This window comes from Arachnia sp., from assembly GCF_057238465.1.
This window is the reverse complement of sequence record NZ_DBHHFZ010000010.1, coordinates 56,784-114,454: the sequence shown is the minus strand read 5'-3', so window position 1 is coordinate 114,454 and position 57,671 is coordinate 56,784. Positions and strand designations below refer to the sequence as shown.

Annotated in this window: 49 protein-coding genes (2 of these 49 cut by a window edge); 27 read left to right on the top strand and 22 right to left on the bottom strand. The window is 66.7% G+C overall.

Annotated features, from left to right (window positions below; translation table 11 throughout):
- The 4 genes in view from ACO6D6_RS11580 to ACO6D6_RS11565 are tightly spaced (each overlapping or abutting the next) and all read left to right on the top strand, a layout consistent with a single transcriptional unit that may run on beyond the window.
- Window positions 1-400 carry the final stretch of an AAA family ATPase gene (locus ACO6D6_RS11580; RefSeq protein ID WP_484785403.1) on the top strand. It extends 1,505 nt beyond the left edge of the window, so the window shows 400 of its 1,905 coding nt (coding positions 1,506-1,905); the start codon falls outside the window, past its left edge; it ends in the stop codon at window positions 398-400.
- A complete protein-coding gene (locus tag ACO6D6_RS11575; RefSeq protein ID WP_484785402.1) occupies window positions 394-1,170 on the top strand; it encodes a 4Fe-4S single cluster domain-containing protein in 777 nt (258 codons plus the stop codon). The genes ACO6D6_RS11580 and ACO6D6_RS11575 overlap by 7 nt, the downstream gene beginning before the upstream one ends.
- On the top strand, window positions 1,133-1,501 hold the full coding sequence (locus ACO6D6_RS11570) for an FHA domain-containing protein (RefSeq protein ID WP_484785401.1): 369 nt from the start codon (window positions 1,133-1,135) through the stop codon (window positions 1,499-1,501). Before ACO6D6_RS11575 ends, ACO6D6_RS11570 begins: the two co-directional genes overlap by 38 nt.
- Complete coding sequence (locus tag ACO6D6_RS11565) at window positions 1,492-2,229, top strand: PP2C family protein-serine/threonine phosphatase (RefSeq protein WP_484785400.1); 738 nt, start codon at window positions 1,492-1,494, stop codon at window positions 2,227-2,229. Before ACO6D6_RS11570 ends, ACO6D6_RS11565 begins: the two co-directional genes overlap by 10 nt.
- A gap of 11 nt (window positions 2,230-2,240) precedes the next feature.
- On the opposite strand, the gene ACO6D6_RS11560 is transcribed toward ACO6D6_RS11565, so the two are convergent.
- The 4 genes from ACO6D6_RS11560 to ACO6D6_RS11545 form a co-directional block, all read right to left on the bottom strand.
- Window positions 2,241-4,949 (bottom strand): serine/threonine-protein kinase, encoded by a 2,709-nt coding sequence (locus tag ACO6D6_RS11560; RefSeq protein WP_484785399.1) that lies wholly within the window; start codon window positions 4,947-4,949, stop codon window positions 2,241-2,243.
- A 179-nt stretch (window positions 4,950-5,128) separates the two neighbouring features.
- Complete coding sequence (locus ACO6D6_RS11555; RefSeq protein WP_484785398.1) at window positions 5,129-7,354, bottom strand: ATP-binding protein; 2,226 nt, start codon at window positions 7,352-7,354, stop codon at window positions 5,129-5,131.
- 46 nt (window positions 7,355-7,400) lie between these two features.
- Window positions 7,401-7,805: a DUF5663 domain-containing protein gene (locus ACO6D6_RS11550; RefSeq protein WP_484785397.1), complete on the bottom strand. Its 405-nt coding sequence runs from the start codon at window positions 7,803-7,805 to the stop codon at window positions 7,401-7,403.
- Window positions 7,806-7,808: 3 nt separating this feature from the next.
- Complete coding sequence (locus ACO6D6_RS11545; protein WP_484785396.1) at window positions 7,809-8,009, bottom strand: hypothetical protein; 201 nt, start codon at window positions 8,007-8,009, stop codon at window positions 7,809-7,811.
- Window positions 8,010-8,575: 566 nt separating this feature from the next.
- Here ACO6D6_RS11545 and ACO6D6_RS11540 point away from each other — a divergent pair.
- Window positions 8,576-9,433 carry a neutral zinc metallopeptidase gene (locus ACO6D6_RS11540; RefSeq protein WP_484785395.1) on the top strand — a complete coding sequence of 286 codons (858 nt, stop codon included), beginning with the start codon at window positions 8,576-8,578 and terminating at the stop codon, window positions 9,431-9,433.
- Window positions 9,434-9,563: 130 nt separating this feature from the next.
- Here the strand turns inward: ACO6D6_RS11540 and ACO6D6_RS11535 are convergent, their stop codons facing one another.
- The 6 genes from ACO6D6_RS11535 to ACO6D6_RS11510 all read right to left on the bottom strand — a co-directional run bounded on the left by ACO6D6_RS11535 (window position 9,564) and on the right by ACO6D6_RS11510 (window position 15,425).
- Window positions 9,564-10,637, bottom strand: coding sequence for a hypothetical protein (locus ACO6D6_RS11535; RefSeq protein WP_484785394.1), 1,074 nt, complete (start codon window positions 10,635-10,637; stop codon window positions 9,564-9,566).
- A 12-nt stretch (window positions 10,638-10,649) separates the two neighbouring features.
- Window positions 10,650-11,828 carry a hypothetical protein gene (locus tag ACO6D6_RS11530; protein WP_484785393.1) on the bottom strand — a complete coding sequence of 393 codons (1,179 nt, stop codon included), beginning with the start codon at window positions 11,826-11,828 and terminating at the stop codon, window positions 10,650-10,652.
- Between the two features lie 97 nt (window positions 11,829-11,925).
- Window positions 11,926-12,741, bottom strand: a complete 816-nt coding sequence (locus ACO6D6_RS11525; RefSeq protein WP_484785392.1) for a hypothetical protein — start codon at window positions 12,739-12,741, stop codon at window positions 11,926-11,928.
- Window positions 12,742-12,773: 32 nt separating this feature from the next.
- Window positions 12,774-13,424: a hypothetical protein gene (locus ACO6D6_RS11520; protein WP_484785391.1), complete on the bottom strand. Its 651-nt coding sequence runs from the start codon at window positions 13,422-13,424 to the stop codon at window positions 12,774-12,776.
- A gap of 37 nt (window positions 13,425-13,461) precedes the next feature.
- The gene (locus ACO6D6_RS11515) at window positions 13,462-14,190 is read right to left on the bottom strand and encodes a hypothetical protein (RefSeq protein WP_484785390.1); all 729 of its coding nucleotides are present in this window, start codon (window positions 14,188-14,190) and stop codon (window positions 13,462-13,464) included.
- 23 nt (window positions 14,191-14,213) lie between these two features.
- Window positions 14,214-15,425 (bottom strand): OmpA family protein, encoded by a 1,212-nt coding sequence (locus ACO6D6_RS11510; RefSeq protein WP_484785389.1) that lies wholly within the window; start codon window positions 15,423-15,425, stop codon window positions 14,214-14,216.
- 231 nt (window positions 15,426-15,656) lie between these two features.
- Between ACO6D6_RS11510 and ACO6D6_RS11505 the strand changes: the two genes are divergently transcribed.
- The 6 genes from ACO6D6_RS11505 to ACO6D6_RS11480 all read left to right on the top strand — a co-directional run bounded on the left by ACO6D6_RS11505 (window position 15,657) and on the right by ACO6D6_RS11480 (window position 27,944).
- Window positions 15,657-17,717, top strand: coding sequence for a potassium channel family protein (locus ACO6D6_RS11505; RefSeq protein ID WP_484785388.1), 2,061 nt, complete (start codon window positions 15,657-15,659; stop codon window positions 17,715-17,717).
- A 108-nt stretch (window positions 17,718-17,825) separates the two neighbouring features.
- The gene (locus ACO6D6_RS11500) at window positions 17,826-18,665 is read left to right on the top strand and encodes an HD domain-containing protein (RefSeq protein WP_484785387.1); all 840 of its coding nucleotides are present in this window, start codon (window positions 17,826-17,828) and stop codon (window positions 18,663-18,665) included.
- Window positions 18,666-18,971: 306 nt separating this feature from the next.
- Window positions 18,972-19,352, top strand: coding sequence for a hypothetical protein (locus ACO6D6_RS11495; RefSeq protein ID WP_484785386.1), 381 nt, complete (start codon window positions 18,972-18,974; stop codon window positions 19,350-19,352).
- Window position 19,353: 1 nt separating this feature from the next.
- Window positions 19,354-21,936: a hypothetical protein gene (locus tag ACO6D6_RS11490; protein WP_484785385.1), complete on the top strand. Its 2,583-nt coding sequence runs from the start codon at window positions 19,354-19,356 to the stop codon at window positions 21,934-21,936.
- A 10-nt stretch (window positions 21,937-21,946) separates the two neighbouring features.
- On the top strand, window positions 21,947-25,384 hold the full coding sequence (locus ACO6D6_RS11485; protein ID WP_484785384.1) for a tubulin-like doman-containing protein: 3,438 nt from the start codon (window positions 21,947-21,949) through the stop codon (window positions 25,382-25,384).
- Window positions 25,385-25,388: 4 nt separating this feature from the next.
- Complete coding sequence (locus ACO6D6_RS11480) at window positions 25,389-27,944, top strand: hypothetical protein (protein WP_484785383.1); 2,556 nt, start codon at window positions 25,389-25,391, stop codon at window positions 27,942-27,944.
- 13 nt (window positions 27,945-27,957) lie between these two features.
- Here the strand turns inward: ACO6D6_RS11480 and ACO6D6_RS11475 are convergent, their stop codons facing one another.
- The gene (locus ACO6D6_RS11475; protein WP_484785382.1) at window positions 27,958-28,905 is read right to left on the bottom strand and encodes a hypothetical protein; all 948 of its coding nucleotides are present in this window, start codon (window positions 28,903-28,905) and stop codon (window positions 27,958-27,960) included.
- Between the two features lie 515 nt (window positions 28,906-29,420).
- Here ACO6D6_RS11475 and ACO6D6_RS11470 point away from each other — a divergent pair.
- Genes ACO6D6_RS11470 through ACO6D6_RS11445 form a run of 6 tightly spaced genes read left to right on the top strand, consistent with a single transcriptional unit; the run spans window position 29,421 to window position 34,945 of the window.
- Entirely contained in the window at window positions 29,421-30,335 is a 915-nt protein-coding gene (locus tag ACO6D6_RS11470; RefSeq protein WP_484785381.1) for a hypothetical protein, read from the top strand.
- A 39-nt stretch (window positions 30,336-30,374) separates the two neighbouring features.
- Window positions 30,375-30,833: a hypothetical protein gene (locus tag ACO6D6_RS11465; RefSeq protein ID WP_484785380.1), complete on the top strand. Its 459-nt coding sequence runs from the start codon at window positions 30,375-30,377 to the stop codon at window positions 30,831-30,833.
- Between the two features lie 15 nt (window positions 30,834-30,848).
- A complete protein-coding gene (locus ACO6D6_RS11460) occupies window positions 30,849-32,582 on the top strand; it encodes a hypothetical protein (RefSeq protein ID WP_484785379.1) in 1,734 nt (577 codons plus the stop codon).
- Between the two features lies 1 nt (window position 32,583).
- Window positions 32,584-32,832 carry a hypothetical protein gene (locus ACO6D6_RS11455; protein ID WP_484785378.1) on the top strand — a complete coding sequence of 83 codons (249 nt, stop codon included), beginning with the start codon at window positions 32,584-32,586 and terminating at the stop codon, window positions 32,830-32,832.
- On the top strand, window positions 32,829-33,392 hold the full coding sequence (locus ACO6D6_RS11450; RefSeq protein ID WP_484785377.1) for a hypothetical protein: 564 nt from the start codon (window positions 32,829-32,831) through the stop codon (window positions 33,390-33,392). Before ACO6D6_RS11455 ends, ACO6D6_RS11450 begins: the two co-directional genes overlap by 4 nt.
- An 8-nt stretch (window positions 33,393-33,400) precedes the next feature.
- Window positions 33,401-34,945, top strand: coding sequence for an AAA family ATPase (locus tag ACO6D6_RS11445; RefSeq protein ID WP_484785376.1), 1,545 nt, complete (start codon window positions 33,401-33,403; stop codon window positions 34,943-34,945).
- 35 nt (window positions 34,946-34,980) lie between these two features.
- Here the strand turns inward: ACO6D6_RS11445 and ACO6D6_RS11440 are convergent, their stop codons facing one another.
- The gene (locus ACO6D6_RS11440; protein ID WP_484785375.1) at window positions 34,981-36,231 is read right to left on the bottom strand and encodes an ATP-binding protein; all 1,251 of its coding nucleotides are present in this window, start codon (window positions 36,229-36,231) and stop codon (window positions 34,981-34,983) included.
- Between the two features lie 335 nt (window positions 36,232-36,566).
- Between ACO6D6_RS11440 and ACO6D6_RS11435 the strand changes: the two genes are divergently transcribed.
- The 3 genes from ACO6D6_RS11435 (at window position 36,567) to ACO6D6_RS11425 (ending at window position 38,470) form a co-directional block, all read left to right on the top strand.
- On the top strand, window positions 36,567-36,989 hold the full coding sequence (locus ACO6D6_RS11435) for a hypothetical protein (protein ID WP_484785374.1): 423 nt from the start codon (window positions 36,567-36,569) through the stop codon (window positions 36,987-36,989).
- Window positions 36,990-37,304: 315 nt separating this feature from the next.
- Window positions 37,305-37,949, top strand: coding sequence for a hypothetical protein (locus ACO6D6_RS11430; protein WP_484785373.1), 645 nt, complete (start codon window positions 37,305-37,307; stop codon window positions 37,947-37,949).
- 47 nt (window positions 37,950-37,996) lie between these two features.
- Complete coding sequence (locus tag ACO6D6_RS11425) at window positions 37,997-38,470, top strand: hypothetical protein (protein ID WP_484785372.1); 474 nt, start codon at window positions 37,997-37,999, stop codon at window positions 38,468-38,470.
- 64 nt (window positions 38,471-38,534) lie between these two features.
- On the opposite strand, the gene ACO6D6_RS11420 is transcribed toward ACO6D6_RS11425, so the two are convergent.
- Window positions 38,535-40,544 (bottom strand): right-handed parallel beta-helix repeat-containing protein, encoded by a 2,010-nt coding sequence (locus tag ACO6D6_RS11420; RefSeq protein ID WP_484785371.1) that lies wholly within the window; start codon window positions 40,542-40,544, stop codon window positions 38,535-38,537.
- A gap of 465 nt (window positions 40,545-41,009) precedes the next feature.
- Here ACO6D6_RS11420 and ACO6D6_RS11415 point away from each other — a divergent pair, with 465 nt between their 5' ends.
- A complete protein-coding gene (locus ACO6D6_RS11415; RefSeq protein ID WP_484785370.1) occupies window positions 41,010-41,534 on the top strand; it encodes a Panacea domain-containing protein in 525 nt (174 codons plus the stop codon).
- Window positions 41,531-41,935 (top strand): type II toxin-antitoxin system death-on-curing family toxin, encoded by a 405-nt coding sequence (locus tag ACO6D6_RS11410; RefSeq protein ID WP_484785369.1) that lies wholly within the window; start codon window positions 41,531-41,533, stop codon window positions 41,933-41,935. The genes ACO6D6_RS11415 and ACO6D6_RS11410 overlap by 4 nt, the downstream gene beginning before the upstream one ends.
- Window positions 41,936-42,450: 515 nt before the next feature.
- Here ACO6D6_RS11410 and ACO6D6_RS11405 read toward each other — a convergent pair.
- The gene (locus ACO6D6_RS11405; protein ID WP_484785368.1) at window positions 42,451-42,675 is read right to left on the bottom strand and encodes a hypothetical protein; all 225 of its coding nucleotides are present in this window, start codon (window positions 42,673-42,675) and stop codon (window positions 42,451-42,453) included.
- Window positions 42,676-42,768: 93 nt separating this feature from the next.
- Between ACO6D6_RS11405 and ACO6D6_RS11400 the strand changes: the two genes are divergently transcribed.
- Window positions 42,769-44,016, top strand: coding sequence for an ATP-binding protein (locus ACO6D6_RS11400; protein WP_484785367.1), 1,248 nt, complete (start codon window positions 42,769-42,771; stop codon window positions 44,014-44,016).
- A gap of 22 nt (window positions 44,017-44,038) precedes the next feature.
- Here the strand turns inward: ACO6D6_RS11400 and ACO6D6_RS11395 are convergent, their stop codons facing one another.
- The gene (locus ACO6D6_RS11395) at window positions 44,039-45,265 is read right to left on the bottom strand and encodes a YibE/F family protein (RefSeq protein ID WP_484785366.1); all 1,227 of its coding nucleotides are present in this window, start codon (window positions 45,263-45,265) and stop codon (window positions 44,039-44,041) included.
- Between the two features lie 89 nt (window positions 45,266-45,354).
- Here ACO6D6_RS11395 and ACO6D6_RS11390 point away from each other — a divergent pair, with 89 nt between their 5' ends.
- The gene (locus ACO6D6_RS11390) at window positions 45,355-46,260 is read left to right on the top strand and encodes a rhomboid family intramembrane serine protease (protein ID WP_484785365.1); all 906 of its coding nucleotides are present in this window, start codon (window positions 45,355-45,357) and stop codon (window positions 46,258-46,260) included.
- A gap of 201 nt (window positions 46,261-46,461) precedes the next feature.
- Here ACO6D6_RS11390 and ACO6D6_RS11385 read toward each other — a convergent pair whose 3' ends face one another.
- Window positions 46,462-48,354, bottom strand: coding sequence for a penicillin-binding transpeptidase domain-containing protein (locus tag ACO6D6_RS11385; protein ID WP_484785424.1), 1,893 nt, complete (start codon window positions 48,352-48,354; stop codon window positions 46,462-46,464).
- 201 nt (window positions 48,355-48,555) lie between these two features.
- Here ACO6D6_RS11385 and ACO6D6_RS11380 point away from each other — a divergent pair, with 201 nt between their 5' ends.
- Both ACO6D6_RS11380 and ACO6D6_RS11375 read left to right on the top strand, forming a co-directional pair.
- Window positions 48,556-49,737 (top strand): TerC family protein, encoded by a 1,182-nt coding sequence (locus tag ACO6D6_RS11380; RefSeq protein WP_484785364.1) that lies wholly within the window; start codon window positions 48,556-48,558, stop codon window positions 49,735-49,737.
- A gap of 447 nt (window positions 49,738-50,184) precedes the next feature.
- A complete protein-coding gene (locus tag ACO6D6_RS11375; RefSeq protein ID WP_484785363.1) occupies window positions 50,185-50,673 on the top strand; it encodes a hypothetical protein in 489 nt (162 codons plus the stop codon).
- Between the two features lie 170 nt (window positions 50,674-50,843).
- Here the strand turns inward: ACO6D6_RS11375 and budA are convergent, their stop codons facing one another.
- Both budA and ACO6D6_RS11365 read right to left on the bottom strand, forming a co-directional pair.
- Window positions 50,844-51,569, bottom strand: a complete 726-nt coding sequence (gene budA / locus ACO6D6_RS11370; RefSeq protein ID WP_484785362.1) for an acetolactate decarboxylase — start codon at window positions 51,567-51,569, stop codon at window positions 50,844-50,846.
- Between the two features lie 161 nt (window positions 51,570-51,730).
- Window positions 51,731-52,675, bottom strand: a complete 945-nt coding sequence (locus ACO6D6_RS11365) for an NAD(P)-binding domain-containing protein (protein WP_484785361.1) — start codon at window positions 52,673-52,675, stop codon at window positions 51,731-51,733.
- A gap of 103 nt (window positions 52,676-52,778) precedes the next feature.
- Between ACO6D6_RS11365 and ACO6D6_RS11360 the strand changes: the two genes are divergently transcribed.
- Window positions 52,779-53,495, top strand: coding sequence for a TetR/AcrR family transcriptional regulator (locus tag ACO6D6_RS11360; protein ID WP_484785360.1), 717 nt, complete (start codon window positions 52,779-52,781; stop codon window positions 53,493-53,495).
- 18 nt (window positions 53,496-53,513) lie between these two features.
- On the opposite strand, the gene ACO6D6_RS11355 is transcribed toward ACO6D6_RS11360, so the two are convergent.
- The 4 genes from ACO6D6_RS11355 to ACO6D6_RS11340 all read right to left on the bottom strand — a co-directional run.
- Window positions 53,514-53,756 carry a FitA-like ribbon-helix-helix domain-containing protein gene (locus tag ACO6D6_RS11355; RefSeq protein ID WP_484785359.1) on the bottom strand — a complete coding sequence of 81 codons (243 nt, stop codon included), beginning with the start codon at window positions 53,754-53,756 and terminating at the stop codon, window positions 53,514-53,516.
- A gap of 212 nt (window positions 53,757-53,968) precedes the next feature.
- Window positions 53,969-54,655 carry an ABC transporter ATP-binding protein gene (locus tag ACO6D6_RS11350; protein ID WP_484785358.1) on the bottom strand — a complete coding sequence of 229 codons (687 nt, stop codon included), beginning with the start codon at window positions 54,653-54,655 and terminating at the stop codon, window positions 53,969-53,971.
- 13 nt (window positions 54,656-54,668) lie between these two features.
- Window positions 54,669-56,615 (bottom strand): hypothetical protein, encoded by a 1,947-nt coding sequence (locus ACO6D6_RS11345; RefSeq protein ID WP_484785357.1) that lies wholly within the window; start codon window positions 56,613-56,615, stop codon window positions 54,669-54,671.
- A gap of 268 nt (window positions 56,616-56,883) precedes the next feature.
- Window positions 56,884-57,671: the 3' portion of an ABC transporter ATP-binding protein gene (locus ACO6D6_RS11340; RefSeq protein ID WP_484785356.1), read on the bottom strand. 19 nt of this gene lie beyond the right edge of the window; the window shows 788 of its 807 coding nt (coding positions 20-807); the start codon falls outside the window, past its right edge — the gene reads right to left on this strand; the stop codon is at window positions 56,884-56,886.

The following is a 57,671-nucleotide window of genomic DNA, read 5'->3' as shown; positions in this document are numbered from 1 at the left end:
CCGCATCGTGGATTCCGTCCGCCAGCACTTCACCACCCACCTGGGCAGGCCGGAGATCCTGAACCGCATCGGCGAGAACAACATCGTGGTCTTCGAGTACATCTCCGACGAGGTCAGCGACCAGCTGGTGGACAAGTTCCTCGGCAACGTCACCCGCAACGTCGCCGAACAGACCGGGGTTCGCCTGGTCGTCTCCAATGACGTGCTGACCGTCCTGAAGACGAACGCCCACCGCGGCCTGGATTTCGGGGGCCGCGGGGTTTCAACGGCGGTGGAGACCATGTTCGTCAATCCGCTGGGGCGCCACTTGATCTGCCTGCCCGCCGGGATCACCGAGTTGCGGATCACCGCCATCAACCAGGCAGACGACGGCCACTGGCAGCTGGAGACCACGTGTTGATCTCGCGCCTGGCCCACCCGGTGCGGAACCTGGGTTTCGGCACCCGCGCCGGAATCTGGACGCAGGGCTGCACGCTGAGATGCGCGGGCTGCATGTCGCGCGACACCTGGGGGTTCCGCGCGGACCGGGAACTGCCCGTCGAGGAGATCGGCGCCTGGTTGTTGGCCCTGCCCGGGGAACTCGACGGCGTGACCGTCAGCGGCGGCGAACCCACCGAGCAGCCCGAACTCCCGGGGCTTCTGGCAATGCTGCGTTGCCTCGGGAAGGCCCGCAGGGAGGACTGGGACCTGCTTGTCTTCACGGGACTCGAGGAGGATGTAGCCGCCCGGGAGCATCCTTGGCTCGGTGAGCTGGCGGACATCGTGGTGGCGGGCCCCTTCGTGCAGGAACTGGCCGGGGACCACTGGCTGCGTGGCTCCGGCAACCAGGTGCTGCTGCGACACACCCCCCTGGCCGGGGAACGCTACCCGGGTCCCCCATGCGAACGTCCCGGCCTGGATTTCGCCGTCGCCGATGGGCAGCTGTGGTTGACAGGAATCCCGCGCCCGGGGGAACTTGAAGATCTTCACGATCACCTGTCGGCCGAAGGGATCCATCTCAGGCAGACATCGTGGAAAGGAAACCGGCATGGCACAGACCTGCCCCAGCTGCGGGGCGACCTACCAGGACGACAGGGGCCTCTGCCCCAACGACCTCACCCTGATGGTCACCCACGAACCGAACCGGGTGCCGATGACAGAACCGGCACCGGAGGTCTCGGCGACTCCTGATGCCGTCCGCACCATCCCGGTACGCCAGTGCCGGATCCGGCTGGCCGGCGTCGAACAACCCGTTCCCCACGCCCCCGGGGTACTGCTCGGCAGGGCGCTGCATTCCCCGTTCGGCGCCACCCTGGAAGGGATCGGGTGGACCAACATCGGCACCCAGCACTGTGTGCTGCACTCGACCGATGCGGGAGAGGTCGAGGTGATGGACCTGGATTCCCGCAACGGAACCTTCGTCAACGAGATCCGGATCCCGCCCAACACCCCCCGGGTGCTGCGACCCGGGGATCAGCTGCGACTGGCCATGAACCGGAAGGTGGAACTGTTGTGGGACTGAAACTGAAGGTAGGCGTGGCGACGGACAAGGGGCTGGTCCGCGAACGCAACGAGGACGCGGCGGCAGTGGACGGTTGGGTCCTCCAGCACGACACCGGCGCACCCACCGAACTGGTGCTGGACGGCTCCGGGGCGCACCGGCTGGCGGTGTGTGACGGGATGGGCGGACACTTGGGTGGGGCGACGGCATCGCTGATGGCGGCGCAGGAGCTGACTCGGATCGACGGGCCGGAGGTCCCCGACCACATCAACCAGGTCTCGGCGCGTCTCGTCGCTGCCGGCCACGAAGACCCCGCCCTGTTCGGGATGGGCACCACCGCAGTGCTGCTGGAAACCTCCCCCGACGGCCGGGGTTCGGTGTTCCACGTCGGGGATTCCCGGGCCTATCTGGCCGATCCGGAACTGATCCGTCTGACCTCGGACGACCGCAGCAGCGCCCACCTGCCTCTGCTCACCCAAGCCCTGGGGGGCAACGATCCGCGGCCCCTTGATGTCCACCGCTACGGTCTGTCCCTTCACACCGGTCAACGCCTGCTGCTCTGCAGCGACGGCCTGGTGGACATGGTCTCCGACGGGGAGATCGAAACCATCCTGGCCAGGCCGGATGCGCCAGCCGCCCTGGTCGGGGCCGCGAAACGCGCCGGGGGCCAGGACAACGTGACGGTCATGGTGGTGGAGGTGCTGGACTCCCCTGTCGAACGGATCAGTCCCGACGACCTCCACCTTTGAGCCCGCGGCCCTCAGGCGTCGGATTTCTTCCTGGTGAACGCCCAGCGGATGTAGAGGGAAGCCACGTAGAGCAGCAGCGCGAGGATCGCCAGTCCGCCCGGGGAGAACACCCCGCCCGGGGAGAACCATCCGTTCGGGGAATAAGAGCCGAAGGTGTTCTCGGGACAGATGAACCCGACGGAGCAGGACACCATCTGAGCGGCCCAGAAGGCATTCTGGACCGGGTAGTACCACTGGCCGACGGCGTGCAGCACAGCGGCCAACGTCATGATCGCCGCCGGCACCCCGGTTCTGTAGCCCTTCACGCGAAGCGCGGGCCAGACCAGGATGATCATGGCCGCCACCACCAGCGCCCACCACGCGACGGTGCTGAGCCACACCTGCCAGGATCCCTTCCAGCTTGCGAAGAGAGCGGCCGCGGCAAACACGATGAGAGACGGGCAGACCACCGTGAAGACCATCATCTCGCGTTTTTCCTTGAGGCCGTCCGGAGCCGGTTCGCTGCCGCGGCGGGTGTACATGATGACGGCGACGTAGCCTGCGGTCGCGATCAGGCCGGCGACGGCGGGCCATTCACGGGGGTTGTCGCTCAGGAGCGTCAGTCCCATGGCCTGGAGCGGGGATTGGCCGCTCCAGGACGTGTACATCCACGGCGAGCCCGCGACACCCAGGATCATGAAGGCGAACTGGAGAACGCTCACCGCGCCGGGCGCGAACCCGGCGCGCCCGGCGGCGGGCGCACACCCGAGCAGCGTTACGAGCAGCACCACGAGGTAGGTCAGCCCGGAGCGCCAGAAATCCGGCGCCCCCAGGAGGTACTCCTGAAACGAATTCCCCAGTTGCAGCGTGTACCACAACTGCCACAACCCGGCGATGCCGAGGAACGGCATGACCAGCGCCTTGAGATTCGGGCCGCGACGCTGCCGTCGCCGTTGCAGCTCCGCCTCACGTTCCTCGGCCTCCCTGCGTCGCTTCTCCTCCGCCGCGGCCTCCTCCTCGCGTCGCTTTTTCTCCTCCTCAGCGGCTTTCCGGGCCTTGATCTCGGCCGCCTGCCTCTCGGCTTCCGGGAGCGAGGCGAGGAGCGCCAGGTCACGGCCGACGGTGGCCGGCTTCTCGAACAGATCGTTGAACCACGAAACCTCCCGGAGCGTGGGTTCTTTCCTAACGGCCCGTTTCACCCTGGGTCGCAGCCCGGTGACCGCTTCCTGACTGAACGTGGCCTGCCAGGAATGGACCAGGCAGATCTCCTCCGCCTGACCGGCGTAGGGGACTGCGGACGGCAAGGCGTCCGTGGTTTCCTTCAGGGTTGTCCGCCATTGGTGGTCGAGGTCGGTGAGCACCCTGTTGTTCGTGATCTCGCCGAAATGCCGGAGCACGTTGCGCTGCTGGAACTCCGCCAGGAGGACCGCTTGGCCCGCGGCCCTGGTGAGTCCGGCCTCGCTGGTCAGGTCAAGGCCACGGAACACGGCCCGCCCGTCACCGACGAGAACCGTCGCCAGCAGGGCGGCAGTCAGTTCCGCCCTCATCACCGAGGAGCCGGCGGCGATCCGTTCCACCAGGGGAGCCGCTTTCGTGCCCGCCACCCAGGCGACCAGTTCCTGCAGCCGCACCCCCTGGCCGATCTCGGCCCAGCTGTTGCTGCGTCGGATCGCCTCGCCCAGCGGCTTCTCCTCGTGGAAGATTTCACCATCGAAGGAGAATCCGACCTGTCTGCCCTTGGGGTGGTCCGTGCCGCGTTTGACCTCCGGGTCCCCGCCGGCAAGCCATTCCTTCACCTGCGCATAACCCCACCGGCGCCTGAGGGACCGGGTCAGCAGGCCTTCCGCGAGGTTGCGGATGCGTTTGTCCCCGAGGTCATCCAGGTGGTCCAGCGGAACCTCTTCGGTGGACAGGAAGTCACGCAGGCGTTCCCGGGAGCGGCAGTCCTCCGGCAAGCCGTCAAACGGGTGATACCCGGCCGCGAGCTCGGCGACGATGATCCCGAGCGCCCACCAATCACTCTCGAGCCGCGACGACGAGGCTCCTTCCGGCGGTTGGTACAGGTGAGTGCCCTGACCGAGACTGGTGATCCGGTCTCGGCCCTCCATGTCACGGGCGAGCCCGAAGTCGGTGAGCACCAAGTCGAGGGGTTCTCTGGAACGGACCAGGATGTTCTGCGGTTTCACGTCGCCGTGGTACATCGGATGCATGGATTCGATGGCTTCCGACACCTCCCGGACCACCCCGTGGAGCATCTCGGAGGACATCGGTTCGCCCCCGGCCAGAGTTTCAAGGGTTCCGAAGGAGCACAGTTCCATGACCTCGATGTGGAGCCCGTTCTCCTCGCGTCGCTCATAGAGGTCGACGGTGTGTTCGTGACGGAAATGCTGTTTGTGTTTCTCGTCGCCGATCTCGAAGGCGTAGTGCGGGACGACGTGGTAGATCTTGATGGCCACCTCCCGGTCGTGGCGCCGGTCCAAGGCGCGGTAGACGGTGGCCTCACCACCCCCACCGAGACGTTCCAGCAGCTCGTAGTCGAGGGCCATACCGGGCTGGAGCCTGTGATCGACCCTGTTTGCCGGGGCTGTCGTCCCCGGATCCAAGGTGGTTCTCGCAGGACCTCCGGGAACCGGGTCCAAGGTTGTGGAACGCGGCTCCACCCGAGCGCCGGGATCCGGGGTGGTGCGGTCCGGTGCCCCCGGCACGTCGAGGGTGGTTCTCACCGGATCCTGTTCGCTCATCCTTCGCTCCTGACTTGGTTTCTGGCTCTTCTTTCGGAAATGACGGACAGAAGCGGGCACGACCGCCCGCGGCCGGGAGGGACCCCGGGGATTTACCCGGTTTTGCAGCACTCAACCCGGTTTCAGGCCCCACGAGGGGATTTTTCGGGTTGAGTGCTGCGCAACCGCGCATCCGGGCATCAGCTGCCGCTGTTTCCCGGCCCCCTCTCCGCGTGTTCCTCCAGCCAGCGCGTCAGGAAATCCGGGGTCGCGGCCCCGTGCGACCTGTCCGGGTCCTCGAGCAGGCTGTCGGCGGCCCGCACCAGCGACTCGTAGGTGAGCTGCTCGGTGCCCACATCCCTGAGCCCGAACCGCTCCCGGGTCAGCTGCTCGACGCTCCGCCCCAGCCTCGCGTCACCCCCCGCGACCTTCCGCTGGTTGTGATCGACGACGAGTGTGAACGGGTCGGTGAAACCGTCGCCGACGTTGAGGCTAACCGCCGCGGTGAGTCGTTCCAGCCGGGTCAGCGATGCGCCGGGCCACCGGCCGAGCCGCGCCAAGGCCGCGTCGGCCTCCCGAATACCGGTGCGGAACACGACGACATTGTTCGTCGAGGCCAGCACCGCCTCCCGCAGCGACCCGGTCAGTTGCTGCAGGTTCTGGTGCGCCACGACCACGCCGACGCCGTACTTGCGGGCCTGCGTCAGGATGCGGGGCAGCAGCCCGGAGGCGAACAGGTGGGCCTCGTCGACGATCAGAAGGTGCGGCTGGTCGCGACGCCGCCGTTTCGACAGCGCCTCCCAGTGCTTGGCCAGCCACATCTCGCCCAGCAGCTGGGCCGACAGGTCGCCGAGGGTGGTGGAGGCCAGGTCGATGAGCAGCCGGGAACGGTCGTCGAGGATCTCGACCACGTCGACGGCATCCCTTCCGCTGGCAAGGACCCCACGCATCTGCGACGATCCGACCATCCTCTGGAACTTCGAGACCACCCAAGTCACCGATTCCCCGTACTCCTCGGGGCGGCGGCTGTGGAGGGAGTGAAGTTCCCGCGACACCTTGGGGTTGATCCGGCCCAGTTTCCGGGCCAGCTCCGCCAGACGCCTCTGATCGGTGGCCATGTCGGGGATCAACGCCAAGTTGGCGCGTCTCCCGATCAGGGCCCGCTGCGTGTCCAGCAGCACCCCCAGCCAGCGTTCCCAAACCGGCCCGAGGAAACCGTGGTTGCCGGGGTCGTGAAGTTCCCGGAACACCTGAATCATGGTGTCCTGCATCAACTCCGGGTTGGGACCGGCCAGCGGGTTCAGGGGCACGGGGCGCTCCTCGTCGCCGCTGCGGACAGCCAGGAAACGTCCGCCATGCTCCTCCGGGGTTTCGGCGAGGATCCGGTCCACGAGTTGACCGTGGGGGTCAAGGACGGTCAACCCCATCCCCGCCCGGCACGCCTCCTGCACCAGGGCCGCCAGCAGCGACGACTTGCCGGTGCCCGTAGCCCCGACCAGCTGGGTGTGGAGGAGCAGGTCGTCCGGACCGATGCACACGTCGCGGCACATTCCCGTGTTCGAGACGGCCCGACCGAGCCGCAGCCCCTCCCGGCAGTCCCCGTCGTCGACCGGGACCGGCCTGGGCGACGGGTAGGTGACTGCGACACCGCACACCTCCTGCGCGGGCCCGGCGGCGGGCACCACCGTCAGGCACTGCGCCGCGCCGAACGGCAACGCCCCGTGCTGGAGGGTCTCCGTCTCCCCCGCCCACACCCGGGCGGCAGCGACCAGCGGACGCACCGCCAGCCCGCTTCCGCGCCCCAGCAGGGCGGCCCGGAGCCTCGGTGCCAGCGTCCCGTCGTGCCCGACGAGCAGGCGCGCCGCCACGGGCTGTCCCTGATATGCCGCAAAGACCTGCGGGTCGGCCGCGAAGGTCGCGTGCCGCAACTCGTGGGCGGCCATCTGGGCGGCCATGTCGTTGACGGGGGCCAGGTGCAGCCGCACCTCGGCGTCCCGGCCACGCAGGGCCAGCAACACCTCCAGCCCGTCGGTGAGGAGCGCGCAGGGCCAGACCTCCTGGGGCGGTGCGGTGCCCGCGTCAGAGGCAGGGTCGAGTTCCTGCCACGGGTTGACCGAGGCCACCCGGACCGCGGGCAGCACTTCCGAGAACCGACCCCAGGACCGCTCCTGCGGGACTTCGCTGGGAACAAGTTCCGCGACGTCCTGCCACACCCACTCCGTCACGTCCTCCTCTGATGCGCCACGGGAAAGAAAGTGGATCTCGACAGTGCCGTCGCCCCCGGAACGCAGCCGCAACCCGGCGTAGCCGCCCTCGAGCCCCGCCACCAGGTGCAGCAGCCGGTCGCCCGCCCGTCGCGCCAAGGCCGCGGGTTCCGCATGTCGCAGCAGCTTCCGGACCGTCCACGACCTCTCACACTCATCCATCTCGCATCTCCTTCTCCTCGAAACCTCTTCTCCCGCGGCGACGGGGTCAGGCGGGAATGGCCCGCCGCAGCTCCTCCCGGATCTCTGCGAGGCATTCCGCCACCACCTGGGGGTAGTTGGGGCTGTTCACCTCCAGCCACTTGACCTGCGCCCACTCGCACAGAACCTCCTCCGGGGACAGATCCGGACTGGAATCCCTCAGCCTCGTGTAGACCGGGCAGTCCAGCGGCCCGATCCGGGTCCTGAACACCCAGCGCATCACCGCGCCGAAACCGTTCTCGATCAGGTCCTCGAACTCCTCCAACTGCTCGTCGGTCATTTCTTCGCCGAACCTCTGGCCGACCCGGAGCTCCAGCTCGGAGTAGACCTCCGCCAGCAGGTCCTCCTCGTCGCCGGATGAGAGGTGGTCGATGCCGAGGTCGACCAGGAAACTGCGGTCCAGGGCCTGCATGTCTCAACGCCCCTTTCCCGTTCCGCCACAGCGACCGCAGGTCACGTAGCGTTTCCCGTCGTAGTTCTTGCCGGTTCCGTTGCAGTTGGTGCAGCGCGCCCAGCCGGTGTGGCCCTTCCCTGCACACCCGTCGCAGGTCACGTACTTCTTGAGGGTCGTGGAGTAGCTCTTGCCCTTTCCTGCGCAGTAGCGACACTTTTCCATTTCTTCTCCTCGGGAGCTCGGAACTTTCCTTTCACACCCGTATAGGTAGGAGAGCTGCGGACTTCAGGGTTTTCGCCAAAGATCCGGAAACGGACGGCCCCCGCCCGGAGTCCGCCGGTGTCCGTCAGAACATGAACATGGCAGCCAGATACCGTCCAGGACGTGCCCGGCCCGGGACGCCCGACCCCTTCGATCCCGCAAGGTTCACCCGGCCAGCAGCGCTGCGGGCCCTTCCCCCGCATCCTCGCCCTTCCGGTCGTCCGCTTGCTCTGCCGTCGCCCGTCATCCTTCCCGACCGGAACGCCGGCCCACCCGCCGTCCGCTGGCCTTACGGTCGTCCGCCAGCCCTCCCGACGGAAACGCCAGCTTTCCGGTCAAACGCCAGCGCTACAGCGCAAGCACACGACCACAAGGCAGGCGAACCATCGAGGGAACCCGACCACCGACCTACCCGCCCTCGTTTCCCCGGTATCGGACGCCCCTTTACTCCCGCAGACACACCGTCGTCGTACCGGAGACGCCGACCGGCTCTGCCGACCGGTCTGTTCTGGTTGGTATTGCCGGCGGTGGTGATCACCGGGATGTGGTTCGTCACCGGGAACCTGCCCCTGGAGGTCGCGACGAACACCCCCACGGCCGCCCCAACCCCGGGCACCCCGACGACGGCCCCGACCCCGCGGCTCCCCCAGGCCGAGGTGCCACCGCCTCCCGATTGGCTTCCCCCACGCGACTGGGAGAACCTACCGACCTCCGGCGAGGCACCCGCCGTCCTGACGGCGAACCCGTTGTACGAGGCAAACTTTCCCGTCGGGAACTGCCCCGCCCCACCGCCGGGGTTCCCGACCCCCGAGAGCCACACCGCTTACGTCCGTTCCCTGGTCGACTGCCTCCAGGAGCTGTGGCATCCCTACCTGGCCGCTCTCGGCATCGAACAAGAACCCGTGGAGGTCATCGCCTACGACTCCAAGATCGACACCCCGTGCGGCTCCCACGACCCTAGGTTCCCGGCCTTCTACTGCAGCGGGAACAGCACCATCTACCTGTCGAGGAGAAGCAGCGAACACGCCTCCAAGTACCCCGCGGACGCGGCCGAAACCGCTATTCACGAACACTTCCATCACGTCCAGAACCAGTTGGGCATCCTCCAGGAGGCCTACGGGTCCTTCCGGTCCGACGACCAGTGGGAGATCAGCCGTCGCATAGAGCTCCAAGACATCTGCATGACCTCGCGTCTCCAGCTGACGGTCGGGAAGCTGGGATTCGGCCTCGAGGACTACGAACGCACCATGCGCACCTTCGGCCGGGTGGGTGAGGAGGTACACGGCTCCAACAAGTCACTGACCTACTGGGGCAACCGGGGCTTCTACATGCAGAAAATGGGGGGCTGCAACACCTGGACGGTGCCCTCGGAGATGGTGGATTGAACGATCGCCTCAACGAGACCCGCTCACCCACCCGTCGTCCGCCAGCCTTCCGGTCAAACGCCAGCGCTACAGCGCAAGCACACGACCACGAGGCAAGCGAACCAGGACAGGGCGAGGGCAAACCGCCCGGCTATCGCGACGCCAGGAGTTCCGCCAGGAAAGGGTGTTCCGGGTCGTGTTCGTCGCCGGGCACCGGGGTGAAGGAGTTGGCGAGGCGACGGCGTTCCGCCACCTGGTGCAGAAACTCCTTCGGGATGGTGGGTTCCTGTTCCTCTTCCTCGTCCAGCAGGCCGCCCGCCGCCAGGGCGAACTCCTCCCGGACGGACGGCGACGGCAAGGCTTCGCCCGCCTTGGCACGGGCCACGTCGGCGGCCTCGGGGGCGTCGCCGCAGGTGGCCAGGTAGGCTTCGGTGGCGCTGGCGACCCCCGCTCTCGCCAGCGCCCTTTCCCCCTCACCCAACTTTCGGATCTCGTCATGCAACCGGACAAGGGTGGCGCCCAGAGGGAACAACCAACAGCGGGCCGCGTCGGGACCGCCCAGCAGCCCGGCGAACTCGAAGGCCAACGCCCCGAGCTCGGCCTGCAACACATTCTCCGGGATGTCGGTGGGCCGGTGCCGCTCCAGCCAGCAGCCGAGAGCGTAGCGGCTCAACGGATGCGGCCCCACCACGAGGGGATCCCAGCCGGTGCGCGACCTGTTGGCCCGCAGGTCCTCAACGGCGCGCACTCCGGCGACGAGCTCCACCCAGTCCGGGATCCCGGGACCCGAGAACCGAACCACGGGAGCGAGCCCCAGGTCCTGCGGCAACCACGCGACGAAACCGCCCGGCAGCTCCACCGCTGCCAGCTGGTCCGCCTTCACATTCGCGAGGGGTTCGGGGGTGAGCAGGACACCGTCATCGTCACGGGTGATGGTCACAGGAGTCAGGTCGCCGGATCGTTCGGCCAGCGCCACCCCCAGCAGCTCCCGGCTGGCCGGGGCGGCCTCCCCGGCCGCCTGCGACATCCAGCCGTCGCCGGGTTCGACGCGCGCGGCCAGGGCTTTGAGATGATCAAGCAGTTCCGGGTCGCCAAGGATGCGCCGGGCGCGGGATTCGGTGAATCCGTCGTCCAGTTCGTCGAGGCCGGCGGCTCCCGCCGGGGCGGGGCGGAACAGTTTCCGGAATAACTCGATGTCGGCGTCGCGGATGTTCTCGTCGGTCATGTCATGGTTCTCTCAATCAGGATGGTGGGTTTGGCAGCGCAGAACGCACGTGAACCGCGGAGGCCGGTGTCGTTGGCCGGGCACGAGCCTCGCGTAGCGGTCCTCGGCGTTGTGCAGCATGCCGATCAGTTGATCAGGGGTGAGGGTCTTGAACCGGTTGTCGGTCCGGCACCGGGAGTGCAGTTCGTCGGTGTCCACCCGGTATTCGGATTTGACGTTTTCCAGGCAGGCGCCCGCCTTCTGGAGCAGTCGCCTGTGATGGGTGGGAAGATTGTTTCGCGGCCCAAAAACCGCGTCGAGCAGGTTGTTCATGTCGCCGGTTCTGATGACGGCGGAATCGACGGGCGCGAGCGTCACGAACAGGTAGAGACAGAGCAGGATCTTTCCCCTGCTGTGATTGATGTCTCCCGTGACCTTGCTCTGGCCGGTGGGCTTCGGAAAATGCGTGCGAAGATCCGGGTCGGGCAGCGGGTGGTTCTGCTTCCGGGCCATCCGCACCCGCGCCAGGTCGGTTCGCCACTCCCTGAGGTCGTCTTCGAAGTTTTCCAGCAGTTTTGCGACGTGTTCGGGAGCCGGCATTTCCGGGACCGCGATGGCCAGCAACACCTGCACGGCCTCCACCTGGTCGGCGCTCAAGGAGCCGTGCCCACTGCGGCTTCCGAGCACCTCAAGGATCCGGGGCAGCAGGATCGCGGCCAAGGATGGCAGCGCGGCAATGGCCTGATCCTCCGCAGAAGTTCGCCGGCTCTCCATCAGATGTCGCGTGTCGGCCGCGGGGATGCCCTGCCATGCCCCCGAGGAATCCATCTCGCCCAGAGAACCCTGGAAGATCTCTTTCCCCCGACCAGCCTGGATGATCCCGGTCATCTTTCTAACATCCCCCAGAATCTCTTTTCGCTTGTACGAGCAATCAGCTTTGAATTTCACCTCCTCGCACAGCCACAAAACGGCCCGGCCGGTGCGTCTATATTCCTCGTCAAGACGTTTCAAGTGATTCTCTGCGACCTCTGCAGCCGCCTCCTCAAGAAGATATTTCTCGGCCTCCCAGACATCCTTTTTCTCGATGGATTCCAGGTAGTTTTCATAATTTCGCTCGACCGCTTTCTTGAGATCTTTCAGCTGTTCGGCGGTCACCGGCCGGGGTCGTTTCAGCTCCGCCACCTGCTCGTCCGATAATTTCTGGAACTGCATCCTGGGACTCCTCTCGTCCCCCGCCATCCTAGGGACAACGGCCCCGGCCGTGGCCGGTTGGGCCGGATCAATACCGGCCCAACCGGCCACGGGTTCCCTACACGGGGAACGGACGGGGCGGCATGGGGGATCCCTGCGACCCCGCCGGCGCCTCCCCGGGTTCGTGGGGCGCCCTGACCAGGGGCGTCGACGACGGGTCGCCGAGCGCCCTGGCGATGGCGTCGCGGCTGAACGCCTTCAGCGCACCCTCCCGGGCGTCGACCTGCCGCTGGACCTGCTCGCGCTGCTCGCACAGCTTCTTGAACCTCTCGGCGCGGGTGGCGATGCGTTCGTGGATGGCGACGAGGTCGGCCTCCAGCGGGGCGAGTTCCCGTGACACCTTGCGACGCTGCTTGTCATGCTTGCGGAGCTGTCCGCGGGCCGGGTGGAAGATCTTGATCGCGGCCAGGAAGACGCTGATCATGGACACGCAGTAGAGGCCCAGCATCATCGCGGTCGCGGGGATCTCATCGTGGGTCTGGTTACCAGCAGATATGTCGGTCTGGGCGGCGCCCGTCTCCTCCGTGGACAGGCCGTAGGTCATCCGGGCCCAGGCCAGCAGGATCCCCAGCACCGCCACTCCGATCAGCGCGAAGACGGCCTGCCACCTCTTGCCGTTGTTGAGGCAGATGGCGGCGGCGGTGGCGGCCTCCGCCGCGATGGCCCCGAGCATGACCACGATCAGGATCGAGAGCCCCATCAGCAAGCGGAAGCCCGTGTTGATGACCCAGAGCGCCAGAATGGCGTCCACCGAACACCCGATTATCCCGACCGCGTACATCACCCAGAAACCGGGCGGGACGTAGAGACCCGGGTAATGGCGCCGCGGGGTCCTGGCGTCCGGGACGCCCGCGGTGTCGACGATGGTTGACATTGTTTTCTCCTTGACTTCGATCCGGTGGGGTGTCAGTGCCTGAGCTGGGCGGGGACGGGCATCTCGCCCGGGCCGTCGTCCTCGTCGCGGTGCGGCTCCACGGCGGCCTCCTCCCGGGCGAGGGGCTGCGGATGGTAGGGCACGACACGGGTGGGGGTCAGGATGGGGGCGATCCCGACCGGCTGCTGATCCGGGACCGCGACCGCCTCACCGGTCAGCTCCTCGTAGGCCGTGGCATAACCCTGCTCGGCGACGGCCAGCCTCCCGCGCCTGTCCTGCACCAGGAAGGAGAGCCGGGTTTGCGCCAGCTTCGCCTGCTCGTGGAAGTAGTCGAGCATCCCGACGGCATCCTCGTAGGCCTGGTCAACCCGCTGGCGCAGCTCGTCCATCTCCTCGTGGATGAGGCGGTCCATGAGGTCCGGCACCAGGCCGTCCAGGCCACCCCGCTCGGCGTGCTCCTGGATGAGCTGCTGGTAGCGCGCCTCCTGGCTGGCCTGGTCGGGAAGCTCCCAGGCCACCCGGTTCGGGCCGTAGGAACTCCACTCGGGGAGACGGACGAAGAAGTCGGTTTCGACCTGCGCGTCGGCGAGGTTCACCCGTGTCGGTTCGGGCAGGGCGCGTTCTCGAGCGCGGGGAGGTTCGGGTCGGCGTCGCAGACCTTTCAGCCACGAGAGGAGGCTCATTGTCGGTTCCTTTCTTCTTTTCCTGGGTTCCAATGGTTCAGTGGGTGGCGGGCAGGCCGCCGGTGCCAAGATGAGCGGCGGCCCATCCGGGGATGTCGAGTTCGGGGACCCGCCAGACGACGCCGTCGCGGCGGCGTTCCATGGCGCGGACGTAGGTGCCGGCGCGGCGCTGGTGGTACTCGACCAGCCTGCGGCAGCGTTCCTGGAGAAGAACCCAGTGGGAGGTGCGTTCCTGGGTCAGCACCTCGATTCGGGGGGCGAGCTCCAGCAGCTCGGCCTCCGCGGCCTCGCGCCGCCGCCTCAACCGGTCCATCGCCTGGGTGCGTTCCCGGCACCGGCGCTGGATGCGCTCCTCGGGGCTGCTGTAATACTCCCCGGCGCCCACCACGTCGTCGGTGATCTTCAGCGCCGAGACCCGCCCCTCCGCGTTTGAGGCCTGTTCGATGACGACCTCAGCCCTGTCGTGGCGGGCGCGCAGCTCCTGCAGCTCCCGGTCGATGACCGCGACGAGGGCCTCGGTGCGGACCCGCTCCTTGGCGATCATCGTGCCGCACTCGCCCCGGAGCCTCCGCAGCCAAGGGGTGTCGGCGACGGGAATGTCACCGGTGTTGGCGGGAGGTTTCGTGCGGTCGGCACGACCGGCCCGGCGGTCCCAGAATCGGGCCCACCAGGAGTACTTCATGGGCTTTTCCGGTTCCTGCAGGAAGGTTCCCAGCGCCTGGGGGATGTGGGCCTCCTCGGGGGTGGTCTCGGGTGCGCGGGTCATGTCGGTTTCCTTTCGGTTGGAGGTCAACAGTGGGAGGCGAGTTCGACGATGATCTTGCGGTTCTTCGTCATGAGACTCGGTATCGGGGTGCCGTCGGCCTCCCGGTCCTCGATGCGGCCGGAATAGTGAGGACCTAGACCTCGGACATCGGTGATCTGCCCGGGAGCGGCTCCCAGTTCGACGAGCAGGTCGGAGGCGACCCTCGCCCGGGCCAGGGAAAGGGTCTTGCCCTCCTCCGGGTCGCCGGAGCGAATGTCGACGGTGGTGCCGGAAACGACGGCGGTGCGGGTGGCGTCCGCCCGGAGCCACTCGGCGACCGGCCGCAACGCCTCGCGGGCCTCGGCCGCGTCCACCCACTCGCTCAGCTCCGGCTGGAACTTGGCCCCCGAGGCCCCGTCGAAGGAGATGGCCTCCGGGGAACAGGGTTTTATCGGGGAGACGGTGGGGTCGGCGGGCGGGGTGATGGTCGGCACCGTGTGGTCGGTTTTGATGGGTTCCCCGGAGGAGGGCTGGTATTCATCGACGGTGACCGTGGCGCCGCCCGCGGTCAGCACGCCCTTCCAGATGTCGGTGAGCCTGCTGATGCCGCGCGGCGAGAACGGCTGCTGCGGGGCGGCGGTGGCGCCGACCGACTGGAGGATCACGTCGGCCTGCTCGAACCTGTCACCGAAAGTGACGAGCTGGCCGGTTTCCTTCAGGGAAGCGGCGATGCTCTCCGCGTCGCTGGTGAGGATTTCCTCGCGCGCCATGTTGATCGGGCCCTGGGTGTCGAGGCCGCATTCGATGCAGACGAAGGTCGGGCGCCTCATGCCCTCGGAGCTCGCCTGCTTGATCGCGACCGCGAAGGCGTCGTAGGAGGCGGCACCGTCGGCGTTCGGGAGCACTGTGATGCCCGCCCTGATGCGGTTCATGACCTGTTTCCGGCTTTCCCGCTGGACATCCGGGTTGACGGTGTCCACCTTCAGGTCGCCGAGGTCGGCGACCTCGGGGGTGCCGTCGGCGGAAACCACGACCACGGGAAGCCCCTGGTCGAGGGCGTCGCCCAGCAGCTGGGAAACACCCTTCGACAGGTCGGGTCTGGGCACGTTGGCGTGCGAGTTGGTGATCAGAACGACGCCGTCGGTGGTCAGCGACGGCTTCTCGCCTTCATCGGAGGAACAGGAGACGAGCCCGAACAGGACGCAGATGACGACGCAGGTCGTAAGGAACCGGCGGGAGAACGAAATATTCTTCATACTCCCCAGTAGGTCCCCGCGGCGAGGATTTCAGGGTTTTCCAAAAACTTCCCATCCCGCCGGGAACCACCCTCAAGGCCGGTCGAGCCGGGCCGCACAAGAGAGCAACCCAAGTATAAACCACCCGGCCCCGGGTCCCCGGACACGCGCAAGATGGTTTCAACACGGTCCGCTCGCCCCCTATTGTCCGTCATGGAGTCGTGAGGTCGATTCTTGGAGGTTGGTGTGGCCATGGAAAATCACAAGGACCGGGGCTTGGGCCGGTGGTACCTGCTCGGGACAGTAGTGGTCGCCGTGGTGCTGGGTCTCGGCACCTGGGGCTGGTTGGTGGCGAAACCGGACATCGGGGTGGAAGAGGCGTTCTACCGCGCGATCCAGCTGTTCGTCCTGGAGATGCCGGAGGAGGCCTACTCCATTCCCCTGGACATTGCGCGCTGGATTGCGGTGGGAGTCGCGTTCATCGCGGTGATGCAGGTCCTCCTGACAGTTCTTACGCAACGACGAAAGCTCTTCGACGCCAAACGGCGCAGGAACCACGTCGTCGTGGTCGGCAACGGCCCGGAGGCGGCGTCGCTGGCCGGCAACGACACCTACCGCAAGGCAGGTACCAAGGTCGTGGTGGTCGGTGACCTCGACCCCTCCGACCAGGCCTGGCTGGCGGGCAGGGGCGTCTCGGTTCTCCCGGACCTCAGCGACCCGCACCTGACGGGGGTGCTTCGCGGCGCCGAGGACGTGGTGATAGTCGGCGGCGACGACAACGAGACCGCGAACCTGGTCTGCCGCGTCGCCTCGACCGCCCCGAAGACCCAACCGCTGGCGCTGTTCGACTCCCCCGCCCTGGCCCGGCAGTGGACGCGCAACTCCTCGGACGCCGCCCGCACGGTGTGTCGCGTGACCCAGCTGGCGCTGGAAACCCTGCGGCTGTGCCCGCCCTTCCCCAGCGACGCCGCCGTCCCCGACCCCGTGGTCGTGGGCGACGGCCCCCTGGCAGCCGAGCTGACGCGTCGCATCATCCTCGGCTGGCAGCACGACGGCTGGCGGCCCCGCGTTCTCTGCCTGGGCGAACGAACCGGCTGGGCCGGCGAGCTGGTCCAGAAATTCGGCGACGCCGTGCAGGCGGAGCAGACGACCCTGCTCCCCGCGTGCGTCGAGGCCAGGGTCAACGAGTTCCGCGACACCTGGGTGCCACCGGAGAAGGGCAGGGGAACGGTCGGCGGCATCCGGGTCTATCTGGCGCTGACGGAATCCAGCAAAGCGGTGACCATCGCCAGGGAGCTGCTGGAGGACCCCACCACTCACATCGGCCTGGTCGTGGACCAGAACACCCACTGGAAGGACCTGTTCGGGGACGTCACCGACCGGGTGCGGCTGATCTCCCGGGACGCATTGCTGGCCGACCCGAATGTCCTGGAACGCAACGAGGCCGACCTGCTTTGCGCCGAGCTTCGTCGCGACGCCGAGAGCTGGCCACCGGACTCCCCGAGCCTGTTCAGCGCGGACATCGTGCGGGACGAGAACAGCGGCGACATCGTCGACGTCACACCCGATCGGCACCGGATGGACCTGGGCATCGGCCTGCTCACCCAGGGCGACGCGAGGGCGGCCCGCGAGGTGCTGGCGGCGGGCGGCATGAAAGCGGAACCCGGGATCCCCCTGGAGCCTGCTCCCCTGGCGGGACCGTCGCAGCTGCGCTCCATGCAGCTCAAATTGCGGAAGCTCCTCGCCGAGACGCTGCCCAGCGACGCCGACCCCCACGACGTGCAGCAGTGGGCCCTCGACCTGGCCTCCCGCCTGCCGGAGATGATGCAGCGTTCCGGCTGGACGATCACCAGCGACATCCCACCACTGCTGGACTCCGAGAGCATCGAACGCCTGGCGCAGCAGGTGCACGAAAGCTACCGGCAGCAGGCGTTGGCGGAGGGCAATCCGACGGGATCGCGACTGGTGGAAACCCCGTGGGAGGAGCTCTCCGAGTTCGACAGGAGCAGCAACCGGGCGGTGGTGCTGGACTACCCGGTGAAACTGGCCTCCATCGGCCTCGACTGGCGTCGCAGCAAAAACCCAGCCCCCGCCCCCGCGCTGACCGACGAGCAGGTTTTCACCCTCAGCGTCGCCGAACACCGTCGCTGGAGCCACTTCCAGCGCCGCAACGGTCGCGAGGGCCACTACTTCAACAAATCGTGGGACGAACTCACGAAGGGCCAGCAGTCGCTGGACGAAAACGTCGTCAACACCATGGGGTCGCTCCTGGCCTCCGAGGGCATCGAGATCATCCAGGGGATCGCCGACTGAGGAGGTACTGCGTGAGCAGGCCAACTCGTCGGCACTCCGGCCTCGAGCCCGCGAAGAATATTGTGGACGCGTCAAGTCGTTTGGTCGAAACGAGGAGGTTGGGGCGAGATGCAGGATGAGAAGGTTTACTTCTACGCCACCCGGGGGCCGGATGGGGAGTTCGCGAGTCTGGCCGCGATGGTCGTGGGCGACGGCGCCTCCACCTGGCGGTGGATCCCGAACTTCGGGGAATGGGTCGGCGACGACGATGTGGGTTGGGCGTTGTCCAGCCGCGGTAAGCACGATTTCGAGGAGGTCTCGGCGGAGACCGCCCGGGGTTTGGTGTGTTCGCTGTCCCATTACGACAACCATCGCTACGGGATGATCCTGAAGAGGTTCGAGCTCGACCCCAGACGCCGGAGCAACGCCGAGCTCGGATTGGACATCGCGGGGCTGCCCAGTTTCCTGCCGGATGAGTCACTGGAGGGGCGCGCACATCGCCCGGTCGTCGGCCCGGCCCTGGTGGAAACAGCGCGCCGGCTGGCGACCCAAGCACATGGGGCACAGAAGGACAAGGCCGGCAATCCCTACATCGATCATCCCCGACGGGTCGCCGAACGCTTGGAGGCCGCCGGGGCCTCAGCCCAGGCCGTGGCCGCCGGATGGCTGCACGATGTCCTGGAGGACACCCCGACGACCACGGCCGACCTGGCGGCCGTCGGCATTCCCGCGGAAGTGATCGACGCCGTCACCGCGGTCACCAAAAGACCCGGCGAACCCACCGAGGACTACGCGGCGCGCATCCGGGCCTCGGCCCTGGGACTCCAGGTCAAGGAAGCCGACCTGGCGGACAACTGCGACCCGGCACGCATGGCCCTGCTGGACGAGAGCACCCGGGAGCGCCTGACCTCCAAGTACCGCCGGATGCGCACACTGCTCCACCCGGAACCCAACCCACGAACGTCGTGAGGAAACCCGGGTGGGGACGACGCCCGCGCGGCACCGTCGACCACCGACCGTCCCATCCCCACCCACTCCCGGTTTGCTGGCCCTATCACTGGTTTGCTGGCCTTGATGTCGGTTTGCTGGCCTTGTTCACGTTTGCCTGCGCTGTGAGGCCAGCGAACTTCAACAAGCCCAGCAAAACAGGATTACGGCCAGCAAACCGACATCCCCTTCCCCTTCCCTTCCCACCGACGACCCTCCCCTTCCCGCCACTGACCCCTCTCCTGTCCGTCATGTTTCTGAGAGCACGATCTGCTTCAGGAGGACGTGATGTCAGCAGGACCGAGACCCTTGCCATCGCCGCCCAGTGTGGTGCGCCCCGGCGGCCCGGTACGACGTGCCCCGCGCGGGTCGGAACCCATCATTCCCGCCATCGCGGCCCTGATCGTCGCCGCCCTGGGTGCGGCCGCCGTTTTCCTGGGGTCCTGGGTGGTCTCGGGTATCGCCTACGTCGCGGTGCTCGGGCTCGGGTTCGTCCTCATCTACCTGCAACGCCAGCTGACAAACAAGGCGGCGATCGCCGGCAGGAAAACCCGGGCCATGCGGATGCCTTTCCTGGAGCGGATCTCAATCGTCGCCGTCCTGGTGGCCTGCGTGATCAACGGCGTGGTGATCGCACTCCACTTCTCGCGTTTCGGGTTCGGGGGTTGAGATGCGACGCCTCACCGCCTCCCTCATCACCCTGGCCCTCGTCCTGGCGACCTTCGTCACCGCCCCCGCAGCGACCGCCGAGGAACCAGACCCCATCGCCCCGGCCTCGGCCCACCTGTACAGCTGTCTGCAAACCGCCCACAGCGTCAGCGTCCTGTTCGTCCTGGACAAATCCGGCAGCCTCAAGCTCCCCGGCAAGGACCCCGGCGGTCTGCGCTACGACGGCCTGGCCACAGCGCTGACCGGCCTGTCCGGGATCAAACGCCCCGACGGGGAACGGGTCGATGTCGAGGCCGCCGTCGCCGGTTTCAGCGACACCTACCTGCCCACCTCCGAGGTCGTCCCCTGGCAGCGCATCAACGGCGAGGACAGCTCCGAGGTCATCCCGGCGATGGTGGATCAGGCGCGCAAAACCCTCGACCCGAAGGGCGGCACCGACTTCCAGCGCGCCCTGGATGGCGGTTTCTCGGATTTCGGGATCGGTTCCCGGGTCGCGGACTGCCGCATCATGTTCTGGTTCACCGACGGCGAGTTCAGCACCGCCAAGGGAAAGGACATCGACGACCACGGCCCCAACGTCGCAGGCCCCGTGATCGAACAGGCCCGCCGGGAGATCTGCACCCCCGGTTCGGGGGTCATTGACCAGCTCCGCTCCAACGGCGTGGTCGTGCTGGGCATCCAACTTGGCCCCGCGGCAGCCGACCTGCAACGCATGAGCATCGGCATCCTGGGCGACACCACCTGCGGCACCTGGCCGATCCCCGACGGCTGGGCGCCCGGCGGTTACCTGCAGGTCGACGACGCCTCGAACCTGAACGGGGTGTTCTCCCAGATGAACGACCTGGCCACCGGCTGTACCCCCACTGGGGATGTCGGCAACCAGATCGACCCCGGCATCGGCCGCATCATGGTGCGCATCCCGCGTTCCGGCATCCTCACCCCCGTGCCGGAAACCGAGGATGCGATGCTGACCGCCCCCGGTGGCGGGGCCGTCGCGTTCACCGTCCCCGGTTCCCAGACCTCGGGCGGCTACCTCGTGGAATCCACCCACGACGCCGGGCACATCGGCGCCCGCGTGACCCTTCCCCCGGGTTCCCCTGCGGGCCGCTGGGAGGTCGCGGCCCCCGCGACCGGCGGCAACCCGACCTTCTGTGTGTGGCCGGACCTCACCTTGGCCCCGGACCCCGACCGGTCGCGGCTGATCGCCGGGGAGGAGGGTGAGATCCGCACCCTTCTGACCCGCCCCGACGGCACCCCCGCCGACCTCGGCGTGTACCGGGCCATCGAACCGGAGGTGAGCATCACCGACCCCGAAGGGCAGCCGGTTCCCGCTGAAACCCGGATCGAGGGCGGCGCCATCGTCACCAGGCTGACCCCCGGCCGGACCACGCCCCGCCTCGACATCCGGGTCTCCGTCCGGCTCATCACCGCCTCCGGCCTGCGGCTGGCGCCACTCGCCACGTCCTGGGCCGCACCCGTGAACTCCGACAGCTTCCCGAGCATCCAGCCCGCCGAACGCCTGGACCTGGGCACCATCTCACGCACCGGAACCGGCACCGCCACGCTCATCCTGACGGGCGCCAGGTCGGGTGTGGCAACGGTGTGCCTCGCACCGGGCAGTACCTTCAGCAGCCCCGTCGAGAACGAGACGAACCGGCTCAGCCTCCAGGAAGGCTGCGTCGAACTCCAGCCCCTGGAACGCCGCGAGGTCACGGTGTCCTTCACCCCCTCCTCGGAGGCCATCGGAGGGGGTCGCTCGGGTGTCGCGGTGCAACTGACCTCCGCCGCGGCCGACGGGCAGCAACCCCTGTCGACCCGTTTCGAGCTGCCCGTTTCCTGGTACCAGACGGTGCCGGTGGATGTCGCCACCTTCGGCCTGTTGTTCGTGGCCCTGGTGGTGTTGTCGGTGGTCATGGTGTGGGCGGCCATCTGGTTGGCCATGTACCTGACCACCAGGTTCAACACCGACGGTTTGCGTCACACCGCAGCCGATGTGGAGATCGGACACTTCGGCATCCGGCCCGCCACGCAACCCGGCCCCGCACCGGGATGTCCAAGATCTCGACCCGGGCAGCGCAACCACTTCCCGCGCGCCGAGACCGAACCCCCGGAGAACCGCCAGCTCATCACCGCCCCACGACCCCTGAAGGCAGGCAATCCCCGGCGCATCAAACCACCCAGGAGCAGCCTGAACCTGCTGGCCCGCACCCCACTGGTGCCCGGCGCCGCGCCCCGTTTCCTGGCCCAGGTCCCGGAGGGGCAGCTGCTGGAGGCCAACAGCTCCCCGTCCAGTTTCCACCAGGGCCGGGAGGTTCCCGTGCCCGCCGGGCTGAGCCTGCTGATCGTGGTCACCACCAGCGTCTCCGCAGTGGCGGCCTCCCCGGAGAAGGGCCCCCTGAGGGCCACCCTCCACCTGTTCACCACCGACGACACCCTGTCCGTCGCCGACATGGACGCAGCCATCCGCGACATGCACTGGCTCGGTTTCGTCACCAAGTGGCAGCGGCAGCACCGCCGCTCCGCCCCGGAACCCACCGATCCCGGACCCGCCCCGGGCACCGGCCGTCCCATCCATCGACGCTAAGGAGAAAACCATGGCAACAATGCACCCGCTGCTCTTCCTCGGGCTCGGCGGCACCGGAGGCAAGGTGCTGGGCGTCGTCCAGAACACCCTCTCCCGGCGTCTGCGTTCCGTCGGCATCCATCACATCCCGGCCGGAATCCAGTTCCTCCACATCGATGTGCCCGCCAAACGGGACGCCGACGAAGGCGGGCAGGCCTTCGGTCTGGCCCCCACCGACTACTTCCCACTCACCGACGAGAACTCCACCTACAGCGCCACCTACACCCACCTGGACAGGCTGTTCAGGAGCAGCGACGGCAACGAACGCCCGTTCCAGAGCTGGGCTCCCCGCCCCACCACCGTCCCGGAGGCCACGGCCAGCGGGGCACGTCAGATGCGCGCCTACGGCAGGGTCGTGGCCCTCGGTGTCCTGACGAGGATCCGCCAGGCCATCGAGAACCGCCTGGACCGCTGCCGCAACGGCAGGGACCAGTTGAACCCGGCAGCCGAGGCCTTGGGCATCGCCGGGCTGGACACCCCCGCGGAGAAACCGATCGTGATCGTGATCGGCTCCCTGGCGGGAGGCAGCGGGGCGGGTCTCATCGGCGACATCCTCGACCTCCTGCGTTCCCTCGGGGTCGGCAAGATGGTCACGAACCTCTTCTCACCCGACGTGTACGCAGGCCTGGGCGCCGGGAACGCCGGCATCGCACCGAACGCGCTGACCACCATCTGCGAGCTGATCGCCCAGGACTACGACCCCGGTCAGGGCACCGCGGGTGGGGTCTACATGAACACCCGGCACGCCATCTTCAGCGGACAGCACCTGCCCAGCGCCGTCGTCGGGGGCGCCGAGGCCTACTACCTGGTCGGGGCGTCCTCGCAGCGCGGGACGGTGTTCTCCCGGCCCCAGGACGTGTACCGGGTGGTGGGCAGCATGTACGCGGAGCTTGCCCTCAACCCGGCCCTACTCGACTCCCTCGACGCCTACCTGCTCACCAACTTCCCCACAGCCAAGCAGAGCGCCCCCGACCACCTGGGCATCACGTCGCGGGAGACCCACGACAACCCGAACCTGATGGGTCTCGGTTTCGGGCGGCTCTCCGTGGGTCGCGAGTTCTTCGCCCAGTACGCCCACGACCGGCTGATGCGCCTGGTCACGGAGCAGCTCCTGGAGGCGCACCTTGAGGTGTCGGCCTCCGAACGCGACAAGAGCGACGACGTGCTCCTCAACGAGGCCGTCGAACGCAACTACACCGGGTTCATCTGGGAGTTGCAGCTCAACGAACTGGACCTCGCCACCACACAGAACGACGACATCTACAACCAGGTCTCCATCCGCGGCACGGAGGAGTACAAGAGCCTCAACACGGAGTTCGCCTCCCGCCTGATGAGCGACATCGAGGCGATCGGCAGGGGCAGCAAGGTCTCCACCCAGGAGGCGCTCCGGGTCGCCCACACCGCCGCGAAACTCGAGATCAACCAGGTCGCCGCCGACAGCGGCACCTACAATCCGCTCCGGAACCGGGCCCACCACCTGTTCATGAAGGGCTTGGAGAAGTTCGAACTGGACGTCGCGCAGCGGCTCCGGCAGCTGCTCCCCGAGCAGGTGGCCGATTTCGGCCTTCCTGTGGTGATCAAGATGCTGGAACTCCTGCACGACCAGCTACTGAAGGCGGCTGCGCAGCTGAAGGACCAGGCGGACAAGTACGAGACCAACGCCCACCTGATGCTGGACGACCTGGAACGGGGCCGGGCGAGCATGGTCCGGAGCTTCCGCCGCGACGACTACGACACCATCCGCGACATCGTCACCGACGCCGGCCAGCCCATCGACGTGATGGTCTACTCCGACGAACTGCGCAAGACCGGCCGGCTCGTCGCGGACATGGCGACCGGGCTGGTCGACCCGTGGCTGCGTTCCCTCCGGAGTGCGCGCGACGGACTCCGGGAGCGAGTCGACATGACCCTCGACGGCGGCGGCACCCTGCGCACCATGTGGCCCTCCGAGACGGGCGGGGTGCCCGCCTACCTGCGGCCAAGCGCCGTCGAGTTCACCCTTGAGGATGTCTCCGGTTTCCCGCAGCTGTTCCGGGAACAGATCGCCTCCCGAATGCCGCGGGACATGGATGACCTGTCCACCCAGCTCGCCGGCCCGGAACAGATGCAGCGGCAGGCCCTCAAGGATGCCGTCCGCGACATGATCACGGGTATGCGGGACGACGCCACCACGGGCACCCGGGTCGCGTGGACCGCATCCCCGGTTGTCTCGCAGGTCGACAACTGGGTTTCCAGGCTGCGCGACGAATCCCGCGCCCGGGATGCGGTGGTGCGGCTGGCGTTCACACTGGAGGACATCGACAACCGGGTGATCGACTGGCTCAACGACCCGAACGCCAGCACCCGGAGATTCCTCGACTGCACGCTGCGCGAATACCTCAACCCCGCCCCCAACACCGTCACCGACCAGGAAATCCGGCGGCGCCACGACAAGATGGTGACGCAGTTCGCCAAACTCCTCGTGGCAGCGGAACCTCTGGTCAGGCTCAACCTGGCGCTGTACGCGCAGGTGCACGCCCCGCAACCGCAGATCAACCTGATACTCGGGGCCATCGACGTGCCGACCCTGGACCCGGTGATCCAAACCCGGTTGGGCACCGCCCCGCTCACCCAGCGGCTGCAGGCCGAGGCCCAGCAGCTGCTGCCGAACGGCCGGTTGAACACCGACGGCGCACCATCACCGTCGATAACCCTGCTCTCGACCACCGCCTCCCCGTTCAACCTCGTGGTCGCCGACAGCATCCTCGGTCCCATCAGCCAGGCCGCCGACGCCGTCTCAGCCACCGGCTGGCTGAATCGTCGCAGCCGCCCGCTGGCCGAGTACGTGCCTCTCTCCCCGGAGACGCAGACCCGCCTGCTTCAGGGGTTGTTCGTCGGGCGCCTGATGGGTGAGGTGGAACTGACCCCCCAGTACCCGGGCCCGAACTCGCTGCTGGTGCGCAACGGGACCGGCGGCTGGTGGGAGGTGGACCTGACCGGGCTCCGGGGGAGGCACCGCACCGCACCGCACCGGGACTACCCGGGACGTTTCCTCGAAAGCTACATCACCAGCCTCGTGGAGGCCTTCCGCCTCAGCTCCCTCGAACCCCTGCTGCCGTTCCAGAAACTGCACGCCCTCGGGCAGGAACACACCTCCTACCCGTACCCGCTGCAGCGGTGGATCGACGCGGGAGGTGACATCCCGGGCACCCGGGATCCGTTCGTGCTCGAGAATACCTCCGACCGGGCCGACCGCGAGGCCAAGGTGCGGAAGGCCTTCGCGGACCTGCGCACGAGCCTGGACGAACTGGTTTCGATGGCTCCCGAGGGGGACCCGCACCACCTGGCCACCCTCGACATCATCGACCTGCTGAAGGGGGCGCTGACGGAGCTGGAGAGCGGCACGCGATCCACCGAAGGACGGTACTGACCCGATGAGCCACCGCAGCATCTTCATCTGCGACGAGCCGCTGTGGGAACGAGCCCTGGCCTGGGCCGGGGCGGGACTCGTCGGCGAGAGCCTGTGGCTGGTGGCGCCCGGCGGGCCGGTCGGCGACGTGGTCCTGACACCGGCCCGTCGCCTCCCCGGTGAGGAGATCGGCCCGCTCGGTGATTTCCTGTCCGCCGAGACCGCCTTGGAGAAGGTCCTGCTGATCTGGTGCGTCACATCCGGACAGCCCGACCCGCAGCACCCGTGGAACCTGCACGCCGTGCAGGAACTCCGTAGCCATCTCGGCCAGCAGAGCCTCACCGGGGTGGCGGTCTTCCCCGCCCCCGGGCAGCCGCAGGTGCGCCTCCCGCAGCTGTCCCCGGAGTGGTCGCGGGTGGTGCTGGGACCGGAGGAGGCCATCGTCCCGGGCGGCGCGGATGCCTCCGTCAGGGACCCCGCCGCAGACCTGCTGCACGCCGCCCTGGGGTTGGGCGGGGTGATCTGCGGGAACCAGCCGCACCCCCCGGAGGTACTGGTTGAGGCCGGCTGGGGGCAGGGTGAGGTGTGCGCCACCGCCTACACCAGCACCGTCGTGGGAGGTACCCGGCTGGACGCCGCCGCCCGCGACCACCACGAGCTGGAACTGCCGTGGGCCGACGCCTCCATGGTGCGCCCCGGCCGATTCGACCGCAGCCGGGGCGAGCTGCTCATGGAACGGGCTCACCGGCACGTCGTCAACGCCGGGGGCAGTCCCCTGCGCCGCCTCGAACTCGACCCCGGGTACCTGGCCTTCGAAGAGAACCGGCGGATCACCTTCCGGGGATTGCTGGAGAATTTCTCCGGGTTCGTCGACTTCCTGTTTCTACACAGCCGGCCGGTGTCGTGGCGGGGCAGGATGCACGATGTCCTCGCCGACAGGCTGCAGCGCGCCAACTCGGGCTGGGAGATCGAACGATCCGGGGAGGAACCCGGCATCATCCCGGTCATCGACGCGTTCGCCCTGGACCGGGAGCAGCGGGGACTGCTCCAGCGGTGCTGGGAGAACGGTCGTCACGCCTCAGGGGATCTTCCCTCCCCCGAGGCCCTGCAGGCCCTCACCACCGCCACGAACGGGATGATTGACGCCAGCGACCTACCCCCGGGGCTGGAACGCCCGGACCATCACGGCCGCCCCTGCATCATCGAGCCGCTGCCGGTTCTGGGCTGCGCCACCCCTGACGGCGACCTGGTGCCGTCGGTGCCGCAGGAGGAGGGGGAAATCGCCGGGATCCGGCACGCGCCCGCCTCCGCCGCGGTGAAGGCCACCGCCGAGTCAGCGGTGCGCCGCCACCTGGGGGCCCCGGGCGCGAAACTGACCGGGACCGGGCGGCGGGGCTCCAGGGTCACCCATGAACTGGCGGAGGAGATCGCCGGGAAGGACTCCGAGATCCGCCAGGAGCAGCTCGCCGGCTGCGGCGAGGCCACCCCCGTCGACGGGCTATCGTTCCTGGACCGTGTCCGGGCATCGGTTCTGGCGGACGGCGTGGCCGCGCGGCTGGACGCGGACCGCTGGTACCGGATCGCGGTCGGGGAGCTGGGCGGCCTGATCCCGCTGCGCCCGGCCCGGTTCTGGTTCTGGTTCTGCACGGGACTGGCCGCCACCGCCGCCATGGTGCTGGCGAACCTGTTCTGGCCGGGAACGATCATCGACCTGTTCTCCCGGATCGGCATCGCCCTGACCGGGGGTCAGGTGTGGGGCGGCGTCGGGGGATTCTCAACGCTGTTCGTCGCCGGTCCCGTGGTGTGGTTCTTCAACCACTTCAACGAGTACCGGACCCGTTCCATCAGGCAGGCGGAGGCCCGCAAATTGATGTTCCTCCAGGCCATCACCGCTATGGACGAGCACCTGAGACTGGCGAACGCCGACCGCGTGGTGCGGCTCTGGTCGCAGGTGCTCCGCGGCATCTACCCGCTGCGTGACGTCGAACCGGCGTGCGTTGCGACCACACCCCCGGTCTCGGTGCCCCGTTCCTGGACCCTGGTGCATCCCGGCCACGACGAACAGCAGCTGCGCGCCTGGCTGGCTGCCGAGGCCACCGGGTCGCCGTGGCGGCGGCACGCCTTCGACGAGATCCTGAACCGCCACCACGGACCCGGCAGCGAGGATCTCTCGGCGCTGTGGCAGGACCCAGGGTTGCCGGACGGCCCGCTGGAGTGGTTGGCGAGGGACGTGGACCGGCTCTGGGCCGAGCTGCTGGACGAACGGGTGGACGACTTGGGGCGGCGGCTGCGCGAACGGGTGCTCACATCGGACGACCCCGTTGACCCCGAGGGGAACTCCCCCTTGGGGCTGGGGGATTTCCTGGGACGCGTGGAGGTTCCGGATCACATCCCGGGTCTCACCTACCAGCGACCCCCGGTTCCCGACCGAGCGGGTTCCCTAGGCCTGTCGGTCTCCCCGGACCGGGGTGGGGCCACCCGGGAAGTGATCACCTCACACACCCGCATCTACCAGCGGCTGCTGGAGCCGCTGCCCGCGGAAGCCACCCCTTGGCCGGAACCCGAGGAGGGCAGGTACTGACCCATCCCGGATCTCAGTCGCAAAGCACCTGTTCCGCGACGCTGGGACGCACGGGCCAGTTCGCGGGGAATTCGGGATCCCGGGCCAGGTCGAGCAGTTCCCGTACCGCCACGGCCTCCGCCCGGGCCCCGTCGGCCCGCCAGGTCCTCGTCGCGGTCTCCAGCGCGGAGAGCCCCGTCTCCAAGAACCCCCGGCCGCCGGTGACGACGTACAGCCGCAGGTCGAACACCCCCTGGGCGGTCAGGTACCGCGCATCATTCACGGCAGGTACCCCACCGGAACTCAGCGGCGGGCAGGGTTCGGTTTCCTCGCCCGCCTCTTCCTCACCTTCCTCGGATTCGGTCCCGCCCGCGGCCAGCGCGTACCGGAGCACCTCCGGCCGCCCCACCGGCGCGGGATCCGGGATCGCAGTCCCCGCCAGGACATCGGCGGCATCCAGCAGCAGATTCCTCGACTCCGGATGCCCCTGGACGCGCGCCAGCATCTCCGGGCTCTGCGTCAGGCAGCCGAGCAGGGCCAGCAGCGGTTCCCGCCACTCCCGGTCCACCTCGATCCGGCCGGCGAGGCGCCCCAGAAGGGTCAGTTCCTCCAGGTCCAGCAGCAGGGAGTCGAGCAGCAGATCCGAGTTGTCTCGGCACCAGCGGATCTCCGCCAGCCCGCGCAGCAACCCCAGAACCTCACCCTCGCGCACCTGGCAGATCCCGGACTCGCATCCCTCCTCGAAGGCCACGTCCAACAGTCCCCTGGCGGACGCCCTCCCGAAGATCTGCTCCACCCCTGGGACGGCCAGCTCGGCATCCCCCGCCAAGCACGACGGCATGAGGTCGGGGCGCGCCGGGTCGAAATCCAGTACGGCACCGGGCAGGTTGATAACGACCGCACCGGCGGGCGCGACGGGTTCGCGTCCGATCAACACCATTCCCAGGCCGACGTGGCGGATCGGCGACCGTTCGGTTTCCATCGATGCTCACCCCCGTTTCCCCGCCACGTACCCGAGAATCCACCCGGGTTCCGGAAGGTCGTCTTCCCGGGAGGCAAGACGATACCCCCGGATTTGCCGTTCCCCCCGGTGGGTGGGTCCGCTTGGACACCTCGCACCGGCCTCGTCGCCGGGCATCCGGGATGCGGACCACGCACCACCGCGGGGCCCGCACCGGAACCCCTCACATCTGCGCGCGACCCACATCACCCCCAAAAGGGCGCACCTCCGTTCGTCGTGCAGTTGCTCTCGTGATGATTCCACCGGGTTCCTTCCTGTTCGCTTCTTCATGACGGACGGCCACACGTCATGGACGTGTCCGCCAGAAAGCCGACACAACGCCCCCTGCGGGTGGGGTCTTCCGGTAACTAGACTCTTGATCATCTCGGCTGTGCCGTGCGGTCGGCTCTGCGCGCAGGGTCCGGCCTGTGTCATTTCTGTGCCAGTTTCGCGCCCTCCACTCATCTTCGTCGGGTGGTTGCGAAAAACTTTTGGTCATGACGGGGGAAGCCGCAGCCGGAACAACCAAGGATGTGGGCTGGCGCGGCATCGACATCGCCCCCGTGGCAGAGGCGGCCTGGCACGTCGCCCGGGCTGAGAGATCGGCCCGGTTCCACCGCTTGGCGAACTGCCCCACCCGGACGGCTCCCTACGGCCGCAAGGACCCCGACGGCACGGGACTGCACCCCGCCTGTCAGGAAACCGGATGCCTGGATCTCCACCACGACCTGATCGAACGCATGGTGAACCAGCTCACCCGGTACGACAGCCGCCACCCGGAGCGCACCGTCAAGAACCTCCCCGCCTACCTGGCCCGGGTGGCAAGAAGCCAGCTTTCGGAACAGAAACGCGCCGAACGGGTCCGGATCGGGGCCCAGGCCAAACCCACCCGCAACGACGGCGCCGCGGGTCGCGTGATGGCGCGGTTCGAGGGCCTCGGCGACCTCCGCCGGGAATGGCTGACCAGGTTGTTCCGGATCATGCGGTCCTACCCCTTCACCCCCGCCCACGTCCCCGGGCGCTGGCCCGTCGACGGGCTCGTCGAGGAACGCGCCAAACTACCCGACGGCCACATCCCCAGCCGGGAGGAGATCAGGAAGGACATCGCGTTCGTCACGGACATCGCGAGACAAACCCTGGGGCCGCGCTGGGTTCACGAGAATCTGACGATCCCGCTGCTCAGCAACGGGGCGTTCGAGGAGCTGCGGGAGGAGCACGCCGCAACCGACACCGACCTCACGTCCGTGGTACTCGGCAAACAGCTCGTCTCCCTCTACAAACACCTGCGCACCGGTGGCCTGTCGCGACCGAGGGCGTTCCAGCTGGCAGCCGACAGGATCGGAGGCCACGCCCCGGACCGGGTCACCCCCGACATCCTCACCATCCTGAAGGACCTGGACACGGCCGGCTGAGCTTTCGTCCGTCATAGATCCCAGACCAGGAGGAAACCGATGGAACTCATCAGACGGCCCAGCAGCCGCCGCGTTGTCACGCCCCCCGGAACCACCGCCGGAAAGAGACACGGCGACGCTCTGGCCACCCCCTACGAGCGAACCAACCGGGCCAGGCGACGTACCGGCGAACTCCTGGACGCGATCCGGAAACTCGACACCGCCACCGACGAACGCACCAAACGGGAACTGCTCGACTTCATCGGGGGCCTCTACAACGACTCCGGTGGCGGCATCCCGGTGGGTCTGTTCGCAAAATGCTGGCTCGGGGAACCGTACCTGGATCACATCCTCACCTTTTCCGGTGACATCGTCCGGCACTTCAAACACAACGAACCCGTGCCACCCGAGTTCGCCATGGCCCGCCCCCTGGCCCGTAACGACGCCTACGCCTTCATCGAGGTCTACAGCGACGGCGCCGTGATCCCCGTCCGCCCCGACGGCAACCCCGTCACCTGAGAACACAGGAGAACCATGTCAACATCCATCGACCTGACCCCCCTGTCCCGGCAGATCGACGAAGTGGGACGCGAGATCATAAACAACCTCGGAAACCAGATAGACGGTGTCCAGGCAAATCTCGGCACCGTCCGCAACGACCTGCAGCTGACCCGCACGGAGCTGGCCGGACTCCGAGAGGAGTTCCGGCAATTCGTCGAGGAGGCCGCCCGCGTCGCCGCGGTGCAGCAGTCGCAGGTGAAGGTCGTGGATCTCAAGGCACAGCTGGACCGGGAGTTCGGGCACTACTCCGTGGTCCGCCGCACATCCGTCGGCCTGTTGCAGGGCTTCGACGTGGGCAACATCTCCAACGCCGTGGCGACCAACGTCGCCGAGGAGCTGATGATCCAGACCCCCCGCTACTGGCTGGCCCCGGCCCTGGTGGCCCTGGCGGCCTGGTCCCACGACCGCCAGGACATCGCCGAGAAGTCGGTCCGGGAGGCCTTCTCCCGCGACCGCCACAAGACCAGCCTGTTCTTCACCCTGGTGCTGCGCCGCCAAGGACGCATGTCCGGTTCGGTGCGCTGGCTGCGCCACTACGTGGCCTCGCTCGACCCGTCGGCGCTGACCCGGGAGTTCGCGGTCATCCTCGAGGCCAGCTCCTGCAACGCCTTCGGCCCGGAGGGCAACGAACTGCTCTCCGCGAAATTGTCCGAGTGGTCCGGGCAGCTCCGGCAGCACCCGGAGGCCGTCGAGGAACAGGTCGGGCGCTGGACCTCCGAGCTGGCATCCCACCAGCTCCAGCTCGGCGGCAACGAGTACCAGACCCTGCGACACCTGTGCACCCAGTGGAACACCATCCGGGGAAACATGGAGGCGGCCTCGGCGCTGCCCGAGGTGCTGGCGAAGTACCGGCAGGTACGCGACCACGAGGCACCGCCGCCCACATCCCTGGAGGACCTCCTCGACGACATCCTTGACACGCTGGTGACGGAGTTCGACGCCGAGGAACTGCCCCTCAGACGCGAGGTCACCTACCACGAGGCCGTGATCGAGGAACGGGGGGACCTGAACCGGGCGGAGAAGAAGGCGGAGCTGCTGCAGGAGGCGCTGGAGGAAACCAACGACGTGGTGACCATCCAGACCATGGGCGCGATCAGCCCCGAACTGCTCGGCATCAGCGTCAACACCCAGAAGATGGCGATCGGCGTGGCCCGGGACGACTTCCGCACCGCGGTCGGCCGCTACTGCAGCGGCTACCGGGCGAAGGAGGAAACCGACATCGTCCTCGATTTCGACGCGAAACACTCCAACCACGCCGCCGTCCACGGTTTCGTCGGCGCGAAGGTTCACGTCAACTCCGGTCAGCAGGCCGCTGAGGGGCTCCTGCGGGAGGCCTGGGGCAACACCATGAACCCGCAGATCGAACGGGCCCGTTTCAACAACAAGTACTACCTGCAACCCGCCCTGATCGCCGCCGGTATCGCGGTCGTGCTTCTCGTCATCAACCCGATCGCGGGGATCCTCGCGGCGCTCATCGGCGCGGGGGTCGTCTGGTACCTGGGTGAGCAGAAGAAGAAAGCCGCCGCCCAGGAGGTCAAGGCGCTGGAGCACGCCAGGCAGGAGGCCTACGACCACTCCGTCCAGCTCTACCGCAACGCCATGGCCGAACTCACCGACGCGAACCTGACCTACAAGGAACTGGACGCCTTCGAGACCCCCCTGCTGGAGCTGATCGACGGCTGGCCCACCACCATCAAGGAGAACTGACATGTCCGAACCGACGACCCCGATCCCGCCCGAAACCCCCGCCGTCGTCCGCCGCCCGGCCGCGTCGCGTTTCGTGCCACGCGGCGACACCCCGCCCCCGGAGGCCCCGCTGGTGCAGCGCAACGTGCTGCGGCCCGGCCGCGACAAGGGCAGGACCCTCACCGGCCGGGAACGGCTCATAGCCGGCGACCTGCCCGAGTGGGAGCCGCTGCCGCCCGGTGAGCTGTTCGTCACCCGGGGATCGGAATGATCCCGGGACGCTCCGACTACGAAACCTGGGTGCTGACCCTGCGGGACTGGCGCACCAACCCGCAGCAGGACCTGACCGGGTTGCCCGCCCTGAGCGAGGAGGACCTGTCGCCCGAGGCCTTCTCCAGGCTGGTTGACCACATCACCGAGGCCATCCAGGCGGTCACCGACGCCTGGCAGGAGAACCTGAGCAGGACGACACAGGAGGCGCGGACGGATTTCGAGCTGGCCCGGGCCCTGGCGGGATCCCGGCGATACCTGCGCCGGCGCGTCGAACTGGCCCGGCATCCGGGACTCCCGGAGGCGCTCCGCAAGGTCCTGGACGACGGGTGCACCCGGGATGTCACCCGCATGCAGGGGGAACTCGAACAGCAGATGCGCGACATGGCGGCGCAGGAACCGGGGCAGGCCACGTTCTGGGGGGCGCGGCTGCTGGTGGTGAAACAGAACCCGATCACCGCCGTGCTCGCCGCCGACCCGCCACCCGCCGCGTCCCCGCCTGCACCTCCCGCCCCTCCCACCCGTCCCGCGAACCGCTGGTCGCATCGCCGCATCCTCTGAAAGGAACCATGCCCAACTTCTTGGAGACCCAGAACCTCGTGCAGCGCTACCTGAGCGCCCGGGTGCCGTTGATCGTTATCCAGTCGATAGAACCCACGCGGGTGATGTCGCTGATCACCGAGTGCGCCAACAACATGCGCGCCCTGACGTTCTTCGAACACTCGCTGAGCGACGGCATCAGGGAACTGCTGACCCGGCAGCTTCACAGTGAGGACACGTCGCTGGCGCTGGCGATGGAGCAGGCGCGTTCCACGTTCAAGTCGCGCGCCAACGCGAACTTCATCTTCACCGACGTGGAGGACCTGGACCAGGAGAGCTCCATGTCACGCTACTTCGCGGAACTGGTGCGGCTGGCCGAGTCGCGGCAGGGCACCATCATCCTGATCTCCTCGTCCCCGGTGTGGACGGGGCTGTCCCGGCTGGGCATGAGCGTCGCCCTGGAGCTGCCGAACAAGGACGAGATGCGCCTGGTGGTGGCGGGAATGATCGACGACCACCGGCAGGTGGTGCAGATCGAGTGGCAGGACACGGAGGTCACGCGCGCCGCCGAGATCCTCGCAGGTATCACGGAGATGGAGGCCATCAACGTGGTGGCGAGCCTCGTCGCCAAAGGGATGGTGCGGAACGAGGACCTCGCGGAGCTCAGCTTCTTCAAGGACCGGATCTTCGGGGACCTGAGCGGCATCGAGCGCATCCCCCTGCGGGAGAACTTCACCGTCGGCGGGCTGGGGAACCTGAAGGACTGGCTGCGGCCGCGGGAACAGCTGATGAAGGCAGACCTGACGGACACCCCGCTGCACCCGCCGAAAGGGGTGCTGCTGGTGGGGGTGCCGGGGTGCGGCAAGTCGCTGTCGGCGAAGGCCATCGCCTCGCAGTGGGGGCTGCCGCTGTACCGCCTGGACATGGCCTCCGTGCTGGGCATGTACGTGGGGCAGTCGGAGGGAAGACTGCGGGAGGCCCTCGCGACCGCGGAGCGCGTCGCACCGTGCGTGCTGTGGATCGACGAGATCGAGAAGGGCCTGGCGCAGGGCTCCGACGGCGGCACCACCCGTCGCCTGATCGGGCAGTTCCTGTTCTGGATGCAGGAGCTGACGGCGAAGGTGTTCATGGTGGCCACCGCCAACGACGTGTCGACCCTGCCGCCGGAGCTGCTGCGGAAGGGACGCTTCGACGAGCTGTTCTTCGTCGACCTGCCGGAGGCGCCGGACAGGGAGGAGATCATCGGCCTGTACTTCCGCAAATACCTCGGGGCGGAGCCGTCACAGGAACTGCTGACCGACCTGGTGACCCTGACGGACGGGTTCTCGGGTTCGGACATCGACGCGGTGATCCACGACATCGCCACCAAGGTCTACGTCGACCGGCTGCCCGGACTGCCGCCGGAACCGGAGATCAAGAAGTTCTTCACCAACGTGGTGCCGTTCTCCCAGACCAACCCGGAGGATCTATCGGCGATCCGGTCCTGGGGCAGCAGCCGATGCGTCCCGGCGGCGCGCCACGTCGCCTCGAACGTACCAGCGGCCCCGGCGGGTCGCAGGGTGGTGATCCTGTAGGGGATCCGGCGCGGGCACTGGCCGGCGGATCCCGCTCAGCCTCCCAGTTCCCACACGGCGGAGGCGGGCAACCCGACGAGCCGGTCTGACATGACGTGCCCTCGATCGGCCATGCCCAGCACCACCCCGCAGCGGAACCGGTCCCCCAGCCTGTCGCGCAGGAACCGCAGGCCCTTGAAATGCTCCGAGCGGTAGGTGCCGGAGGTCTTGACCTCGATGCCCACGACGGTGCCGTCGTCGAACTCGGCGACGACATCCACCTCCACGCCGCCGCGGTCGCGGTAGTGGAAGAGGCGGAACTCCTGCTCGCTCCAGGTCTGCTGCTTCAACAGTTCGGTGGCGACGAACGCCTCGAAGGGACCACCCAGGGCCTCGGCGGTGACGGGTAGAAGCCGCGCCTCGGTCAACCAGGCCAAGCGCAGGGCCAGAGCGGAATCGCTGACCGCGACCTTCCGGCGTCCCGTTTCCCGGCTGGTCAGGTTCTGCGACCACGGCGGTAGTTCCTCCAGCGCGAACACCCCCGCCAGCACGTCGAGATAGGCGGTGATGGAGGTGGCGGGAAGGTTCGCCTGTTCGGCCAACCGCGCTTTGACCAGCTCGCCTGCTTGGTTGGCCGCGATCAACCGGATCAACGATTGCAGTCGCGCCGACTGATGCCCCGACTGCAACAGCACCGCATCCCGGTTCAGCACCCGGGCGACGTAGCCGTCAAGCCACGCGTTCCGGGTTCTCCCGTTCAGGAGCCGCACCTCTGGGAAGCCACCCTTGGCCAGGGCCCGCACGTAGTCGGTGCGGGTCCAGGTCGTCTCCCAGCGGCGGGCATCGGACAGGGCGGGCAGCGCCGTGAAGAAGTCGTCATACCGATTCTCGGCCTCCCCCACACTGAAACCCCGCAGCCGCAACGTGACCGCCCGGCCCGCCAGTGAATCCCCCAGCCCGGGCATCCGCAGCAGATCGGAGGAGCCGGTCAGGATGAACCGGCCCGGGCGGCGGTCGCGATCGACGTCGGCCTTCAGCGCCCGGGTCAGCTCGGGCGCCAGCTGGGCCTCGTCGATGACGAGCGTGCCCTCCCCGCCCTGCGTCAGGAAGCCCCTGGGGTCGTCGCGTGCGGTTGCCAGCTGCTCCTCGTCGTCCAAGGTTACGTAGGTCGCCTCGGTGCCCGCGACGAGCTGCTGCGCCAAGGTGGTCTTCCCCACCTGCCGGGCACCTTCGATGACCGTCACGGGGAAGGCGGCCAAGTACTCCCGCCCAACCGGCAACGCATGTCGTTCGACCAGACCAGACATACCCCAAACCTACTCGGTTCGTAGGTTCGCAGGTGATTTTTCGTAGTTTTGCAGCAGGATTCTCGTAGGTTCGCGCCTTCCTCCGACCCTTTCCCGATGAATATGCAGGCCTTCCCGACGGAAACGCCTGCCTTACGGACAAACGCCAGCGCTACAGCGCAAGCACACGACCACAAGGCAAGCGAACCGCGGGGAGAAGCGACGGAAGCAGCGACTACGACCGGGCGATCGCGAAACATCCCGGCCCGGGATGCCGGGATCGCCGGTCGGCAAGTATGTTGACTACGACTCCAATCGTTCCAAGACAGCCCGGCACACGACCACGAAGGATCACCATGAAGCCCGACCCCGCAGCCCTCTTCAAGGTGCAGAACCTGCTGCTCAAGATCGACAGCAACCTGCAGAAGGCCGACGAGAACACCTTCACCCTGCGTTACGGGTCAGCGCGGGCCTTCATCTGGGTCAACACCGAGGACAACGCCTCGTTCGTCACCATCGAGATCCCGGTGCTGAGGGATCTCAGACTCACCCCCGACCTGCTGAAGTTCGTCGCCTTCGACAACTCCTACGCGCTCGGGCACCTGTACCTCGAGGACCTCAACGGCTCCCTGGTGCTGGAGTTCCGGCACACCCTGATGGTGAAGAACCTGACCGCGGAAACGCTGACCTGGGCCGCCATCGGCATGCTCAAATCCGCCGACAGCGACGGCCCCGCTCTCAAGAAACGCTTCGGCGGCCAACTCTCCCACGAGGGGTGACTTCTGCACTCTGAGTGACCAGACTGGGCGGTGAAACGGACAGGAGCCGACCATGCCAGCACCGCTCGACCTGAAAACCGTCCTCGACGAGCTGGAGCCCACCGCCCCCGGGTCCTCCCGGGACGACGGGGACGCTCGGCCAGGAGGTCGCCGAGGCCGCCGTCCCGCTGCTGACCGACGAGGACGCGACGATCGACCTACGTCATCGACCGCGCCGAGCAGGTCGCGGAGGATCAGGCGGGTTTCCCCGAGCCGTGGGAGGTCGACGCGCTGCTGGGCGTCCTGTCCCGGCCGCTGGGTTCGAACCCCGGTCTGGTGACGCAGCTTCCCCAGTTCCTCCGGAGCGTCGCGCTGGCCGCCCCCGAGGACACGCGGCTCAGGACCATCCTGCTGGACGCCTGCATCAAGCTGGCCGGCACCGGCACCCGGGCCGAGGCCGAGGCCAACGCCAGGCTGGCCGACGCCCTCCACACCACCGACCCGCCCACGGCCCTGACCCACTACCGGCGCGCCCTGGAGATCACCCGGGACCTCGCGGGACAGCACCCCGCCGACCCGCAGCTCAAGCGGGACACCTCCGTCGCCCTGAACGACGTCAGCAGGATGCTGCGCGACACCGATCCCGCCCAGGCGCTCGCCCACTACCGGGAGTCCCTGGAGATCACCGAGTTCCTGGCGGAGCACTACCGCGACGACAGCGGACGGATCCGCCTGGACCTGGGCACCACGTCGGCACGCCTGGGCGAGCTGATATCGCCCGAGCATCCCGAGCACCGGGCGATGTGGCGCAGGGCCGCCACCAGTTTCCGCGACGCCCTGGCCATCCAGCCGGGGCACCCGGGCCTGGCCCGCCTGTCCCACCTGTCGGCCCGCAGCTACGCGGACTGCGACCCGGCCGACCGCGACGACTGGCTCGCCCACGCCGCGGCCCTGGCGCAACGCTTCGGTTTCGAGGAATGACGAGGAATGACCCGGGACCCTGTTGACACAGCTCCTAGGATGAAGCCGTGGAATTCATCGGAAAATTCACGTATCTGACGAACACAATTCTCTGTGCCGTGCTGATCGGGTACCTGACCAGCTACGTCATCACGCTGGGCTCCTATTACACCTACATGCTGAGAACTGGCAGGGTGAAGGAGCTCCAGGCAAGCTATGCGCCGTTCCGCACCGACTCGAACACGAAGGCTCTCTACCGAATCTGTTTCGCACTCCAAGTGGTGTTCGCCGCAGTCTCGCTGCTGCTGAACCACTCCACCCATCCGCTGCCCGCGCAGGTCTACGCGCTGGCCATCCTCCCGATCTTCCTGACGATACACGTCGTCACGGGATTCGGGAAGGTCGAGGAGAAAATGGCGAGCGGAAAAGAATTGACGGAACCAGAAATCGACCTCTACACGAAACTCAACCTGCCGCTGCACCTGGTCTATGCCGCATTGTATTTGATCGGTGCCACCTGGCTGGTCGCTGCGCTTTTCTAAAGATCAGATGAAACGGGTGCCGACCTTTGGTCGGCACCCGTTTTCCGCTGTTTCCCGTCCGTCGTCAGGCGGTCCGGGCCGGGATCCCGGTCCTCGGGAGCCCCGGTTTCATCTTGCCGCCGCGGGGGTCGCTGGGCGTCGGCGTATCGGATGAGGTTGGGGTGGGCGACGACGTCGGGGCCAACGGTTCGCCGTCCTGCCAGGCCGCGTTGAACAGGGCGCCGCGGTCCACGGCCACCCCGGCCTGCCTTCCGAGGGCCTTCGCGACGTTCTCAGGCAGCGGCCGGCCCGAAGCGACCGCGGGACCGCCGGGCTTCGGGTGGAAGTCGGAGGTCTTCCACGCCGTCGGATCCGCCGCTTCCCTCACGAAGAGCGGGTTCTCCTCGCGGGTGCCGCGCAGGTCCAGGCCGTTGGCCTCACGATCGGAGACCATCACGTGTTCGTTGTTGGTGAACTCGGAGAGGGTTTCCGCATTGACGGATTCCTTCAACCTGTCCGGTCCCCAGTTCCACATCACTGTGGTGTTCGGCACCTCCGGTTGCGCGGGTGCCCGGTAGTAGGCGTTGTGGTCGATGCCCGCGACCATTTCGTTGGCGTAGAAGGCGCCGGAGCCGTCGTCGTTCTTGCCACCCACGACCTGCAGCGTCGCCGAGTAGCGCCACTTGTCGTCGGCCAGCGCGCTGGACTGCTCGGAGGAGAGGATGTTGTTGAACACCTCGGTGCCGGTGGTGTCCCACGACAATCCGTGTTCGATGCTCCATTTCTCCTCGGCCGCGCAGCTGCCGTCCTCCTTGCGGGCGTTGCAACCCTTGGAACGCGAGTCCTCCCGGATCGCGATGCTGGTCAGCGCATGCGAGATGGTGTTGTTCCAGATCTGGGTGTTGTCCGATCCGGAGACGTGAATGCCGATGCCCGCGCCCTCGATGATGTTGGAGGCAATCATGTTCTTGGAGGAGACCTCGTTGAAGATCGCCACCGGCACGTTGACGAAGTAGTTGCCGATCACCTGGGAGTTTATGACCCCCTCGTCGAACCAGACCCCGGCCCGCTGGTCATTCTTGTAGGTATCGGGCTTGGAGACGTCGGTGCCGGCGTTCGAGTAGTCGACGGTGTTGTAGGCGTAGCGGATACCCTCCGAGTGCGTGATCTTGGTGTCGCCGATGGTGCAGTAGGCGCCGCAGGAGGTGGTGTTGAAGCCCGCCGTGTTGTTCGACGTCCATCGGTTCTTCTCGACGTTGACGTTGCTGGACCGGTTGATCCCGAACCCGACGGCCCCGTTGTTCTCGATGGTGTTCCCGCTGATCGTGGCCTCCTTGGCGTCGGTGATGGCCAAGGCGGTGGCGGCCGATGCGTAGCGGAAGGCCGAGTTCTCGACCCTGAGGCCCTGGCCGCCGGCCAGCACCATGGCGCCACCGCTCAGGGTGCCGATCTGGGGGTCCTTGTAGTCCCAGGCCTGCACGGGCGCGTACTTCTCGACCGTGAGGTTCTTGAGGCTGGCCCTGTCCGTCGTGACGGTCAGGGCCCGCGAGTGCTGGACCACCTCCACCTTGTGCTCGGCGGGGTTGACGCCGATTACGTAGGAGGTTCCGGTGTGTGGTTTGACGTTGTAGCCGGCCCGGTTGTTCTTCGGATCCTTCAGGGTCACGGGGTCGGGATCGTCGACGAAGAAGGTGGACGCGGTGACCTCGGCCCTCGTCGCCACCTGGGTCAGGGGCTGGCCGTCGACGAAAACCTGTTCGGGATGGGCCGCCATGCCCTCGACGGACGGGTCGGCGTTGGTGGTGCAGACGTCGCAGAACCGCACCGTATCGTTGGCGGTGGCCCAGGTGCCGTTGCCGGCGTCCTTCCACGTGTCGGGGCTCTTCGCGCCCGAGATCACGGGCTTGGCCCCGGATGCGGCGGTGATGGTGACCGATTTGGTGACCATCAGCTCACCCTCCTGGTAGACGCCCTCGGCGAGCTCGATCGTGTCGCCGTCGGAGGCCTTCGTCAGGGCAGTTGAAATCGTTTTGTAAGGACTGGTGGCAGAGCCGTCCCCAGAGTTGGAGCCGCTGCTGACCGAGACGTGGATCACGGTCCCCCGTCCGCTGCCGCCTCGTTCTGCAATGACACCGCGGCCCCCAGGGCCAGGACGGACATCATCGCAAGTACTCGACGCATGTGGTCGCCTCTCGTCTTCGAGTGTTGGACTACCCCGACCCTATCCCCCTCCCAGGCCACGGGTCACCCCCCGGCGGGCCCTGCCCGTCGCCGAACGTGTCGTTATGTCATGTGGAAGGTTTTGTGGCGTGCACGCTCCAAAACCTTCCACGGCGTCGCGAAAATCTTTCATCCGAGAGTCATTCCGGCCCCGCATCCCGACCTTCCTGCTGCATGACCCGTTGATCGCCTGGCCCCGTGGACACGGTTGTTGAAGACGCCATGAGCGGGCAAGTCGCACAGCGCTGATGGGCTTCTACGAGCTTGTGGGTGTCGCGACCTATGATGAAGTCAGGGAGTCGGATACAGACTGTCAAGTGACGTGGAGGAGGCGATTTGGATGACATGGGCGAGCGACGTGCTGCGCTACATGGAGAGCAGGCAGCACCTCGACGGACGCACTCAGAAGCAAAAGCTGCTCTACTACGCACAGGCCTGGTCGCTGGCCTGGACGGGCAGGCCTCTGTTCGAGGACCGGATCGAGGCCTGGGTCAATGGTCCGGTCGTCAGCGATGTCTGGCACGAGAAGTCCCACCCCGCCGGCGACCTGGACGCCGGCCAGAAGGCCATCGCCGATGCGGTGCTGACGCACTACGGCGAGAAGACCGGTGAGGAACTCTCCGTGCTGAGCCATGCCGAACGGCCTTGGCGCGAGGCCCGGGGCGACCTTCCCGACGATGCCCGTGGTACCACCGAAATCACTCACGACTCCATGCGTCGTGAGTACACGCGTCAAAGCTTGGACGGCACCGGCCCGGTGCGGCCTTCGACGCCCCTGCAGGATGCGGATCCCGACCATGCAGTGGACCTCGCAGCCCGCTTGGGCCAGCGCTGGAGCCGCACCTTGGCTCTCTTGGCCGAGTGACGACGCTAATCGGCATTGACCTCTGCTTGAAAATCTACGGGCAAGAGGTCAATGCCGGTCCTCTTCGTGACCGAGAAAAGCTCGAAAGCGCACTGGTGCAGCCTTTTCAGTCATTCGGTGGCGCCGATCTGTATCCCACGCTCATCGAGAAGGTCGCGCGCCTGACCTTCGGCATCGCCGAGGCTCAGGCGTTCCAAGACGGCAACAAACGCCTCGCCTGGCTTATCGCAATGATTTTCTTGAAGCTAAACGGCGTGGAACTAGATGTGGACCAAGATGAGGCCGCCCACGTCATACGAGCCCTCGGAACCCGAGACAAGGACGACCAGCGCCTTCTGGACTACGCCGGCTTGGTAAATTGGCTCAATGAGTGCACGAAAATAACAGCAAAACGATCTTGAAACACCGGAAATTTTGACTCCACAGAAGCCTCGGACAATGTTACCAGAAAAGTTATTTAACTCTCGAATTAATCCCAACTCCAGTTTCAATAGAAACCGTCTTTGATTCACGTCAAATCAGAGATTTAATAGATCGCTGAATGATCAGCAAGCAGCCCGTTCTCAACCATCCTCAATTCTGCTCCGTGAAAGGGTTCGTCAAGTAGCATGCACCCTACGAACAAGCCTCTAGACGCACCTCTATTTTCAGTTCTCTCGAATCAATGGCAGACGGCCTACTCTTGCTTCTATCACGGAAATTAGCGAATCGACTTCCCCTTGCGTCAGGGGAAGCTCAAACCCTGTTGTTGCACTTTCGAAGAGCGGACCATCGGAATCGAAAGAGTCGCCGTGTCATACTTCACCTCTACATCGGCACTGGCGCATCCAGCGTCGATGACAACCGTAGCTACCACCCCGACACAGGGGTTGCGGACTACGCCCATTGCCCGGTGTGGCCTGTGCTACCTTGGGCATCAACATGACCGGTTCCGCTGCCCGCTCCGGCGGGAGTCCAGGGCCGGTCCTTTGCGTTTGGGAAGAGCCAACGACCACAAACCTGCCCTGATGTAGACGCCGAATGCCTTGATGCAACCACGCACGCCACGATCGCGCTGGACGAAGGACTGCTGCGGCGCGCCGAGGAACGGGCGGCCTCCCAGGGAAGAATCCTGCTCGACGCTGCGGACGAGGATCTCCACCGCTCGTCCCGACCTGCCACGGTTCGGCGTTTTGGCTGGTAGAAATCATGCGTTTTGACCAGTAGGAATCCTGCGTTTTGTATGGTAGGGCTTGTGAAGTACTTGCGCAGAGCCTTGGACAACTTCTTGGACGAGGTCTTCCCCGACGTGCCCGCCATCGCGATCGAGGGGGCAAAGGCAGTTGGCAAGACCGAGACCGCACGCCGTCGCGTGCAGCGTGTCCTTGAACTCGACGACCCACACACCCTGGCAGCGCTGCGTGCCGACACGGATGCCCTGCTCGGCGTCGACGAAACGGTCCTCATTGACGAATGGCAGCATTATCCGCCGGTGTGGGATCGCATCCGTCGCGCGGTGGACCGTCGCCGCGACCTGGCCGTCCTGCTCACCGGCAGCGCCACCCCACGGCCCGGCACCACCAGCCATTCCGGCGCGGGACGCATCGCATCCCTCGTCATGCGACCGATGTCGCTCACCGAACGCGGTGTCGCCCCGGGCGGAATCGATGTCGCCAAGCTCCTGAAACGCGAAGCGACGATCGAGGGACACAGCCCGCTCAGACTGCCCGACTACGCCGAGGAAATATGCGCCTCCGGGCTGCCCGGCCTGCGCGGCATCCGTCCCGCCGCCCTGGGCCTCCAGCTCGACAGCTATCTCGCCCGCATCGTCGACCGCGACCTTCCCGAGGAGGGGGTGCTGGTCCGGCGCCCTCAGGCCTTGATGGCCTGGCTCACCGCCTACGCCGCCGCAACATCAACGACGGCCTCCTACACGGCAATCCTGGGGGCGGCAACCGCCGGCGAGACCGACAAACCCAGCCGCGGCGCAACCCAGACCTACCGCGACCTCCTCACCCGGATCTGGGTGCTCGACCCCGTCCCGGGCTGGACCACATCGCTGGCCCCACTGGCCAGGCTCAAAACCGGGCCAAAGCATCAGCTGCTCGACCCGGCGCTGGCGGCTCGTCTCCTCGACGTCACCCCCGCGAAGCTGCTCAGCGGCTCCCCGGGCTCGGGGGAGATCCTGGGGCAGCTCTTCGAGTCCCTGGTCACCTTGTGCGTGAGGGCGCGCGCCACGGCCGCCGGGCTGCGGACATCGCACCTGCGGACCCGCAACGGGGACCACGAGATCGACCTCATCGTCGAGAACACCGCGGGCAGGGTGGTGGCCATCGAGGTCAAACTGGCCCGCGACCCCGACGATGCCGATGTGCGGCACCTCCACTGGCTGGGCGATCGCATCGGTGGGCGCCTCGTCGACAAGGTGGTCGTCACCACCGGCGAATACGCCTACCGTCGCGACGACGGGGTCGCGGTCATTCCCCTAGGACTGCTGTCCTGAAGGGCGAGGATCCGACCTTCCCTCACCCCACCTCGACACCCACCGCGTGCCGTCCCCGCGGTTCCGGTTCGGGGGATGCGACGGTCAGGGCCGCGATGCCGGTCGTGATGGGGACGCTCAGCACCAGGCCGATGGCGCTGCCGAGGGTGCGGACGATCTCGCCCGCGAACATTTCCGCGTTCAGCAGGGCGGTGGCGGGACGGTCGGTGAAGTAGAGCAGCAGCAGCACCGCCATGGAACCACCCGCGTAGGCGAAGACGATGGTGTAGATGGTGGACGCGATGTGGTCGCGACCGATCCGCATGCCGGCGGCGAACAGTTTCCCGCGACCCATCGCCGGGGCCGCGGCACGCAGCTCCCACACCGCCGAGCTCTGCGTGATGGTCACGTCGTTGAGCACACCGAGCCCACCGACGATGATGCCCACCATCAACAGCTCCCGGAAGTTCATCCCGGGCAGGAGCTGCGCCAGGTCGTACTCGTTCTCGTCGGCGAAACCCGACAACCGGGCGAATTCCGCGGACAGCGCCCCCAACCCGACCGTGACCGCCAGCCCGAGCAGCGTCCCGGCGAGGGCCGTCGATGTCCGGATCGAGACACCGTGGGCCACGTAGAGCACCACGAACATGATCGCCGTACCCCCGACAAGCGCCACGACGATACCCGGTTTGCCGGTGATGAGCGCCGGCAGCATGAATCCGACGAGCACCGCCCCGGCGAACACGAGCCCCAGCAGCGCGAACAATCCCTTCCAGCGCGCCACCGCCAGCACCACGACGACGAACAGCGCGGCCAGCACCCCCAGCACCGGGAGACGGTTGGCCGACGAATAGGACCACACGGGCGCGTCACCGGCGTTGATGCGGTTCACCTCCACCACGTCCCCGGCCCTCAACCCGGACTGCGCCTGCGGGCCTAGCAGTGCAATCTCCACCGACTTGCCCGCGTCCTCGCCGGTGTTGACGGTGATCGTCGCCGTCAGGCATTTCGCCTGCCCCACCTGCTGGGTGTCGCAACCGTCCTTGATCTCGGTGATGGTGGCGGTCTCGTGGGTCAGGTTCTGGGCGTCGTAGACCTTCTTCACCATCGAGGAGAGGTCCTGTCCCGACGGCCACAGCCAGATCAGCCCGGCAACCGCGAGCACCCCGATCACCGCCAGGAACCCGATCAGGACGTTGCGCGCCGTCCAGTTCACCCCGACGTGTTCCAGTCCCTCCGTTGAATGAGAATGCGAATGCCCTGCGCCCATGGGAAAACACGATACTCGGCGGGTCCGGCCCCACACCGTTTCGAAACGGATCGCGCGGGGCAACGATCCCGGCGGGTAGCCTTGCGGCCATGCTAGAGAGCGTCTGCTACCGGCACCCCGACCAGGCCACGGGGATCGTCTGCCAACGCTGCCACCGTCCCATCTGTCCCCGGTGCATGGTGGCGGGTTCTGTCGGTTTCCAGTGCCCGGACTGCGTCGCCGCGGGTCGCAGGCAGACCCGTCAGGGGCAGTTGCCCTACGGTGGCGCCCGCAGCACCCGACCCGCCCTGACTTCGCAGGTGCTGGTCGGTATCAACGCGGTGATCTGGCTGGCCATCCTGCTGACCGGAGGCGAGAAGAGCCCCCTGTTCAGGATGCTGGCGATCCAGACCCAGGGATTCTGCGCGACGGAGCGTTACATCCTCGCGGTGGATTCCCCCGCCCAGTGCGCCGCTCTCGGGGCGACGTGGACAGAGGGCGTCGCATCCGGGGCCTGGTGGCAGGTGTTGACCAATGCCTTCACCCACCTCGACGTCATCCACATCGCCTTCAACATGGTGGCCCTCTACGTGCTCGGCCCGCAGCTCGAGATGGTGCTGGGCCGGGCCCGGTTCCTGGCGCTCTACCTGGTCTCGGCGCTGACCGGGTCGGCGGCGGTGGTGTGGTTCTCCGCCCCTTACACCACGACCATGGGCGCTTCCGGGGCGATCTTCGGGATGATGGGGGCGGTGCTGCTGATCGCCTGGAAACACCACGGCGACGTGCGCACCATCCTCGTTTGGCTGGGCGTGAACGTGGCCATCACCTTCGTGGGATCCAGCTTCATCTCCTGGCAGGGGCACCTCGGTGGCCTGCTCGGCGGCATGGCCGTCACCGCCGCCCTGATCTGGCTTCCCCGTGAGCAACGACGACTTTGGCAGTGGCCACTGCTGGGTCTGGTCGCGGCACTGACCGTCGCCGCCATCGCGTTGCGAGTGGTGACGGTCGCGGGCTGACCCTCCCAAAGCCGGTTGAGCCGGGTCGCGAGGAACGAGCGACCCGAGTCGAAACCATCTGACACCCAAAACCAGGCCCATCCACCCTCACCATGGTTTCGACACGACCAACTCGCTGACGCTCGAGAGGATCGGCTCAACCAGCTTCGGATTCATTCACGCTCGCGAGGATCGGCTCAATCAGCTTGGTGTGGGATGGGCCTAGCTGAACATGGCCTTGATGAGCGGCCCGGCTGTCCCGGATCCCGACTGGCCGTCCTGGACGAAGGCCGCCACCGCGTACTTGTCGTTCCAGGCGATCATCCAGGCGTGGGCGGTGTCGGCGGCGGCGTCGCCGAACTCGGCGGTGCCGGTCTTGGCGCCGGTCATGACTCCCTGGAGGACGTTGCCCGACCCCTCCGTGACGACGGCCTTCATCAGCGTCTGGAGCTGCGAGGCCTCGTCGGGGCTGAGTGGTGTGGCCGTCGACTTCGCCTCGTGTCCCTTCACCAGCCACGGGATGCGCGTCTCACCGGAGGCGACGCTGGCCGAGACCGCCGCCATGCCCAGCGGCGACATCTCGATGCTGCCCTGCCCGATCATGCTGAGCGAGAGGTCCAGCGGGGCGTTGGCGGACTGCACCTTCCCGAAGTTGGAGGCGAACCCGGCGTCGTAGTCGGTGCCCACCCCGAGGGTGGCGGCGGCCTGCTGCAGTTTCTCCTGCGATACCTTGTCGGCGTTGGTCCCGAATGCGGTGTTGCAGGAGTTCGCGACCGCCTGGGTCAGGGTGATGCTGCCGGTCTTGTCGGCCGGGTAGCCGTCGTAGTTCTTCAGCGTGTGATTGCCGATCTGCATGGTGGCGGGACACTGCACCACCGAGTCGGCGCGCAGGCCCTCGCGCAGCAGCGCCAGCGACGAGACGACCTTGAACGTCGACCCGGGCGCATAATTCCCGAAGGTGGCGTAGGGGTATTCACCCGCGCCCGTCGAGTTGGCGGCGGCGAGCACCCCGCCGTCCTTGACGTCCAGCACCACCAGGGACGCGATCCCGGAACTGACGTGGCTGTTGAGCACCGATTCCGCCTTCTCCTGCATGGCGCGGTCCAGCGAGAGCTGGATGGGGCTGCCGACGCTTGCCTCCTGGGAGAACAACGAGACGGGATCGACGTTCTGGCCCGAACGCCCCACCACGTCGATGTTTACCTTCGGAGCCCCACGCAGCTGCTCGTCGTAGCGCTGCTGGAGGCCGCTGACCCCGACCATGTCCGAGGTCATCAGGGCACCGCCCGATTTCTCCACCTGTTCCTTCGACGGGTTCCCGACCCTACCGAGCAGGCCGATGGCGAACGTGTCCGACGGCGCGACGCTGGCGGTGGACTCCTTCACGAAGGCCCCGGGAATGCTGGAAACCGTGGAGGGAATCTGGTCCTGGGAGACGGTCTTGGCCACCACGAACTGCTTGGGGCCACCCGCCAGGACCTTCTGGGTGTACTCGGCGGCGTCGACCTTGAGCAGCTGTGCCAGCTGGGTGGCGGCCGCCTGCCACGTGGACTCCTCGGACTTCGACTTGTCGATTCCGACCTGGTAGACGGTGCGTTCCTCGACGAGCGCCACCCCGTCGCGGTCGTTGATGGCGGCGCGTTTCGGCCAGCTGCGCTGGTGCCTGAGGCGGGTCGTGGCGGAGAGTTTCTCGTGCACCACCGTCGGCGACCACGTCACCTGCCAGCTGCCGTCCGCGTTCTCCAGGGGGACGGTGGTGGTGTACTTCCAGCCTTCCTGGCCGACGGGGAAGGTGTAGTTGAGGTGCGCGGTGGCGGTTTTGCCGTCGGCCGCGTAGCGGATTCCCGCAGGTTCCACCGTCGGCGTGATGTCGTCCATGCCCGCGAAGATGGTCTTCAGCTCGGTGGTGGCGTCGGCCGGCGGGGTGGACAGCGCCACGCCCGTGAGGTCCAGTTTCTGGATTCCCGCGGCGAGCCCCGCCACCACGTCGTCAGCGGCCGGCACCCCGTCGGGTGGGGTGTCGCGTTCCTGCCCGGAACCGCCGGGGGAGCACCCGGTGAACAGCAGCGCCGAGGCCGTCACGGCGGCCAACACAGCCCTCCGGGGGGTCTTCATGGTCACGTCGGCTCCCTTCCACAACTTCGCTGCCACGAGACTACCGGGGCCCACCATCACAACCGACGGGAGGTTCACGGCACGGAGTGGATGACGATTGTTGCCCCCGGCCGGGACGGGTACCCTTGATGAGGTCGCCCAGATCGCTTTCCCGGATCGACCCGCGACTGCCCTTCGAATCTCTATCGAGGAGTGAACCGGTTGTCCGTCCCTTTCTGGATCTGGGTCCTGACCCTGCTGCTCATAGCGGGCCTGCTCGCCTTCGATTTCTTCGTCCACGTCCGCAGGGCGCACGCCCCCACCCTCAAGGAAGCCACCGTCTGGTCCATCATCTACGTGGGTCTGGCCATCCTCTTCGGGGTCGCGGTGACCGTCTTCGGCGGCGTCGAGATGGGCACCCAGTATTTCAACGGCTGGCTGCTGGAGAAGGCACTGAGCGTCGACAACCTGTTTGTCTTCCTGGTGATCATGGGGTCATTCGCCGTACCCAGGCAGGATCAGCAGAAGGCGTTGCTGTTCGGGATCGTCTTCGCGCTGCTTACGAGGTCGGGGTTCATCGCGCTCGGCAAGGCGATGCTGGAGGCGTGGAGCTGGACCTTCTACATCTTCGGTCTGGTCCTGATGATCACGGCCGGGCGAATGCTGGCCCCGGAGGACGGGGAGTCCGGCGACGCCGACAACTTCGTCATCCGCATCGCGAAGAAGTACCTGCGCACCACCGACCACTACGACGGCGACAAACTGTTCACCATCGAGAACGGCCGCAAGGTGCTGACCCCGATGCTGCTGGTGATGATCGCCATCGGCGGCACCGACCTGCTGTTCGCGCTGGACTCAGTTCCCGCCGTCTACGGCGTCACCACCAACGTGTACCTGGTGTTCACGGCGACGGCGTTCTCGATGATGGGGTTGCGGCAGCTGTACTTCCTGATCGACGACCTCCTGGACCGCCTGATCTACCTCAAGTACGGGCTCACCACGGTGCTCGGGTTCATCGGCATCAAACTGATCCTCCACGCCCTCAACGAGAACAACGTGCCGTTCATCAACGGCGGCCATCACGTCGACGTGTGGGACATCGGTGACATCGACTCGCTGATCGTGATCCTCACCATCCTGACGATCACCGTCGCGGTCTCCCTACTCAGCCGGAAGGGTCTCGTGGCAAGCGCCATCCGCAGCCTGGACCGCCGGGCCCATTCCTACCTGCACACCGAGTACCACAACACCGACGAGGAACGCGAGGCCCTGTACCAGGACATCGTCACCCGAGAAGCGGAACTGGAGAAGTACAACCCCAAGTACGTCGCTGACTACATGCACTCCAGCGGACTGGAGACGACCCTGGAGAAGGTTCACAAGATGCACGGCGACCTGGCCTGACCCCACCTTCCCCGCGGAAAGCAGCGCTCTTCGGGGAGGGAACAGGCCGAGCCGAACCCCCCCTCCGAAGCTGGTTGAGCCGGCACGTGAGCACCCCTCCTCTTCCGAAGCTGGTTGAGCCGGACTGCGACGAAGGAGCAGTCCGAGTCGAAACCCCCCGTCCACCGCAAGCCGACCCGTCGGTCAAACGTCGGTGCCATCACACAGGCTTGAGCGACGTGAACAGGCACACCGCAGCGAAACCCCTTGTCAAAGCCCATGTGCCATTCAACAACGCATCAATCGCCCCGGAATTCCGTAGCTATTTCCACCAGATCTCTTGCCATCAGCTCTCCGCGTGACGTAGCGTTGCCAGCACCGAGCAAGGAGGCCGGCATGCAACACCAAGACGGTCGTGGAAAATTCAATTCGTCTTCGCCGCAGAAACCTTGGTGAGGCAGCTTCCAGATGAGCCACGGCGAAAAACAGATCGCAATAAAAACCAAATACGTCAAGTACGGATGCATCACCATGGCAATCATGCTTCTGATTGCCGCGACAGGGACCGGCATCTGGTTACACCAGCAGCTCAATGCGTCCGGCCGAGTCTGGCACAGCAGAATGCAAGCCCTCCGAGACCAAAGCATTATGAAAACCTCATGGCCCGGAATAGAGCTGCTGGCTACTGAAGAAACAAAATATGAAGGATTCGAACCTAAGCAACCAAACATCACGAACTTCTACAAGCTCACGATTCCCCCGGAAGATGCTCGTAGACTGATATTGGAGACAGCAACCAAGGATGGCTGGACCGAGGATCCAGCCATCGGTTCACCTCGGTCGACTGGAGCATCCAAAATAATCGATTCACTATCAGTCACATTGATCATCTCCGAAACCAACACCTACAGCAGATATCCCGGGGCGTCTCTCTACACCAGCATCTTCCACCAATGAGAGAAAGACGAAGGGAAGAGATCACTTCAAGTCACCGCTCATTCTGATGATCGCGCTTCTGCTCACACTGGGAACGCTCCCCTCGGCCCGAGCTGCCGACCCCACCCCTCCATCGAAATCACCCCTGAAACCGGGACTCCCGAGGACGGGGAACTGACCATGCCCACGGTTCAGTGGTGCTCTACCCGGCGGATCTCCTCGGTCTTGTCCTCCGACAGGTCGGCGGTGCGGAACTCCTCGGTCAAAGGCAGCCGCATGCGGAAGTCGGTGCCCAGGCACAGTTCGGCCTCGCCCTCCTCCAGGACGAAATCCACCAGGTGTCCACCCCAGGTGCGGTCGTCGTCGATGATGTGGGCGTGGCAGCCTGCCACCGAGATGCCGGACTCGTAAAGGGGTGTGCGGAAACCGGCGATCGTCCCATTGAAGTCCTCGTGGCGGGCGACCTCCTCGCCGTCGGTGGCCTCGATCATGGGCCGATAGGGACGGTCCTGTTTCGTCACCGTGCGTGCGCTTGCCCATGCGAATCGGCCTGTCACCCGGAGCGCGTACATGTAGTTCGAGCTCGGTACGAAGGCGTCGATGGCCCGGGAGAACTCCTCCCGGGTCATCGGTCCCGTCACGGAGCGGCTCAGGCTCGGCACGAAATTGGTCACGACGGCGTAGGGGGTGCGTTCCGTCAACTCGGGCACGGTCACGGACCCGTCACCGCGCAGTCGGTAGCAGACACCACCCAGGATGATCATCTCGCCGTCGAGCCCGTTGAAGGTGCCGATGCCGAAGGAACCGTGGCCGAGGAGCTCGGCCAGGGTCATCTCGTCCTCGTAGACGCCCTGGACGAGGGCGGAGATGAGGCTGGTCTGGAAGATTTCGTGGCGGGTGACGGCATGTGCGGTCATGCCCCCACAGTAGACGCCCCGCTCTCACAGCCGATTGAACCAGCACGTGAGCGCCTCTCCCTTCCGAAACTGGTTGAGCCAGCTCGTGAGCGCCAGCGAACGGCTGAGTCGAAACCACCCGCACCCGGCAAGCAGACCCACCCACTAGCGAGCAGTCCGACTCAAGCAGCTTTCCCACCCCCACCCCGGGCTGCGACGATGTCCGTCGCCGTTTCCTCCAGCGGCGTGTGGGTCTCGCCGAGCAGTTCGCGGGTGTCGGTGTCGTCGGCGACGAAGGGTTCGGTGTTCTGGTAGAGGGTTTCCCTAACCGCCCTCAGCGTCGGGGAGAACCAGCCCAGCGCACGCAGCAACGACGCCGGCATGGTGCGCAACCTCGGTTCGTCGTCGCGACCGGCGGCACGCAGCAACATCCGGGCCAGGTCGCGGACGCTGACCGCCGGGGCGCTGGGGACGTGCCAGGCCCGGCCGGGCATCTCCGGATCGGTGGCGGCGCGGGCCAGCAGACGCCCGAAGTCGGGGATGGCGGTCATGGTGTAGGGCAGGTCGGGATCGCCGAGGACGCTCGTCGCCCCCTTGGCCAGCAGCGGATCCACGAACCGCGGCCCGAGGTAGGCGCCCGGCCCCGCGTCGGCCCCGAGGTAGGACGACCCCCGCACCTCGACCGCGCGGATGCGCCCCTGTTCGTGGGCGGCGAACAGTCTGCGGGACACCTCGGCCCGGACCTCACCCAGAGCCGACGGCGGGTGGTCGAGGGGATCGGTGGCGCGCATCGGCATCCGGCCGCGCGCGTAGGAGTAGTAATTCCCCGTGACCACGAGGGTCGCGTCCTGCCGCTCCGCCGTCTTGATGAGGTTGTCGATGGCGAGGGGCCAGTCGCGGCGCCACCCGGCGATCGTGTAGGTGATGCCGCAGCAGGCGACGATCGCTGCCCCGGGCGCGAGCGTCTCCAGGCCGTCGCCCGTGACGACATCGGCCCTGACGGCCTGCGCTCCGGGCAGCCGCGTGCTGCTGCGGGTGGCGACCGTGACCCGGTGCCCGGCCTCCACGAGCGAGCGGGTCGCGGCCCTGCCGAGCGGTCCTGCTCCGATGACGGTGATGTGTTCCATGTCTCCTCCGATTCTGTCGCCCCCAAGAACAGTAAACACCGTTCACGCCATTTTGTAAACAGCGTTCACGGTTTTGTTCTTCGTGTCGTGCGAGACTGGGACCATGACCCCCATCCCACGCCGCCAGGCCCGCGACGCCTTCACGCGGCGACTGCTAGAGGTCGCACACCGGCACCTCGTCGAGCAGGGAGCCTCCGGGCTGGGCATGCGGTCCCTGGCGCGCGACCTCGAGGTCACCCCCGGCGCCCTGTACCGCTACGTGAAGAGCCGCGACGACCTGTTGACTCTGTTGATCGTCGACGCCTACGAGTCGCTGGGACGGTCCGTCGAGGAGGCCGAGGGCAGGATCCCGCGCGGAGACCACGAGGGTCGCTGGGTGGCGCTGTGGCGCGCCACCCGCACCTGGGCGCTGGAGCACCGCAACGAGTACGGCCTCATCTACGGCACCCCGGTGCCCGGCTACCAGGCCCCGCCGGAGACCATCCCGGCCGCGTCCCGGATCTCGATCCTGCTGGCCCGGATCGCCTCGGACATGAGGTCGCAGGCGGGGACGACGCCGCTGCCGGACTCACCGGAACCGGCCCCGGCACTGCGGGAGGACCTCGCGAGGGTGCGTCACTGGATCAGTGAGCAGGGAATGCCCGGCGATGTTCCCGACGAGCTGATCCTCATCGTCCTGCGAGGCTGGACCGAACTGTTCGGCTGCATCAACATGGAACTGTTCGGTCACTACGTCGGCAGCGTCGAGAACGGGGCGGCGTTCCTGGACGAACTGGCCCACCGCAGCTTCAAGGAGCTTCAGGACCAGACGGGTCCCTGATGGCCGAGGTGTCGAGGATCACCTGGGCGCACCCGTCTCGTCGTAAAGGTCGTCATCCGTGAGCACCGGACCACCCGCATCGCGGAGACGCCAGCCCGCGGCAAGAATCGCATCGGCCCGCGCCCGAACGGAGTTGGCGAGAGTGTGCCTGGTGAGAGCCTCACGCGCCTCGGCTTCCATGGAGCGATTGTTCAAAGCCGCCAAACGTTTCAACTCATCGCGCACCTCGTCGCTGAGCCCTCGGATCGTGATGGTGGACACGCTTACACCTCCCAACAGAAATGCTAGCGATCACCTCAGGAGATACTTTCTCGCATCAAGAGGCTTCACATTTCCCCTTCCGCCTGCCTACACGTCATTCGCCAGCGCTGTAGCGCAAGCAGACGACCACAAGGCAGGCGGACCGGGCAGTGGCCCTCTGTTTCTCACGGACCTTGGCGCCTGCCCACCTGCCGAGGTGCCGTTTATTCGCTCTACAGAGCAGACAAACCGCGCTTCGGCAGGCGAGCCGACTCGGACTCAGAAGAGGCCAGGCGGAACACCACGTCACAGGCGGACGAAAGGTGGTCGTCGTGGGTGGAGATGACGATGGTCGCCCCGCGGGCCTTCTCACCCAGCAGCAGGTCGTGGACGATCTGCCGGTTGCCCGCGTCCAGTGAGGCGGTGGGTTCGTCGGCGAAGATGACCTTGGCCTTCTTGTGGATCGCGCGCGCAATACCGACCCGCTGCCGTTCCCCACCGCTGAGCTTGGCGACCTGCTCGGAGGCCCGGCCTGTCAGGCCCACCCTGTTGAGCGCGTCCTCCACCCCGGCCCCCCACTTCTTCGGTTTGCGGAACAGCGGGGAGGATTCCATGCAGACGTTGAACCCGACGCTCTCATCCGGCACCAACCCGTAGTCCTGGAAAACGAATGCGGCACTGTCGCGCCAGAACCGTCGCCGTCGCCCCTCCGACAGGCGCGTCACCTCGGTACCGTCGATCAAGATCTCCCCCCGGCTGACCGGGAGAAGCAGGCTGAGGCAGTTGAGCAACGTCGTCTTGCCCGAGCCACTGGGGCCGGTGAGCGCCATCGCGGTTCCGGATGGAACATCGAGCGAAACACCATCGAGAATGGTACGGGAATCGATCGTGAAATTGATGTCGTGGGCTGTTATCCGCATGATGTTCCTGAGTTCAGTGGGCTCGTTGGGTGACGCGAGCAACGACGTTGAATGCCGCTCGTTGATGACACAATCCGGAATATAGGAGATAGACCAAGACCCCGAGCATTAGGATGGGCGACCAGGACAGGCCAAATGCCAAGTAGGCGATCGACACGATCACGAAGGTCAATACGATGATAACACCTTCAATGATAATCCGGTTTCTGAGTACGCTCCACCAGCCGCGTCCATAGGTCAGCATGGGGTAGATGAATCGCGCATTGTTGGTGGCATAGACCCGGGCGGACAACCAGCCGCTCACGGCTATGGCGGCCAGCAGGATCACGATGGTGGTGCCGGTGGTCAACGCTGTCTGGTTGGCGAACTGTGCGGACAGCAACGCGGAATCGGTGACCCGGCTGCGGCTCAGGAGCATGCTCGTCACCCCGAGTTCCCGGGCTTTCTGTTCCAGCACCCCGGTGTCACCGAACATGATTTCCCCGTTGGTCATGGCAGACACGATGGCGTCGTCGTTGAAGCTCGCGGTGATCCGTTCCGAGACCAGCAGCAGGGGACGCTTGGACCGTTTGAAACCCAATCCGCTTCCGGTGGGCGCGATGATCCCCTCAGAATCTTCGAAACGGTAGGCGGTGAGTCCATTTTCGAGAGCTGTGGCATTCTGTTTTCCGACTCTCCCGGAGATCCCACCGACGTTCCGTCCCTCCAAAGATTTCAGAAGCCTTTCCACGGTTTCCCCGGGCACCGGGACCAAGGTCCTTCTTCCCTGCCCCGGGACAAGCCCCAGACCGAGTTCTTCCGCATATTTCTTGTTTATCACGGCCAAACCGTCGAACCCTTCGGCGGAGAATTCGGGGCCGGGATCCTCCCTGTTCACAATGGAGGCATATGCCACGGTGCCGGTCTCGTCAACGGCACCCACGAAGCGGCCAAGGACGCCGATGCTGTTCTCGAATTCCTCATTGGTGAGTCCCCCGACCGCTTGGGAGACGTAGCCTTTCAGCGGCATCGCCCTGCCCTGGATATCGGCCTGATCGAGAGACGAATTCACCTGCCACAGCATGGCCGGCAGGGCGGCCAACCCAAGGGTCAGGGCCACAGCCTTGAGGAGTTGACTGGGGAACTCGAACCTGGCCTCCGGAGGTCGTCGCAGGGCCAGTGATTTGACCGATGGCGCGGTGACCAGGGATGCAACCACCCCGAAGACAACAGAAATCCCACCCAGCAGGCAGAGGTACAGTCCGACGACCGCGATCAGGGCCAGCGCACCGCCGAATCCCTTGAGAACACCGAACAGTATTCCCAGCAGCAGCACGCCCATCAGCGCGATAGGTACCGCCAAACGCAGCCATCCGAGCATGTCCTGCGCCTGGATCCGTAGATCCGAAGTGCCCGCTAGCAGCCTGACGGCACGTGATTCAGCACGCGCCGCATACCAAGCCAACACCACGGTGACGCCCAGCACCGCCAGCGCGATTAGCGGGATCCCCGCACCTCCGTAGACGAGACCTGCGGCGAACATCGCCAACGGACCTCCCTGGGCCCAAGAAACGGTCGCGCCGTTGTCCTGTGCCCATCGTTCAAATTCCTCAACCCCGGCCGCCGGGCCCTTCAGGGCATAGACCGCCGAGAGACTGGTGTCTCCCAGCTCCTTCGCCGGATACAGCTTGCCGTGCCTGAGGAAATCAATCCAGACAATGTCCGTGGCGCCGGCCGGCTGCCTGTCACCCAGTGCGTAAAGATCCAACCCATGGAACGGATCATCCTTACTAGGAGCCCCCAGATAGACATCGATGTCATGATTGCGACTGATTTCCTGAATTCCGTCCAGGATCTGTTCCTTGGCCAGATTGGAACTGCTGAAGAGGATTGTCCCAGAACGATCCGTCCCCAAGGGGTACTCCTGCTCCACAAGCGACAGTTGGAGGTAGGAGAGGACAGCGACGATCACGACGGTCACGACAGCCATCCCGCGAATCAATGACCTCAACACAGTTGACCTCGTCTCTCCTCATTGAGCCCGGACGACACATCAGGTTGGGCAGATTGTACCCACCCCGTCCGCCCAACGGCGATGCCGCGCCCCCTTTCGCCTGCCTACACGTCATTCACCAGCGCTGTAGCGCAAGCAGACGACCACAAGACAAGCGAACCCGGACCAGGACAGGCGAGCGGCGGCAAGGCAGGCGAACCGGACGACGGGACGACGATCTGCGGAGCTGCCCGCGTCACTTCCCCTTCACCCGGTGCCGGCCGATGGGCATCACCAGCGGCGCCCCGGAGACGGGGTCCGGCACCACCTTCGAGGAGATCCCGAACACCTCCTTTACCGTCTCCTCCGTCACCACATCCGACGGGGCGCCCTGCGCCAGGATGCTGCCGGAGTGCATCGCGATGAGCTCGTCGGAGTAGCGGGCCGCCAGCCCAAGGTCGTGCAACACCATCACGACCGTGGTGCCCCTCCTGGCGTTGAGGTCGATCAGCAGGTCGAGCACCTCGAGCTGGTTCGCGACATCGAGGTAAGTGGTGGGTTCATCCAGCAGCAGGACGTCGGTTTCCTGCGCCAACGCCATCGCGATCCACACGCGCTGCCGTTGACCGCCCGACAACTCGTCGACGGGACGGTCGGCCAGCTCGGTGGTGTCGGTGGCGGCGAGGGATTCCGCCACCACCTCGTAGTCGCGGGGGCTCCACCTCCCGAGCATCCCCTGGTGGGGGTGGCGTCCGCGACCCACGAGGTCGGCGACGACGATGCCCTCCGGGGAGGTCGGCGACTGCGGCAGCAGGCCCAGGACCTTCGCGATCTCCTTGGTCGGCTGTTCGTGGAGGGATTTGCCGTCGAGGAGCACCTGTCCGTGCCTGGGTTGCAGCAGCCGGGCGAGGGAACGCAGCAGCGTGGACTTGCCGCAGCCGTTGGCGCCGACGATGGAGGTAATGGCCCCGGGTTTGACGGTCAGGTCGAGGTTGTCGATGACGGTGCGGTCGCCGTAGGCGAGCCCGAGTCCGACGGCTGTGA

Coding starts and splice junctions, on each gene's coding strand:
- ACO6D6_RS11455 (WP_484785378.1), top strand. CDS start 32,584: ATGTCCGAACCGACGACCCCGATCCCGCCCGAAACCCCCGCCGTCGTC.
- ACO6D6_RS11435 (WP_484785374.1), top strand. CDS start 36,567: ATGAAGCCCGACCCCGCAGCCCTCTTCAAGGTGCAGAACCTGCTGCTC.
- ACO6D6_RS11530 (WP_484785393.1), bottom strand. CDS start 11,828: ATGCAGTTCCAGAAATTATCGGACGAGCAGGTGGCGGAGCTGAAACGA.
- ACO6D6_RS11480 (WP_484785383.1), top strand. CDS start 25,389: ATGAGCCACCGCAGCATCTTCATCTGCGACGAGCCGCTGTGGGAACGA.
- ACO6D6_RS11525 (WP_484785392.1), bottom strand. CDS start 12,741: ATGTCAACCATCGTCGACACCGCGGGCGTCCCGGACGCCAGGACCCCG.
- budA (WP_484785362.1), bottom strand. CDS start 51,569: ATGACCGCACATGCCGTCACCCGCCACGAAATCTTCCAGACCAGCCTC.
- ACO6D6_RS11550 (WP_484785397.1), bottom strand. CDS start 7,805: ATGCAGGCCCTGGACCGCAGTTTCCTGGTCGACCTCGGCATCGACCAC.
- ACO6D6_RS11485 (WP_484785384.1), top strand. CDS start 21,947: ATGGCAACAATGCACCCGCTGCTCTTCCTCGGGCTCGGCGGCACCGGA.
- ACO6D6_RS11440 (WP_484785375.1), bottom strand. CDS start 36,231: ATGTCTGGTCTGGTCGAACGACATGCGTTGCCGGTTGGGCGGGAGTAC.
- ACO6D6_RS11360 (WP_484785360.1), top strand. CDS start 52,779: ATGACCCCCATCCCACGCCGCCAGGCCCGCGACGCCTTCACGCGGCGA.
- ACO6D6_RS11365 (WP_484785361.1), bottom strand. CDS start 52,675: ATGGAACACATCACCGTCATCGGAGCAGGACCGCTCGGCAGGGCCGCG.
- ACO6D6_RS11470 (WP_484785381.1), top strand. CDS start 29,421: ATGACGGGGGAAGCCGCAGCCGGAACAACCAAGGATGTGGGCTGGCGC.
- ACO6D6_RS11555 (WP_484785398.1), bottom strand. CDS start 7,354: ATGGATGAGTGTGAGAGGTCGTGGACGGTCCGGAAGCTGCTGCGACAT.
- ACO6D6_RS11500 (WP_484785387.1), top strand. CDS start 17,826: ATGCAGGATGAGAAGGTTTACTTCTACGCCACCCGGGGGCCGGATGGG.
- ACO6D6_RS11415 (WP_484785370.1), top strand. CDS start 41,010: ATGACATGGGCGAGCGACGTGCTGCGCTACATGGAGAGCAGGCAGCAC.
- ACO6D6_RS11495 (WP_484785386.1), top strand. CDS start 18,972: ATGTCAGCAGGACCGAGACCCTTGCCATCGCCGCCCAGTGTGGTGCGC.
- ACO6D6_RS11390 (WP_484785365.1), top strand. CDS start 45,355: ATGCTAGAGAGCGTCTGCTACCGGCACCCCGACCAGGCCACGGGGATC.
- ACO6D6_RS11460 (WP_484785379.1), top strand. CDS start 30,849: ATGTCAACATCCATCGACCTGACCCCCCTGTCCCGGCAGATCGACGAA.
- ACO6D6_RS11510 (WP_484785389.1), bottom strand. CDS start 15,425: ATGAAGAATATTTCGTTCTCCCGCCGGTTCCTTACGACCTGCGTCGTC.
- ACO6D6_RS11395 (WP_484785366.1), bottom strand. CDS start 45,265: ATGGGCGCAGGGCATTCGCATTCTCATTCAACGGAGGGACTGGAACAC.
- ACO6D6_RS11570 (WP_484785401.1), top strand. CDS start 1,133: ATGACAGAACCGGCACCGGAGGTCTCGGCGACTCCTGATGCCGTCCGC.
- ACO6D6_RS11450 (WP_484785377.1), top strand. CDS start 32,829: ATGATCCCGGGACGCTCCGACTACGAAACCTGGGTGCTGACCCTGCGG.
- ACO6D6_RS11465 (WP_484785380.1), top strand. CDS start 30,375: ATGGAACTCATCAGACGGCCCAGCAGCCGCCGCGTTGTCACGCCCCCC.
- ACO6D6_RS11560 (WP_484785399.1), bottom strand. CDS start 4,949: ATGAGCGAACAGGATCCGGTGAGAACCACCCTCGACGTGCCGGGGGCA.
- ACO6D6_RS11515 (WP_484785390.1), bottom strand. CDS start 14,190: ATGACCCGCGCACCCGAGACCACCCCCGAGGAGGCCCACATCCCCCAG.
- ACO6D6_RS11350 (WP_484785358.1), bottom strand. CDS start 54,655: ATGCGGATAACAGCCCACGACATCAATTTCACGATCGATTCCCGTACC.
- ACO6D6_RS11385 (WP_484785424.1), bottom strand. CDS start 48,354: ATGAAGACCCCCCGGAGGGCTGTGTTGGCCGCCGTGACGGCCTCGGCG.
- ACO6D6_RS11520 (WP_484785391.1), bottom strand. CDS start 13,424: ATGAGCCTCCTCTCGTGGCTGAAAGGTCTGCGACGCCGACCCGAACCT.
- ACO6D6_RS11445 (WP_484785376.1), top strand. CDS start 33,401: ATGCCCAACTTCTTGGAGACCCAGAACCTCGTGCAGCGCTACCTGAGC.
- ACO6D6_RS11475 (WP_484785382.1), bottom strand. CDS start 28,905: ATGGAAACCGAACGGTCGCCGATCCGCCACGTCGGCCTGGGAATGGTG.
- ACO6D6_RS11535 (WP_484785394.1), bottom strand. CDS start 10,637: ATGACCGACGAGAACATCCGCGACGCCGACATCGAGTTATTCCGGAAA.
- ACO6D6_RS11545 (WP_484785396.1), bottom strand. CDS start 8,009: ATGGAAAAGTGTCGCTACTGCGCAGGAAAGGGCAAGAGCTACTCCACG.
- ACO6D6_RS11505 (WP_484785388.1), top strand. CDS start 15,657: ATGGAAAATCACAAGGACCGGGGCTTGGGCCGGTGGTACCTGCTCGGG.
- ACO6D6_RS11375 (WP_484785363.1), top strand. CDS start 50,185: ATGAGCCACGGCGAAAAACAGATCGCAATAAAAACCAAATACGTCAAG.
- ACO6D6_RS11490 (WP_484785385.1), top strand. CDS start 19,354: ATGCGACGCCTCACCGCCTCCCTCATCACCCTGGCCCTCGTCCTGGCG.